Source organism: Acidicapsa acidisoli (assembly GCF_025685625.1).
GTDB lineage: Bacteria > Acidobacteriota > Terriglobia > Terriglobales > Acidobacteriaceae > Acidicapsa > Acidicapsa acidisoli.
Genome location: NZ_JAGSYI010000006.1, coordinates 173,014 through 230,684, shown reverse-complemented (window position 1 = coordinate 230,684; position 57,671 = coordinate 173,014). Strand labels below are relative to the sequence as shown.

The 57,671-nt window shown below is 55.9% G+C and carries 43 protein-coding genes (2 of these 43 only partly in view); 17 read left to right on the top strand and 26 right to left on the bottom strand.

All coding sequences use genetic code 11. The features are described from left to right. Positions 1-2,197: the 5' portion of a sensor histidine kinase gene (locus tag OHL23_RS27290; RefSeq protein WP_263355232.1), read on the bottom strand. 1,139 nt of this gene lie to the left of the window's left edge; 2,197 of the gene's 3,336 nt are visible here — the first part of the coding sequence; the start codon lies at positions 2,195-2,197; the stop codon falls past the left edge of the window. A gap of 283 nt (positions 2,198-2,480) precedes the next feature. Here OHL23_RS27290 and OHL23_RS27285 point away from each other — a divergent pair, with 283 nt between their 5' ends. Then, positions 2,481-2,903, top strand: coding sequence for a CDGSH iron-sulfur domain-containing protein (locus tag OHL23_RS27285; RefSeq protein WP_263355231.1), 423 nt, complete (start codon positions 2,481-2,483; stop codon positions 2,901-2,903). Positions 2,904-2,929: 26 nt separating this feature from the next. Beyond that, positions 2,930-3,709, top strand: coding sequence for a 3-oxoadipate enol-lactonase (gene pcaD, locus OHL23_RS27280; protein ID WP_263355230.1), 780 nt, complete (start codon positions 2,930-2,932; stop codon positions 3,707-3,709). 12 nt (positions 3,710-3,721) lie between these two features. Here the strand turns inward: pcaD and OHL23_RS27275 are convergent, their stop codons facing one another. Further along, positions 3,722-6,499 carry a glycosyl hydrolase 115 family protein gene (locus OHL23_RS27275; RefSeq protein WP_263355228.1) on the bottom strand — a complete coding sequence of 926 codons (2,778 nt, stop codon included), beginning with the start codon at positions 6,497-6,499 and terminating at the stop codon, positions 3,722-3,724. Between the two features lie 154 nt (positions 6,500-6,653). Next, positions 6,654-7,997 carry a glycosyl hydrolase family 8 gene (locus tag OHL23_RS27270; RefSeq protein WP_263355227.1) on the bottom strand — a complete coding sequence of 448 codons (1,344 nt, stop codon included), beginning with the start codon at positions 7,995-7,997 and terminating at the stop codon, positions 6,654-6,656. A gap of 282 nt (positions 7,998-8,279) precedes the next feature. Between OHL23_RS27270 and OHL23_RS27265 the strand changes: the two genes are divergently transcribed. After that, positions 8,280-8,420 carry a hypothetical protein gene (locus OHL23_RS27265; protein WP_263355226.1) on the top strand — a complete coding sequence of 47 codons (141 nt, stop codon included), beginning with the start codon at positions 8,280-8,282 and terminating at the stop codon, positions 8,418-8,420. 161 nt (positions 8,421-8,581) lie between these two features. After that, a complete protein-coding gene (locus OHL23_RS27260; RefSeq protein WP_263355224.1) occupies positions 8,582-10,144 on the top strand; it encodes a TolB family protein in 1,563 nt (520 codons plus the stop codon). A gap of 59 nt (positions 10,145-10,203) precedes the next feature. Here OHL23_RS27260 and OHL23_RS27255 read toward each other — a convergent pair whose 3' ends face one another. Continuing rightward, positions 10,204-11,430 carry an ROK family protein gene (locus OHL23_RS27255; RefSeq protein WP_263355223.1) on the bottom strand — a complete coding sequence of 409 codons (1,227 nt, stop codon included), beginning with the start codon at positions 11,428-11,430 and terminating at the stop codon, positions 10,204-10,206. A 281-nt stretch (positions 11,431-11,711) separates the two neighbouring features. Between OHL23_RS27255 and OHL23_RS27250 the strand changes: the two genes are divergently transcribed. After that, complete coding sequence (locus OHL23_RS27250; RefSeq protein WP_263355221.1) at positions 11,712-12,890, top strand: Gfo/Idh/MocA family protein; 1,179 nt, start codon at positions 11,712-11,714, stop codon at positions 12,888-12,890. 20 nt (positions 12,891-12,910) lie between these two features. Then, positions 12,911-13,360 (top strand): cupin domain-containing protein, encoded by a 450-nt coding sequence (locus OHL23_RS27245; RefSeq protein ID WP_263355220.1) that lies wholly within the window; start codon positions 12,911-12,913, stop codon positions 13,358-13,360. Between the two features lie 179 nt (positions 13,361-13,539). On the opposite strand, the gene OHL23_RS29105 is transcribed toward OHL23_RS27245, so the two are convergent. Continuing rightward, a complete protein-coding gene (locus OHL23_RS29105) occupies positions 13,540-13,896 on the bottom strand; it encodes a response regulator (RefSeq protein ID WP_396127432.1) in 357 nt (118 codons plus the stop codon). A gap of 110 nt (positions 13,897-14,006) precedes the next feature. Next, positions 14,007-14,684 (bottom strand): response regulator transcription factor, encoded by a 678-nt coding sequence (locus tag OHL23_RS27240; RefSeq protein ID WP_263355218.1) that lies wholly within the window; start codon positions 14,682-14,684, stop codon positions 14,007-14,009. 173 nt (positions 14,685-14,857) lie between these two features. On the opposite strand from OHL23_RS27240, the gene OHL23_RS27235 reads away from it, so the two are divergent. Beyond that, the gene (locus tag OHL23_RS27235; RefSeq protein ID WP_263355217.1) at positions 14,858-15,487 is read left to right on the top strand and encodes a response regulator transcription factor; all 630 of its coding nucleotides are present in this window, start codon (positions 14,858-14,860) and stop codon (positions 15,485-15,487) included. A 53-nt stretch (positions 15,488-15,540) separates the two neighbouring features. On the opposite strand, the gene OHL23_RS27230 is transcribed toward OHL23_RS27235, so the two are convergent. Together OHL23_RS27230 and OHL23_RS27225 are read right to left on the bottom strand one after the other, a co-directional pair. Beyond that, positions 15,541-16,044 (bottom strand): hypothetical protein, encoded by a 504-nt coding sequence (locus OHL23_RS27230; RefSeq protein ID WP_263355215.1) that lies wholly within the window; start codon positions 16,042-16,044, stop codon positions 15,541-15,543. Positions 16,045-16,099: 55 nt separating this feature from the next. Next, positions 16,100-16,327, bottom strand: a complete 228-nt coding sequence (locus tag OHL23_RS27225; protein WP_263355213.1) for a DNA-directed RNA polymerase subunit omega — start codon at positions 16,325-16,327, stop codon at positions 16,100-16,102. 474 nt (positions 16,328-16,801) lie between these two features. Between OHL23_RS27225 and OHL23_RS27220 the strand changes: the two genes are divergently transcribed. After that, entirely contained in the window at positions 16,802-17,722 is a 921-nt protein-coding gene (locus tag OHL23_RS27220; RefSeq protein WP_263355212.1) for a carbon-nitrogen hydrolase family protein, read from the top strand. Positions 17,723-17,827: 105 nt separating this feature from the next. After that, positions 17,828-18,769, top strand: a complete 942-nt coding sequence (gene fdhD / locus OHL23_RS27215; protein ID WP_263355211.1) for a formate dehydrogenase accessory sulfurtransferase FdhD — start codon at positions 17,828-17,830, stop codon at positions 18,767-18,769. A 169-nt stretch (positions 18,770-18,938) separates the two neighbouring features. Here fdhD and OHL23_RS27210 read toward each other — a convergent pair whose 3' ends face one another. After that, positions 18,939-19,622: a hypothetical protein gene (locus OHL23_RS27210; RefSeq protein ID WP_263355210.1), complete on the bottom strand. Its 684-nt coding sequence runs from the start codon at positions 19,620-19,622 to the stop codon at positions 18,939-18,941. A 561-nt stretch (positions 19,623-20,183) separates the two neighbouring features. Between OHL23_RS27210 and OHL23_RS27205 the strand changes: the two genes are divergently transcribed. Continuing rightward, positions 20,184-21,137 (top strand): LysR family transcriptional regulator, encoded by a 954-nt coding sequence (locus OHL23_RS27205; protein WP_263355209.1) that lies wholly within the window; start codon positions 20,184-20,186, stop codon positions 21,135-21,137. A gap of 27 nt (positions 21,138-21,164) precedes the next feature. On the opposite strand, the gene OHL23_RS27200 is transcribed toward OHL23_RS27205, so the two are convergent. From OHL23_RS27200 to OHL23_RS27150, 11 genes are all read right to left on the bottom strand, one after another. Continuing rightward, entirely contained in the window at positions 21,165-23,033 is a 1,869-nt protein-coding gene (locus tag OHL23_RS27200) for an FUSC family protein (RefSeq protein ID WP_263355208.1), read from the bottom strand. 10 nt (positions 23,034-23,043) lie between these two features. Beyond that, complete coding sequence (locus OHL23_RS27195) at positions 23,044-24,228, bottom strand: efflux RND transporter periplasmic adaptor subunit (RefSeq protein ID WP_263355207.1); 1,185 nt, start codon at positions 24,226-24,228, stop codon at positions 23,044-23,046. 13 nt (positions 24,229-24,241) lie between these two features. Then, positions 24,242-24,514, bottom strand: coding sequence for a YtcA family lipoprotein (locus OHL23_RS27190; RefSeq protein WP_263355206.1), 273 nt, complete (start codon positions 24,512-24,514; stop codon positions 24,242-24,244). Further along, entirely contained in the window at positions 24,511-25,992 is a 1,482-nt protein-coding gene (locus OHL23_RS27185) for a TolC family protein (RefSeq protein ID WP_263355205.1), read from the bottom strand. Before OHL23_RS27185 ends, OHL23_RS27190 begins: the two co-directional genes overlap by 4 nt. Before the next feature lie 2 nt (positions 25,993-25,994). Beyond that, positions 25,995-27,041: a cytochrome d ubiquinol oxidase subunit II gene (gene cydB / locus OHL23_RS27180; RefSeq protein WP_263355204.1), complete on the bottom strand. Its 1,047-nt coding sequence runs from the start codon at positions 27,039-27,041 to the stop codon at positions 25,995-25,997. A gap of 8 nt (positions 27,042-27,049) precedes the next feature. After that, positions 27,050-28,405: a cytochrome ubiquinol oxidase subunit I gene (locus OHL23_RS27175; RefSeq protein ID WP_263355203.1), complete on the bottom strand. Its 1,356-nt coding sequence runs from the start codon at positions 28,403-28,405 to the stop codon at positions 27,050-27,052. A gap of 65 nt (positions 28,406-28,470) precedes the next feature. Continuing rightward, positions 28,471-28,917, bottom strand: a complete 447-nt coding sequence (locus tag OHL23_RS27170; RefSeq protein WP_263355202.1) for a hypothetical protein — start codon at positions 28,915-28,917, stop codon at positions 28,471-28,473. A 20-nt stretch (positions 28,918-28,937) separates the two neighbouring features. After that, positions 28,938-31,928, bottom strand: coding sequence for a formate dehydrogenase subunit alpha (gene fdhF, locus OHL23_RS27165; RefSeq protein WP_263355201.1), 2,991 nt, complete (start codon positions 31,926-31,928; stop codon positions 28,938-28,940). A 232-nt stretch (positions 31,929-32,160) separates the two neighbouring features. Next, positions 32,161-32,544 carry a DUF7009 family protein gene (locus OHL23_RS27160; protein ID WP_263355200.1) on the bottom strand — a complete coding sequence of 128 codons (384 nt, stop codon included), beginning with the start codon at positions 32,542-32,544 and terminating at the stop codon, positions 32,161-32,163. Between the two features lie 408 nt (positions 32,545-32,952). Next, positions 32,953-33,429: a nuclear transport factor 2 family protein gene (locus tag OHL23_RS27155; protein ID WP_263355199.1), complete on the bottom strand. Its 477-nt coding sequence runs from the start codon at positions 33,427-33,429 to the stop codon at positions 32,953-32,955. 360 nt (positions 33,430-33,789) lie between these two features. Next, entirely contained in the window at positions 33,790-35,043 is a 1,254-nt protein-coding gene (locus tag OHL23_RS27150; RefSeq protein ID WP_263355198.1) for a hypothetical protein, read from the bottom strand. 306 nt (positions 35,044-35,349) lie between these two features. On the opposite strand from OHL23_RS27150, the gene OHL23_RS27145 reads away from it, so the two are divergent. From OHL23_RS27145 to OHL23_RS27130, 4 genes are all read left to right on the top strand, one after another. Beyond that, a complete protein-coding gene (locus tag OHL23_RS27145; RefSeq protein WP_263355197.1) occupies positions 35,350-39,015 on the top strand; it encodes a TonB-dependent receptor in 3,666 nt (1,221 codons plus the stop codon). Positions 39,016-39,025: 10 nt separating this feature from the next. Then, entirely contained in the window at positions 39,026-41,008 is a 1,983-nt protein-coding gene (locus tag OHL23_RS27140; RefSeq protein ID WP_263355196.1) for a tetratricopeptide repeat protein, read from the top strand. Between the two features lie 166 nt (positions 41,009-41,174). Further along, positions 41,175-43,643, top strand: a complete 2,469-nt coding sequence (locus tag OHL23_RS27135) for a glycoside hydrolase family 31 protein (protein ID WP_263355195.1) — start codon at positions 41,175-41,177, stop codon at positions 43,641-43,643. A 93-nt stretch (positions 43,644-43,736) separates the two neighbouring features. Next, on the top strand, positions 43,737-45,641 hold the full coding sequence (locus OHL23_RS27130) for a CRTAC1 family protein (protein WP_396127431.1): 1,905 nt from the start codon (positions 43,737-43,739) through the stop codon (positions 45,639-45,641). Between the two features lie 31 nt (positions 45,642-45,672). Here OHL23_RS27130 and OHL23_RS27125 read toward each other — a convergent pair whose 3' ends face one another. Further along, positions 45,673-47,865, bottom strand: coding sequence for a winged helix-turn-helix domain-containing protein (locus OHL23_RS27125; RefSeq protein WP_263355194.1), 2,193 nt, complete (start codon positions 47,863-47,865; stop codon positions 45,673-45,675). A 261-nt stretch (positions 47,866-48,126) separates the two neighbouring features. On the opposite strand from OHL23_RS27125, the gene OHL23_RS27120 reads away from it, so the two are divergent. Together OHL23_RS27120 and OHL23_RS27115 are read left to right on the top strand one after the other, a co-directional pair. Continuing rightward, positions 48,127-51,690, top strand: a complete 3,564-nt coding sequence (locus tag OHL23_RS27120; RefSeq protein ID WP_263355193.1) for a TonB-dependent receptor — start codon at positions 48,127-48,129, stop codon at positions 51,688-51,690. Positions 51,691-51,801: 111 nt separating this feature from the next. Beyond that, positions 51,802-53,241: a glycoside hydrolase family 30 protein gene (locus tag OHL23_RS27115; protein WP_263355192.1), complete on the top strand. Its 1,440-nt coding sequence runs from the start codon at positions 51,802-51,804 to the stop codon at positions 53,239-53,241. A 26-nt stretch (positions 53,242-53,267) separates the two neighbouring features. On the opposite strand, the gene OHL23_RS27110 is transcribed toward OHL23_RS27115, so the two are convergent. Genes OHL23_RS27110 through OHL23_RS27090 form a run of 5 tightly spaced genes read right to left on the bottom strand, consistent with a single transcriptional unit; the run spans position 53,268 to position 56,741 of the window. Beyond that, positions 53,268-54,272, bottom strand: coding sequence for a ferritin family protein (locus OHL23_RS27110; RefSeq protein ID WP_263355191.1), 1,005 nt, complete (start codon positions 54,270-54,272; stop codon positions 53,268-53,270). 41 nt (positions 54,273-54,313) lie between these two features. Continuing rightward, positions 54,314-54,625, bottom strand: coding sequence for an MmoB/DmpM family protein (locus OHL23_RS27105; protein WP_263355190.1), 312 nt, complete (start codon positions 54,623-54,625; stop codon positions 54,314-54,316). Beyond that, a complete protein-coding gene (locus OHL23_RS27100; protein ID WP_263355188.1) occupies positions 54,622-54,972 on the bottom strand; it encodes a Rieske (2Fe-2S) protein in 351 nt (116 codons plus the stop codon). The genes OHL23_RS27105 and OHL23_RS27100 overlap by 4 nt, the downstream gene beginning before the upstream one ends. A gap of 5 nt (positions 54,973-54,977) precedes the next feature. Continuing rightward, positions 54,978-55,214, bottom strand: a complete 237-nt coding sequence (locus OHL23_RS27095; RefSeq protein ID WP_263355187.1) for a toluene-4-monooxygenase system B family protein — start codon at positions 55,212-55,214, stop codon at positions 54,978-54,980. Between the two features lie 33 nt (positions 55,215-55,247). Further along, positions 55,248-56,741 (bottom strand): YHS domain-containing protein, encoded by a 1,494-nt coding sequence (locus OHL23_RS27090; RefSeq protein ID WP_263355186.1) that lies wholly within the window; start codon positions 56,739-56,741, stop codon positions 55,248-55,250. Positions 56,742-56,940: 199 nt separating this feature from the next. On the opposite strand from OHL23_RS27090, the gene OHL23_RS27085 reads away from it, so the two are divergent. Continuing rightward, on the top strand, positions 56,941-57,671 hold the 5' end (the start) of the coding sequence (locus tag OHL23_RS27085; protein WP_263355185.1) for a PAS domain S-box protein. The gene runs 1,225 nt beyond the window's last position; the window shows 731 of its 1,956 coding nt (coding positions 1-731); the start codon lies at positions 56,941-56,943; its stop codon lies off the right edge, out of view.

The window sequence follows — 57,671 nt, the reverse complement described above, 5'->3', positions numbered from 1 at the left end:
CGATCGCCACCGGAGGTTGTGGCGGAATCTCAGGGAAGTGCAGCGGATCGGCAACAATCACGCCGCGAGGAGTCGTGAATAAGAGCCTTCCGTCGTTCGTGCGGCAGGCGGTCGGATGACTGTTGTTGCTTGTCTCCCGGCTCCGCAGACCATCCGCCGTTGTGAAACTGACAGCATGTAGCGCATTCAAGCTACACTCGCCCCGCTCCATGCACGCCATAAGGTTCTGCAAATCGACGCGCGTGAGGCCCGCATTGGACGCCAGCCAAAGATGGCCACGGTCATCTGGCATTACCGCATGAATAGCCGCCGGTAGCAATGCAGCTACGGCAGAGTTATCCTGGGACGCGTCTCCCCGCATCGATACAAATCGCTTCCCATCCCATAAATTGAGCCCATCACTCTGCGTTCCAATCCAGATCGCGCCGTCAGGCGTCGCATCGAGCGCCGTAATGACATTGCTTGAGAGCCCGTCCGCAGTGGTATAGCGCAACAGCTTTCCCTCATGCAGCCGGGACAATCCATTCAGCGTCGCGATCCAAAGATCACCATTCCCGCTACGTGCCAGTGCGCCCACGAGATCGCTGCCAAGCCCATCCGCCTGGGTATAGTTCTGAAAGCGGCCATGATCAAGATGCGTCAATCCGTGTCGCGTGCCAATCCATACCGTCTCATCCGGCGCTACCAACACAGAGCGAATGAAGTCATCCGGCAAGCCGTCCGCCGACGTGTAGCTGTTTACTCCGCCGCGCCCAATCCGAGTGAGCCCATCCGGAGTGCCCACCCACACATCGCTGTTCGGCGCAACCGCCAGTGACAGAATCACGTTGCTCAACAGCCCATTTTCAGTCGTCAGATTCGTGACCGTAAGCTTCCCATCGATCCCATTAGCAACGCGATTCAGTCCGCCATCCCTTGTCCCGATCCAAAGCGTCTGCTGCGCATCCTGAACTACTGCAGTCGTTGCATCGGAACTGAGCCCCTCGCTCGTCCCGATCACACGAAAATGTGCATCGCGCAGAATGTGCAGCCCCGCTGTCTCAGTGCCGACCCAAAGATCACCCTCGCGATCTTCCAGCAGCGAAACAACGGCATTCGAAGCCAGTGGATCGGTCGCGGGCATCAACTGAACCATTGCACCATGGGCTCCGCCGATCTTTGAAATCCTAGCCAGTCCCCGATTCGTGCCGATCCAGAGACTACCCTCGCGGTCGGCATACATCGCTTCGATGCGAGATCCAGGCAAATCCCTGCCGATCACAAACTGCGCCACCAACTGAGCTGCGCCGTTGTTGCCTTGCGCCAGCACGACCGTGGTTTTGCTCGCAACAGCCACGCTTCCGTCTCCAAGCCGGTCCAGAAAGCTGATTCCGTCGGAAGGGAGAGCGGATTTCGCCAAGACCTGCGATATCGCGTCGTCATGTTTCAGAAAGACTCCGCTCCCGTTTGAAATCAATACATCACCGCCTGCCATCGTCTTCACCAGGGCAGAGCGATCCAAGACAGAGCGATCAAAGTTCCGCTGATTTGCATCCTTCTGAGGTATGGCGTCCGGTCCGGGGCTCCAGTGTTCTCCGCGAAATACAGCCGCTTCGCTGGTTGTGCCCAACCACAATCCGCCCGCCTCGTCGGTCGCGATGGAGGTAATCACCCCGCGCGGAAAACCAGCTTCGGGCGCGGCGCGAAAATCTCCTCCCACGAGCCTTGCCAACCCAGTCTCTGTCCATACCCAAATCGTGCCGTTCGCCGTCTGCGCCAATCCGCGAATAGAGTTGCTCGGCAACCCATCCCGCGTGGTTATCAGCGATTGATTACCATTCCTCCAATGCACAAGGCCATCGCTGGTGCCGATCCAAAAACTGTTATCGATGGCGGAGTTCAGCAGGCAGCGAATCTCGGCGTCCGGAAAGCTTCCAGCCGTCGCATGGTCGAAAATACGGAAGCTGACGCCATCGAAACGAGCCAGACCCAGCTCAGTGCCAGCCCACAAAAAACCATCGCGAGATTGCAGCAACACCGGAACCGTATTCTGCGGCAGGCCGTTCTCCATCGTCCAGACCTGTCGCCCCAGCCTGCCCAGCGGAGTCGCCGGCTCCAGCGCATAATTCTCGGCTGCAAACGCCACCATGGATGCCACCATCAATATCGGGGCGAAGCTGAAGCAGACCGCGATCCTGCGCAGGAACCCAAAGAACATATGCTGCAATCCAACACGGAATCAGCACGATATGCAACAGCCCGCATCTCAAAAAACACCTCATTCTGGTACAAATCGAGGAATTCTCGTTCATCTCCACCGAAGGGTTGAGATGCAACTAAGCCCTCGGACGCAAGACAACCCATTGCAACTGTCCTAAGCTTTGAGAGTCTCTTGACTTATGGGCAGCGGCGCCTCTCGCGTGCCGCTGCCCCTTCTTTTTCCACCGAGTCCCCGAACCTCAGAACCGCGCCGTATAGACTGAGCTCGGAGGATCACCCTTTTGAGCGAAACCACCCCGCCAGCGAACGCCGCCTTCACCGCCCCAAACGGACCACTCATCGCCACCGGCGAGTTACAGATTCAAACCGGCTCCGAAACCCTGAGCCAGCCTCGCGCCTCACTCTGCCGCTGCGGAGCTTCCGCGAACAAGCCTTTCTGCGACGGCAGCCATCGCACCATCGGCTTTGCCGAGCCCGGCGAAGCTGTCCCCGCCGACCCGGTCGGTGAAATCACCGCGACCAGTCCAGTCGTCTTCACGCCACTTCCCGCGGGCCCATTGCAAGCCATCGGGCCACTCACCGTGCAGAACGCCGCAAAAGAAACCATTGCAAATACCGAAGAGACGTACTTCTGCCGGTGTGGCGCCTCCGCAAACAAGCCTTACTGTGACGGCTCTCACGCTAGGATCGGATTCCAGGGCTGACTTCTACCACCGGAGGGATTTGCAACATGCCTGTCGCCGAACTGAACGGCGTATGTATTCATTACGACCTCAGAGGCGATGTCAGCCTGCCAATGCTGGTCCTGTCAAATTCCCTCGGAGCTAACCTCTCCATGTGGGAGCCGCAAGTGAATTCACTAGGCTCCCGCTGCAGGCTTCTGCGCTATGACACGCGCGGCCACGGCGGTTCCTCCATTCCACCCAGACAATACACCATCGCAGAGCTAGGCCAGGATGTGGTGCATCTTCTCGATTTCCTCGAGATCGAGCAAGCCAGCTTTTGTGGCATCTCAATGGGCGGCATCATCGGTCAATGGCTCGGTGTTAACGCTCCTAATCGCCTTCGGAAACTCATCCTCGCCAATACCGCAGCAAAAATTGGAGTCGAGGAAGTCTGGAACACTCGCATCGAAACAGTTCTGCGCGATGGGCTGGGTTCGGTTATTCCCGGCACGCTGGAGCGTTGGTTCACTCCATCCTTCCATGCCAAACACCCGGACGTCATCACTGCAACCGCAGCCATGCTCCACGCAACCGACGTGCAAGGTTACGCTGCCTGCTGTGCAGCCATCCGCGACGCCGATTTTCGCGCAAGCCTGCAGTTCATCCATGCTCCAACGCTGGTGATCGCCGGTACACATGACCCCGTCACTACGCCCGAAGACGGTCACTTCCTTGCCCAACACATTCCCAGAGCAAGCTACGTTGAAATTCCTGCAGCGCATCTATCCAACATAGAAGCGGCGAGCGAATTCAACGCTGCATTGTTCGGTTTTCTCGAAGCCTGAGCGTAACCGGCGTTACCGCGCGAGAGTTCCATGAAAGCTCTCAGGCGGCCCCAGGTAAGAGGGCTTCAGCGCCCCGGCGCTCAACACCAGCTTCTCCAAAACAACCCCCGGATCGACCACGCCAATCTTGAGCGTATGGTAGCCGGGGTGGTCCACGGTCAGCTTTGTCTCCACGCGGCGCACGCTGTCGCTTACTGCTGTCGCCCAGTCCTTGTCGGAGTTATGCTCCAGCGCATCGACCAACTGCGGCTGCTGGTCATCCAGCGCAACTGTAAATCGCAGCCCGCGCCCCGGCACAAAGTTCAGCGTCGGTCCGATGATGGTCTCCAGATTGAAACTGCCGGAGTCAAAGAGATACATCCGATACTCCAGCGTTGCAGTGGACTGAAGCGGCATTACGCTGGCCGCCGTTACAGGAAAGACGCTCATCCCTGAAAGGGTCGCCCCATACTCCGGAATCCGATCCCAGTGCACATCCTCATGACTCATCGCCTTCGTAAAATGCTCCGCCTCCATTGAGACATAACCATCTCCTTCGACGAATCCCTCAAGCGCATCACGATCCGGACTCTTAGGACGGAGCGCCTCCACGCGCACACGCACCGAAGCCGAGTTGGCCTGAGTAATCGTGATCTCGCCATCCGTCTTGCCAAGCGGAGCCTTGCTCCAATCCACACTCACGTCAATTCGCTCGTCCTTACTGACTTGGCCTCCCGTTGTGCTCAATAAAATCCACGGCTCGGAAACCTTGGCATCGAAGTGAAAGGAACCGACGCCACGGTTGAAGACATCAACATATCGGCTCTGTCGCTGATAGTTATCGAAGCTCAATCGCAGCGGGCCAAGCGCCCCAGCGGAGCCCTCGACATCCAATCCCATGCGCGGTTCTGCAAGAGGCTGCACCTCGCTCACGGCTGGCATCACGTTCAATGGTGGTTCCTGCCAATAGGTGTACCCAAGGTGAGTCTGATCCATCATATGATTCCACTTACCGTGCGCGAGCACATGATTGTACTCATTGGTAAGCTCCTCATCCGCCTGAAAGAGCACGCGAGCCTGCGCCGCGTAGTCGCCTGCATCTGCCCTGCCTTGCTTCGCATACAAACGGTTGCGTCCAGCGGTTATATAAAGCTCATTGACGATCGCCGAAGCTTTGATGGGATGCAGCACAAGTTCGAAATAAGCATCCTGCTGCTCCTGCGGTATGAGCTTTTGCAGCGTCTCCGCCTTAGCCAGAAGCGCCTTCCAATCTGCTTCCACCCGATCGGCCTCGCGATAATTCACCAGGCTGAATGTATCCGTATCCAGCAACTCAGGCTTTCGCCGCCCGTTGTATTGCGTGTATCTGGTCACCAGTTCGGCGATCTCGTCCGCCTGTGCCGCGCCAAACTCGCGCTCTGCCCAAAGCCGTGTGAACTCCTGGGTTTGGTCCTTTCCCCATCGCTCCGGATTCCGCGCCAGCGTCAGAAAATACTCAATCGGAAACTCCATTGGCTTCAGATCGCCTACATTCACAATCCAGATCCGGTTCGCGCCATAGGCGAGCGCGAGATTCATCTGTTCCCAAACCTTGGCAATCGGATTGGTATTAATCCACTTGTAATTGCGTGGATCGCCTACATAGTCAAAGTGGTAATAAATTCCCGCTCCACCCGAGCGCTTACGTTCCTCCGGAGTAGGCAAGCGGCGAATGTTGCCCCAGTTATCGTCGCACCAAAGCAGGGTTACATCATCCGGCACGCGCATGCCCTTCTCGTAATACGCCTGCACCTCCTTGTAGAGCGCCCATACCTTGGGATCGGCATTGAGCGTCGGAGTCATGTGCTGCGCGAGAATATTCCGCTGATCGGCGACGATCTTCTCAAGCAGCGCGATATTCGCGCCCTCCGTCATCGGCATGTCGCCATCGCCACGCATGCCCAGCGTAATCGTACTCTCAAAGTTCTTGTTGCGCTCAATGCCATCGCTCCAGAACTTATCGAGAACCTCCGCATTCGTCGAGTAATCCCACGGTCCTGTGCCGTGCCGCTTCCACTCCTGCTGTGCACGAAGCATAGGCTCATGATGCGAGGTTCCCATCACGACGCCATACTCATCGGCAAGGCGAGCATTCTCCGGGTCGTCCTCATTAAAGGTGCTGTTCCACATTGCAGGCCATAGATAATTTGCCTTCAGGCGAAGCAACAGCTCAAAGACCTTCTCATAGAACTTATGGTTGTAGCCTCCATAAGCCGCATTGACCCAACCTGTCAGTGCGGGAGCCTCATCGTTCAGAAATATGCCGCGATACTTCACAGCAGGCTCGCCCTGTATATATCGCCCTGTCGTAATATAAAGAGCGTTTTTGTGAACGACCGGAACATCGGCCCACCAGTACCACGGCGAAACCCCGATCTGTTCCGAAAGATCGTAGATGCCAAAGATTGTTCCGCGCTTGTCGCTTCCTGCAATTACCAGCGCCCGCGCCACTCCAGGCATGGGCTTCTCCACCACCTGCACCAGGGTTGATTCCCACTTGCCCTGAACTGTACTCACGTCGAGCCTATGTTCCCGAATCAGCCGGTCAATGATTGCGCTCTTCGAGATCGTCCCGATCAAAACAACTTCACCTCGTGCACTCTCCTTGTCATTGAGATAATGCGGGCTCAAGCCAGTCACACGCTCAATATCGGCCTGCAGATCGTGCGCCGCGCGGATAACTCCCGGATAGTCGCCGCGATCTACATCGATCATGGCTGTATGGCCACCGGCCGCAAGCGTGAATCCATCCTTGCTTGGTGTGGTGCTCACATAACGCGGTTGTCCAAGCGCATGCGCCTGTCGAGTCGATGTAGATAAAGCGAGTGCTGCGATGCACAGCAAGGAAAAGCAGTGGCGGGAAGGCAAAATCATACCAGGTACTCCAGATACAAGTTATGTGCAGTCGACAAGTCTTACTACGTGATCACCTGGGAGCCCAGATCCGAAACTCCCCACCCAGGTGCATCATGCTCATCATGTATAACATGCCGTCGTAATAGCGCTGTTCACCTGTGGGCACAGGAGTTCGCCATAGCGCCTGCACAAACTCCTTTGACCGAGGATCGGTAGCCGCCAGGCTCGCCACGGCATTCGTCGCAACCAATCCGGTTGAATGCCGGTTCGCGATTTTCTTGCCATCCAGAGTGTACTGATCGCCATAAGCATCCAATCCCTCTTTAGCGAAGAAGGCTTGAATACGATCGCTCAGCACGCGCTCCTGCGGAGCTTCGCCCCACCACGCCCAATCCACGGACCAGTTACTCGCCGTCCGCCACGCGTCATATCCAAAGATCGAAGACTGGGTGAATCGCGTCACCTTGGGCGTTCCATCGAAGTTCGCATAATCCGGCGCCAGTCCAGTCTCAGGGTTGGTTGTCTTTGGAAAGAAAGCACGGCTTGCCTCCGCTGCCTCAGCCCAGAACTGCCGATCGTCTACCGGTCCCCACCTTGCCCAAAGCTCATAAAACGCGGGAAGATGATACGAGGGGTCGGTAAAATCTCCACGATCCACCCCAGGTACGAAACGAATCATCTTGTACTGGGCATCGACCTCGTTCCCCACAGTGCGCGGCCCGAATCGGGTAGGCCCAGTCATAACGGCCCGATGACGCATTGCAGTCAATAATGCGTCTGCCTGTGCTTTGTAATCGTAAATCCCTGTGCCGTCGCCCCACCTGGCTGAGGCGAAATAGAGCGCCATGGCAAAGTATTCTTCGCCATCCGGAGCGGCAGTCTCTTCATTCGGAGTCCCATCCGTCCTGCACGACCACGAAAAATAACCGTAGGAAGGATGATGCGGATCGCTGATGTACATATACGTTTTCGCCCAGTTCCAGAGCGCATCGAACTCGGTCTTGTGGTCCAACTGCACCGAAATCATCATCCCATACGACATACCTTCCGTTCGGGCGTCATGGTTGGCCCAGTCCGTCAGATAGGCCAAGGGCCCATTGCCATTCCGCCCCACGGCAAAGTACACCGCCTGAGTCTGAGGATCACCATGAAAAAGCTGCTGGTAAGCTGTCTCGATTTTCGCGGACACTTCGTTCTCAGGGCTCCCCAACTCCACAAAAACATTGCGGTAATGTCCGGTAGCAAAGGCGCCAGATCCATCCCTGCTGTCCGCTGGTCCAGCTCCCGATCCTTCCGCGAAACTCGGCAATCGAAAGAAATTGGCTATGAGTGCGATGAGCCCAACAAATATGAGGGTCAACCCGCGTCGCAATGGACGGGTCGCAAAATAAGGAGGTGCCAAAATTATCTTCATAAACGCACTCTTTATACCTAGTAAATCGATATATTGCAACCCTCGAACAAATTATCAGCCATTTCTGCATATTCGCCCCGTTAGCTTTGACTCGGGCAGGCCCTGATTTTCGCGCATTTCATGTCACGATCTGCGTCCATACGCCACTACACAGCATGATGTTCAAGTCCAGGCATTCCTGCGATGCACGGCAACCTGGCAGGAAGAGCATCGCACCGAGCAACTACTCGGAAACTAGATGGGAGTAGCATGCTTCAAACTCGACAACGCCGCAGGCGGACAATGCAACAAAGGCGTAATCTAAGCCGCTACGCGCTGCTCAGCGGCATTGGAGTCTTCTTCATCCTGATTCTGCTCGCCACAGGTATCTGCGCCGCTCTGCAACGAAGGCTAGTCGGATACCCAATCGCAAGCAGACTCTGAATCTGCAGGACACCCCCCCGTGAAATGGTGTTTCCGCCAGCCCTCCTGGACTTGACACCGAGTCCCGCCAGGTCCTAAAGTTCAGCCCACGTACAAAACAATTTCGCAACGGAATTTCTGCGCAACCAAACATATCTATAGGCATTGGAGGAAACTCAATCGTGAAGAATCGGCAATACGGATCATTCCTGAGATCTCTCTATCTCGGTATTGTCCTCTGCTCATTAAGTGCTCAGTCCTATGCACAAGCCAGCCATGAGACGCTAGGCAAATTTGAGGGTCATACGGATGTAGGAACTGTCCTTCACCCTGGCTCAAGCACCTACGACCCGGCACATGGAACCTACACGATCACGGGTTCCGGCGACAATATGTGGTTGGCGAAGGACGCCTTCCAATATCTCTGGACGAAGGCTTCAGGCGATGTGTCCCTTGCGGCGGATATACGTTTCCCGCACCAGGGAGGTAATCCTCATCGCAAGGCTGCATTGATGATTCGTCAGACTCTCGATGCCGACTCCGTCTACGCCGACGCGGTTCTGCATGGAGCGGGGCTCACCGCATTGCAGTACCGGACCGAAAAGGGAGATGTGACCGGTGGCGCCGAATTGAACTTCGACAAAATAGAAGATGCACCGACGCGCCTTCGCATCGAGAAACGCGGCGACCACTTCACGATGTTCGTCAGCTTTCACGGAGAGCCACTCCATCCTTCCGGCGCGGCAACCCCCCTCCATCTCGATGGCCCGTTCTACATCGGGCTGGGTGTATGCGCGCATGATAAAGATACGTCCGAGACAGCGGTCTTCTCCAACGTAGTCATGGAGTCCTTGCCCCCATTAGTGTCCCCGGCTGCTCTCACGAAATCCTACCTATACAGCACACTTCAAACCATCTCGCTCGACCACGACGCCAGACGTGCCATGATTGTCTACAATGCGCAGGCACATTTCGAGGCGCCCAACTGGACACGCGATGGCAAGTCCCTGGTCTTCGATCAAGGTGGCCATATTATGACGGTTCCGGCGGAAGGTGGAACGCCGCAACAAATCGATGCCGGTTCAGCGAATTCGTGCAACGGAAGTCACGGGCTTTCTCCTGATGGCAAACTGCTGGCTATCAGTTGCAGCACGCCAGGTGCTCCCGGATCTCGCGTATACATTCTCTCTTCTTCGGGCGGAGACCCGCATATGATCACGCAGAATCCATCTTCTTATTTTCATAGCTGGTCACCCGACGGAAAGACGATCGCGTTCACTCGTCCGCATCCCGGTGGCGGCGATATATGGACTATTTCCGTAGACGGCGGAGCCGAAACTCGACTTACCACGTCGACGGGCATAAGTGACGATCCGGATTACTCGCCGGACGGCGCATACATCTACTTCAACTCAGATCGCGGAGGCGGCACAATGCAGATCTGGCGCATGCGCGCCGACGGCAGCCAACCCGAACAGATAACCTCTGACGAAAGGAACAACTGGACTCCGCATGTTTCACCGGATGGAAAGTGGATGGTATTTCTCAGCTACGATGCGAGCGTGAAAGGTCATCCGTCGAATCGGGACATAACCCTGAGGTTGATGTCTCTGCCTGACAGAAAGATCAGCAATCTGGTAGAGATCTTTGGCGGTTCTGGAACGATCAATGTCCCGTCCTGGGCCCCCGACAGCCGCCATCTCGCCTACGTAAGTTACCAGTTCGCAGATTCTGACACAAAATAATGCCGACTGCGACGAAGGGCCATCGTCCATTCCGGCAAGTAGATATGTTCAGCCAAGCACTATTTAGTAGCGCCGCCTGCGGCCCTGACTTGCCTGTGGCCAGCCCGGCTTCCCATGGAGCGATTGTAGCCGGAGTGCCGCTGCAGAACAACGGCGGCCGCTCCGCGCAATCTCGCCAACTCGCCGTCACTGGATGTCTCCAATCGAGGAGCGGATCCAGCGAGCATCGCACTTTCCATCTCACGCTGCACGACGGAACCAAAGTGTGACCACGCACTCGTAATGTCTCCGGTTATCAGTATCATTTCCGGAGAGAGCGCTGCCGTCACCAATCGCAGTCCTCGGCCAAGCTCCGTTGCCTGCCGGGTTACTGCGGCAACGGCGTCCTTATCGCCATCCTCGGCAAGCTGCAATAGTTGTTGAATGCCCATCGATTGGCTCTCGCTGACTCGCTCCGCATAATAGCGCAGCGCCGCATTGGAAGAAGCAAACACCTCCCAGCAGCCATGCTGTCCGCAACCGCATAATGGGCCGCTCGGATCAACGGGGCTGTGCCCGAACTCGCCAGCTAGTCCGCTGCGGCCAGTCACAATCTGTCCATTGGCGAGAATCGCAGCGCCAACTCCTTCGGATACCGTCACTAAAACAGCATTACGAATTCCGTCCAATCGCCCGGACCAAAGCTCCGAAAGCAGGCATGCATTCGCCGCATTCTCCAGCTCCACCTGCAAATGCATCCCCTCTTCGAGGGCGCTCTTGATGTCATAGTCGCCCCACTTCAGATTTGGCGCAAGGAGAATGCGTTGCGACTCGGGATCTACACGTCCCGGCATGCTGATGCCAATTCCCTCGAAGGATCGATCCTTATGCAGAGACCGGATCGACTGCATACACGCAATAATTTTCTGAACCGCCCGTTCGGGATGTTTTCCAAGAGGAACTGATTCGCGCGCCAGAAAGCGTCCATTCAAATCAACGAGAGCAATAATCGCTTGCTGCGGCCGCACGTCCGCGACAAGTATCACAAGTTCATCGTTCAGCGACAAGAGCGTCGGCCGCCGGCCTCGCGGACGGCGTACAACCGCGCCTTCCGCGACCCATTTCTCCTGGATCAGTTGTTCGACGATGGCCGAGATCGTACTCGGCTGCAGTCCCGATGCACGGGCCAGATCCGCCCGAGCAACCGGCTGCTTGGATCGAATGATTTCCAGAACAATGTCCCGGTTGATGTCGCGTGCGTCTTCGCTCGAGGCCAGTTCCACATAAGCAAGATCGATCCGCTTCATTCCGCGAGCTGCAGGTCGTGACAGAGGGGTCATCGTTCGGTTCGCTAACTCCTGTGGGGGTGATTTCTATTCCAACCATAGTAATGCCATCGGCGCTCAGTGCGTTGAGATATTAGCCTTTGCGTACGATTCTTATATCGGCACTTGTTTGACACCGCCCGTCGGCGTCAAATATTGTTTTGCACGCAAAAGAATTTCCGGATTCGACGCACTCAGTCGGAATGCGTGTCACTAACGTGCGCTCATTTCGTGATCGGGAACGTTTCGAGGGAGCGGTTCACATGCGGGTCGAGAACTATGCCAGGCGTTCCTTCCTCAAAGCGATGGGCTCGGCCGGTATGTTAACGGCTCTTCCGGACGCTGCCCACGGGCTCTACGGCGCCGGCAATGGCCCGATCGTTCACGAGGTTGCGGCCCCTTTCCAGGGAATTGAGGCCAAGCCTCAATACTCGATCCGATTTTCTGTCATTGGCCTCGATCATTACCACATCATGAGTATGACTGCGGCGGCAATTCGCGGCGGCGGAGAACTCGTCTCTGTCTACGCGACTGATCCGAAGGCAATCGCCGACTTCATCAAGCTCTATCCGCAGGCAAAGCTCGCCCGGAGCGAACAGGAGATACTCGACGATCCATCCATCAAGCTCGTCGCTGGTGCACAGATTCCGAACCTGCGTGCGCCGCTCGGCATTCGCGTCATGCACCACGGCAAGGACTATTTAAGCGATAAGCCCGCAATCACAACCCTCGAACAACTGGCAGATGTGCGCGCGGCGATCAAGCAAACCGGGCGCATATTCGCCATTATGTACTCGGAGCGGCTTGAAGTGCGTGCCGCAGTCAAAGCCGGAGACCTCATCCAGCAGGGAGCCATCGGAAAAGTCGTCCAAACCATCAACATCGCGCCTCATAAGGTGAATGACATCACTCGGCCCGCATGGTTCTGGGACCCCGAGCAATACGGAGGCATTCTCTGTGACATCGGTTCCCATCAGGCAGACCAGTTTGTGTACTACACAGGATCGACAACCGCTGCGGTTACCGCCTCTCAGATTGCGAACGTAAACCATCCCGCTCACCCCAGATTTCAGGATTTTGGAGATATGATGCTCCACGGCAACGGCGGCGCAGGATACGTTCGCGTGGACTGGTTCACGCCGGACGGCCTCGGCACATGGGGCGACGGACGCCTTTTCATCCTCGGCACGGAAGGCTACATCGAATTGCGGAAATATGTGGATATCGCCGGGCGAAGCGATGGCAATCACCTGTTCGTCGTGGATGCAAAGCAAACAAAATACATCGATTGCAGCAAAGTTGAACTACCATTTGGCCCGCAGTTCGTCTCTGATATCGTGAACCGCACTCATACTGGACAAAATCAGGAACAGGCGCTCCTGACAGCAGAACTCGTGCTCCTGGCGCAAAAGAACGCGAAGGTTCTCACCTTTCCCACTTGAACGCATAGGAGAGCAAGATCATGACACGTCGGGATATTTTCGTAGCCGTCGGTGCGAGTTTCTTCACCGCTTGTATCGCCCTGGCATTTCAACAGAAGGCCGTCATTGGCTCTTCGGTTTATGACTGGAACACGATCCCCGCTCACAAGACGGCGGTCGGAGAGGTTCGATCCTTTTTTCGCGGTCCGACCGCAACTCTGGATGAGCTGGAGGTTCATGTCACCACTCTGAACCCGGGACAGGCCTCGCACCCGCCTCACAAGCATCCCAATGAGGAATTGGTCATCGTCAAGGAAGGAACGGTAGAATGTCTCGTCAACGGCGAGTGGAAACGGGTTGGGGCGGGCTCTGTAATCTTCAGCGCCTCGAACCAGTTGCATGGCCTCAGAAACGTTGGCGCCGGACCTGCTACTTACCACGTAATTAACTGGAGTTCTCCCGGAATGCTTGCCCGGCAATCTCAACAGTAACATCGCAGATGTTACCTCGCACAGACTCTGAATATATAGACAATTGGACAGACTGTGAAGGTAACACTAACCTAAGTTAGTAGATACTTTCCGGATATTTCCCGTTCCTACCAGCCTGGAGGAATATCGAGGAATGCACGCTGCCGGGCGCGAGCTCGAGCGTCGTAAGTGGCGCAAAATCAGGCATGTCCTTCAAGACGGGATATAACCGAGTGGATAGCCTGTAAGAGAACTATTGGATCGAAGGGTTTGTAAAAGAGAAAAGCGGTGCCATTCGACAGGGCGGATAGTCTCATTTCTTCGCTGCGATGAGCCGTAATCATGATCACGGGTAAGGCAGGATGTTGGCGGCGTACCCGTGACTGCAATTCAGTGCCGTGCATCCCGGGCATGCGCACATCTGTGACAAGACACCCGGCGTCGGCGAGAATCCCGGACTCTAGCGCGCTCTCGGCAGACGAAAACGTTGCCACGCCGAAATCGGCCGATGTCAAAAGGCTCTTAAGAGACTCGCGAATCTCCAGGTCGTCGTCCACGACCACTACTATAGGTTTTATGTGTCGGCTCAGGTGCGACCCCCGTTCCGGATTACTGTAACTTGCATGCTACAGGATGACTATTATGACTTGGTATAGGTTGCTCAAAACTAGACGATTCCGAGTTTGCTGGCCATTCTCACGAGGTCAGTTACCGATTGCGCGGCCATCTTTCTCATAATCTGCGCGCGGTGAACCTGTAGCGTGATCTCGGCAATTCCCAACATTGCCGCACTGTCCTTATTCTTGAGCCCCGCCGCGATGAGCGGCAAAACCTCTCGTTCCCTGGCAGAGAGCAGCGCGTAAGACTTTTGGATTCTTGCCAATTCTGATCTTTGCTGCGTTGTCTCCCGATCCTTGGCGATAGCGTTGGAGATGGCCGAAAGCAATTCCTCATCGCTGAATGGTTTCGGCAGAAATTCGATCGCTCCGGCCTTCATCGCTCGAACCGACGAAGGAATGTCGCCATGACCGGAGATAAAGACGACCGGAGGTCCGTTCACTTCCGCGAGCTTCTGCTGTAAATCCAGACCATTGATATCTGGCAACTGCAAATCCAGCACCAGACAAGCCGGGCAGCGCGGAGCCTTGGCCTTGAGAAACTCCGCCGCCGATCCAAACGTGAGAACCCGCAGACCCGCGGAAGATAAAAGGCTCGACAGCGCTTCCCGTACATCGGGATCGTCATCCAGCACAAAGACGACAGGCCGGTCGGGGTCCGTTTCAGGGGAAGAGCCCGACTCGACGGCTGACCCGCCAGTGCGACGGAATTTGGAAGCATCCTGCATTCGCGTCAGACCTCATCGGCTTGGAATTTTGCAGCAGAGTAGCGTTCTCGACCGTCGAAGATTACCATGATAGAAGCATGCTAGCATGCGGAGGACGCGCCCCGCGTTTGAGATCCTGGCCTATGCCGTGACAGATCCACGCCCCCAATGACTAGTATTTGGATGCCAAACGAATGACCGAACAAGTTCCGATGGTCTTTGTTGTCGAAGACGAAGGGTCTGTGCGTGAAGCTCTTGACAGCCTCCTGCGCTCCGCCGGATATGGCGTAAGGCTCTTCAACTCAGCCGGCGAGTTTCTTTCTTCGTGGACTCCCGATGACCTTGGCTGTCTGGTCCTGGATGTCCAACTGCCAGGGCTGAGTGGACTGGCTCTGCAGCAGGAACTTATTAAAGCAGATATCCAGATTCCCACGATCTTCATCACTGGGCACGGAGATATCAGGATGTCGGTGCAAGCCATCAAATCCGGAGCGGTAGAATTCCTGACCAAGCCCGTCAATCATTTGGACCTCCTGAATGCCGTGCGCAACTCCATGGATAAGGCCCAGGCGCAGTTCAAGGAAAAGTCAGAGTTGGTGAGCCTCCGCAGGAGATATGAGGCGCTAACTTCCCGTGAGCGCGAAGTTATGAAGATGGTTATCTCAGGGATGTTGAATAAACAAGTCGCCGCGGAGATCGGGATAAGTGAGATAACAGTGAAAATCCATCGAGGAAATGCGATGCATAAGATGGGAGCCAGCTCTCTGGCGGACCTGGTTAGAATGGCCGAGCGAATCATAACCGCGACGCACGAGACGAAGTGACTTGCAAATCCCGATAGTTGTGCCACAAGAGCCTCGTAACGATTCTCCAAAAGCTAGATTGCGTCTGCGCCTCTGACATTCGTGAGCACCGACCAGGGGCCTCTCACGCTAAGATAGTCGATTTCATCCATCACCAGCTCACGTACCCGCGACGGGGAGACATCGAGATACCGTGCGACCGCTGATTCCGAGGAACGGATCACGAATCTCAGCAGGAACGCCAGTCGAGGTAGATTGGGCAGTTCATACGCAGAGTCGGCTTGTATAAAGTTGATCTCTTCTTCTCTGCACCTGCCGGCCAATACATCGACCGCCTGAGTAATGATAGCTTCGCGGGCAAGATTGTACGGCGTGAGAGCGTCAGAATCGTCGAAGGAAGCGGTGTCAAGCTGCTTCATGACACGCGAAAACACCTCTTCGACGAGGGTGCCGTCCGCGACCAGATACCACGCCAGAGTAGCGAACTCATGCAGGTTGTCGAGCAGCAGATAACACCACGGGATGCTTCGTGGAGAAGAAGTGGGGGGCAGAGCGGTGGGATCTGCGATAGTTGCCATGTTGTCACTCCTAATACTACGGTGAGGAACTTACGTTGGGTGGCGCGCTGCCGCGTCAAGCTGCTTGGAGTTGCTCGGCCGATACCGATTCCAGGGAAGCTTCCATGACCATCTCAGATTGAACGTGATTGGCCGCGCTAAGACGTTCGAGCGCGTCGTTCATCGTATCCTGAACTCGCGTATTCGGCCGATGCAGCGCTCTTGTTGCCTTAGCCGCGAGTTGAACGAGTTGGTAGCGATTCGGCATGCTGGCAAGGGCTTTAAATGTCAATTCGGTGCGCATTCATTTCCTCCTCGGGGCTACGTCCATCGTTCCTTAGTGCGACGCGTTAGAACTCCTCATTTTCAAGTTCCATTTACTAGGACGACAATATCAGCGCAATATCTCGACGCACAATTATGTCTTCGTATAAGGAGGTGGGGTCATCAAGATATCCCCAGAACGAGGTAGTGGAAATAAGGAGATATTTCGAGGAGAATATTGGCCCTGATAGAAGGAACCTACTGCTGGCATTGGTCGCACATCGTCGAACCAATACGTATCGTCTGCTGCGAACAGGAGGAGTCAAGATAGAATGACGCCGGTGATTCTTGATATTGCTGCGACATTCTCAAAAACAAATCTGCTAATCTCAACTGTTCCTCAAGCTCAGCCCAAATCTGGGCAATGATGAGAAGTCATTCAGCAATGTGCCAGACGACATGGCGGGGTTTCAAAATGAGAATCGAAGGCAAAAATGCAAAGGACAAAGTCCCAATGAAAGCCGCAGTCGTGCAGTCTGCTTCGATCGTTTTCAACACTCGTCGGACGCTTGAGAAGCTTGCCGACCTTACGCGAGACGCAGCGGCGCAAGGTGCGAACCTTGTCGTGTTTCCCGAAGCCTTCGTCGGTGGATATCCCAAGGGCCTCGATTTCGGCGCGCGCGTCGGTCTGAGGAGTGACGAGGGACGCGAGGACTTTCGGCGCTACTTTGAGAGCGCGATTGACTTACCCGGAACTGATGCGGATCGCATTGGCCAAGCTGCGTGCGTAAACGGTGTGCACCTGGTCACAGGCGTCATCGAACGGGACGGCGGAACACTCTATTGCACCGCCGTCCACTACTCACCCGAAGGACGCCTGCTAGCTAGGCACCGCAAGGTGATGCCTACAGCTCTTGAGCGTCTGGTATGGGGCTGCGGGGATGGCTCGACCCTATCGGTGACCGAGACAGAAATCGGCAGGGTTGGAAGCGTAATTTGTTGGGAAAACTACATGCCGCTCTTGCGGATGGCGATGTATGCTCAAGGCATCGAAATCTATTGTGCTCCGACAGTCGATGATCGCGATACATGGCTGCCTACGATGCAAACAATAGCGATGGAAGGCCGTTGCTTCGTACTGTCCGCCTGCCAATATCTCACTCGTGGAGATTGTCCAACGTCTTATAGCGCTATTCAAGGGGACGACCCGGCGACAGTTCTCATCCGGGGCGGCTCCTGCGTGATCGATCCGCTCGGCAAAATTCTCGTCGAGCCCTATTTTTCAGGTGAGGCAATACTTCTGGCGGAACTGGACCGGCGCGTCATCGCGAAGGGAAAATTCGACCTGGATGTCACTGGGCACTATGCCCGTCCAGACATATTCAAGCTGGAAGTGAACACAAGCACCAGGAAGACGGTTCTTTTCGAAGAGTAGGGCGCGAACTAAGTGCTCTAGCTCCCGCACCGAGCTTATCCCCTTGCTTGATCGCGTACACAAGTCTTTCAAGCCGAATGCTGGGTTGATACATCCAAAAGAAGTATGGATTCCATCACGCCAATCTCCGGCCAATCCTCGACAGGAGAGCAGAGTCGCGCCTCCGTCAAAGTCTCCGTCCAAAAGGTGAAAGGCTTGAATTCCTTTCCAGCGGAGGAATTCCTCGCTGTCGAAGAGCCTCTCGAAATCCAACTTGTCCACGGACCATCCAATGCCCGAGCGATGAAATCGATCTCGGTGACAATGCGCACTCCTGGAGATGACTTCGAACTCGCCGCCGGCTTCCTGATGACCGAAGGAGTTGTCCGCGACATAAACGACGTTGAGCGCATCACATACGCGCCCGAAAGCATGGCGTCAGCGCCAGAGTCCGATGCCTGGCAGCAGAGCGCTTTGCCTTATCAACCTAGGTTGAACAAAGTGCGGGTCGAACTGAGCCCGGAAGTTGAAGTAAGCCTCGCGAATCTCGAGCGAAATTTCTATACGACATCCAGTTGTGGTATCTGCGGCAAAGCCTCGCTCCTTGCTCTCCAGACAGTCTGTCCGGCGCGCATCAGGAACTCGTTCGCGATCAATGCCAATATCCTTTACACGCTCCCATCGCGACTGCGTGAATCGCAAAGCGTATTCGATCGTACTGGCGGACTTCACGGAGCAGGTCTCTTCAATGCTGACGGCAAGCTCCTGGCAATGCGGGAAGATGTCGGGCGTCACAATGCCGTAGACAAACTTCTCGGTTCGGAGTTTCTCGCGGATCGGACGCCACTGCGACATGCGCTGCTGCTACTTTCGGGCCGCGCCAGCTTTGAGCTGTTGCAGAAAGCGCTGATGGGAGGCGTTTTCATGGTGGCATCCGTTGGCGCTCCGTCCAGTCTCGCTGTGCAGGTTGCCAGAGAGTTTGACATTATCCTTGTAGGCTTTCTGCGTGACGACCATTTCAACATCTATCACGGGGCCGAGCATATCAAGGGAAAGACAGCCGTATAAAATCTGCCACTGGTCTCTGCAATCCAACCACTTCTCAGCACTGCTCCTTAGGTGGCGCTCTGGCGGCACAACTCAAACAGATATTACCCACAAAAGCCAGCGCCCACCGCGTGAAATCTCACACGGTGGGCGCTGGCTCGGTCTCGCTTAAGCTATTGTGTCGATGTAATTAGTCGTTGTCTCTAAGACGTTCCTGTTCGTTTGCATATTCCCGTTCGGCATCAAGACGTCGAATTGCGATCACCTTTCCAGTGTTCAAAAGAAAGACGGTCCCGGTTTCCGAGCGGTTGATCTGACGGGTAACCTCGGATACGGTCGTGACAACTCGCGGCGTCAGTGAGGTTTCGACGAGTTGAATATCTCGCGCTTGGTGGACAGGAAAATAAGCATGTTGCATCGATGAAAGATAGCCGGCAGTGCCAAGCATTTCCGTCGGAGCAGTTGCAGGGCCCTGGATAGCTACAACGCGTGGTGCATTGTGTTTGCGGAGATCCAGCACCGCAGTTCCTGATCCGTCGCGGAACATGATCAGCTCAGCGCTGGTGCCGATCGGACTAACGAAATCATAAGCCCCATGCGCTTCAGTGCGAACGGATGCAGCGAGCTTCATATGAGCGGGGTCGGTTACATCAAATATGGTCAGGACTGCGCCTTCCTGCTGTTCTACGTACAAATAAGAAGAGCCATTGTTCTCGTGCAATAAAAAGTCCTGATTTGTATTCTGTGCCAACTGTGGGTTGGTCGGTAGCTCCTGTACGATGAAGTCGCTCTTACCCAATGTGGAAGCCTGAGCGTTGACGGAAGCGAAGCTGACCGCTGCCGCGAGGAAGATGCTTTTGACTGTGTGGTTCATGTGACCTCTCCTTTACATTTACAAGTCTCGCTCTATAAAACTGTCGCGTCCAAGTACAAATTCTTATAAGGCATTAGTGCTTGTGAGCAGTCGTAGTGCGAGAGTTTCTAATCAAAGTGAAATCAAATAGCGTGGCCGAATGGATTTGTCGCCCGTTAAAGATACCCTGCATGAAGTTGCGGCGATGAGTGCCAAGTTAGACCCAGGCGGATCAGTCCGGCGCAAATTAAAAAGAATTGAAGTATGATGCTCCGACGCCTGGACCTGGGATCTCAACCATATCCCGCTATGGCGTCTTGATTTGGAGTACCGGTCTGGCTCCCCAGGTTTGGCTTTCCCCTACTCCATCTGATGCGCGTGGAGGTAGGCCGGGTTCTTCACATAAGTGCTGCTCATTCGTCGGGAACGCAAACGCGTAGAGAGCGTCCCGGCCCGCTGAATGCGGAGAATTACGATATTATCGAAGTATGCATGTTACGCGCATTTTCGCGCGATTGAGAGTGGCATACTACTCCGGCGAATGATAAACATCGAAGCTTGGCCGGGAATGGAAACATATCCGTGATCGAAAATTTTCGTCTCAAGGTCTTTCGGACGGTTGCCGAACAACGTCATTTTCGAAAGGCGGCGGACCACTTATATCTCACTCAGCCAGCGGTCACACAACAGATCAGGGCACTTGAGGAGACACTCTCCGTTCCGCTTTTTGATCGCACGGGCAAAGAAGTCACTCTGACCCCTGCGGGAGCGATTCTGCTGAGATATGTAAAACAGATGGATGCGCTGGTAGCGAGGGCTGAGGAGGAAATGAGCACTCTGGTCGGCGAAGTTCGCGGTGAACTGCGAATTGCGGCCTCCCTGACCATCGCGCAGTTTGCGTTGCCTCGCATCCTGGGCGACTTCGTTCGGCTCCATCCCTCAGTCCAATTCGCCATCGAGAGTTCCAAGACCGAGGAAGTCATACAATTGATCGTTTCGCAGCGAGCGCCGCTTGGCTTGATTGAAGGTCCCGCGCAAACCCGTGATGTAACCGTCGAACCGTGGATCGAAGACGAACTTGTCTTGACAGTTCCAGCGAGCCACGAGTGGGATTACACCCGCGAAATAGCGATGACGGATTTGAAAGAGTCACACCTGCTCGTGCGCGAGCGTGGCTCAGGCACTCGCGAAATCGTCGAACAAGCCCTTATGGAGCATGGGCTCCTCATCAGGGATCTCAAGCACGTGATGGAGGTAGATTCCACGGAGGGCATCCTGGCCAGTGTCGAAGCTGGTCTTGGAATCGGCTTCGTCTCCCGCCGCGCCCTTCGCCGTGCGCTCTTGATCGGCACGGTTAAGATGGTCCAAATCCGCGGGGTTCATCTCAAGCGCCAGTTTTCCCTCATCTACAGTCTTGGACCCGAGCCAGCTGGTTTGCCTGGCTTGTTCCTGAGTCATCTTCGCGAAGAGAGGCGGCATCAATCAACTCCGCTGGGGGATGCGCCGAAAGCTCGCGAAAAACGGCCCAGAAAGTAGCCTTCCCAGCCTTTCATGCAAGTCCACTCAACAGTCAGAGGTCCTCTGAGGCAATATATCGTTTCGCTGGCGCAGGGCTTCGGTGTAAAACTCTGAAGCCGCAACTTCAATCTTGCGAATAAGCCTCCGGCTCTGGGCAAGTTCGCGCACGTGCCCTCGACCAAAATCGAAATAAGCTCCAGATTCCAATTGCTGCATCGTAGCAAGATCAAGTGACACCGCAATGCGTAACCGGGAGAGGCTGTACGCGAACATCCGTGGTTTGTGCTGGTGATCAGCCTGGTGCAACTGAGTAGCGGCATTCTGAATCCGGCGCAGAATCTGGCTGAGCGCCTGGCTCGTGCGCATCGGCCACATCTGGTCAAAAATAAACCACATAACCAGAGAACCGAGTGACACTCCGATGACGCGGTCGCGAGCGGTCGCAATCTGGGTTGTTGCGGTGAATTCCTGGAGCGTGGTGAGGAAGAACGCGAAACCGATCTGTATGCCCACTGACCCCATATGCGGGCTTCGTAACACCCACCCTGAAATAAACGCGACTACGGCCACGAGGCAGATAAGGGAGGTGACCGAATCCATGTTAGGAAAGAACAGCGATTCCGCGGCAATCGCCAAAAATCCTCCTACAGCCGTGCCAAAGAAGCGGTAAGTCTGCCTTTGTTTCATCTGGCCTGTGGGACTGAGCCCTGTGAAGAGCACCGTAATGACGCATGTATGAATGCCGGGCCACGAGATGGCGTTGTAAACTGTATAGCAGACCGTTGCTGCAAGCGTAAGCTTGAGAGCATATGTCGTGTTGTCGGCCGAGTGGAAGGCGCCGGGCAAAGAGAGTCGAAAGGTTGGCCTGATCTCCGCGGACGGCACGGCTGGATTGCTCGCTGAGGCCGTTGGCAACATGTGGCTATCGGAATAATGTCGAAGCTCTTTGAGGATATCGATCAACCATGTAGAGGACGATGCTGGCAATTGCTCAAATTGCACTTCGCACTCACCTGTCTCGTCTCCGTCAATCACGCGGTCGCATTCTGCCGCGATTGCGGCACAGTAGGCCCGGTCCTCCCGATCCCTCTTGGCGATGATATTAAATCCAACGAGGGAACTCCTTTCAAGTATGCGAGTCAGCAGACCTATCCGGTAGTGCAGCCCAAGAGGAACTTTGGTGAGTGTTGGACTGATGTTCCGCACACGTTCATAGAGTTCGTTCATGCGCATATCGCCGATATGTGCCGATTGCACGACAGCCCTGTGCAACGAACGAAGTTCCGCCTGATCTTGAACGGATGGTTCCTGGGCGAGCAATTGGAAGAAGCGCGACAACAAAGACAGATGCTTGCGCATTTCGCGTTCAAGTTCTTCTTCGGGCCGTTGAATTCCAAAAACGTATTCAACAGCTACAGCGCTCAGCACGACAATCGCGAGCGCGGCAATTTCGTAGAGGTTGTTCGTGACGATCACATTCGGCTTGCTGTGGGTATCCCATGCTGCAAGGTCGATAAAGCCGTAGAATCCAAATATTGTGAAGAACAATGGAAGCGAAGTATTCGCCATTCCAAATGCAGCAAGGAAGATTCCCAGTATGAATCCTATGTACCGGGCGACCTCCGTTCCGTCTGTGATCTGTACCCAGAAGAGCGAGGCGACGCATGCAGTCGCAGCTCCACCCAGCATCTGCGCCGCGCTTCGCAACGTCAGTCCAGGCCGGTCACGCTGCAGCAGAAAGAGCAGGGAAAGCGCAAGCGCAATTCCTGGTACGCGCAGTGTCATGCAGATGGCCAGCGCAGAGACGATGCCGATTGTATCTCGCGTGCTTCCTGCAAATCGCCCACGGAACGGCGCAAGCTCTGCGACTATCAGGCGAAGCACATCAGTATTTCGGAATCGGGTTCGCGCCATTTGATTCTCTCTACCGCACAACCGTGATTGCGGTTGCTCCGACGCGGAAGAACTCGGGATCAGGATCAGTTACGCGGATACGCACCGGAAAGCGCGCCGAAAGGTGTACCCAGTTCAACGTGCGATCTACTTCTGGGAAGCCTCCCTCGACTGCTCCATCTTCTGGAAAAACGCCGCGCCCGACGCTGTCAACAACTCCGTTGAAGCGGTGTGTAGGATGTTCCATCAAATAGACTTCTACATGCATCCCCGGTCTGATGTGCCTCAATTTCGATTCCCGATAACTCGCGAGCACCCACCATGTGGTTGTATCAACCAAGGTAAATATCGGTGTGCCGACATGTGCATAAGCGCCCTGCGAAATATTCATGTTCGTCACATAGCCATCGAAGGGCGCCTTCACGTAACACCACTGCAGGTTTAGCTCTGCCTGCTGCACCTTTGCGGCGCGGTTGGGACGTTCCGCCATTAACGTCACCAGGTTGTCGACGGTATGCTTCGCCTCACCGAGCTTTGACTGCGATGCCTCGAAACTTGCCGCCGCTGTTTCCTTGGTCGCAAGCGCCATCGACTCCTGCGCCTGCGCCTGCAGTAGTTGCGAAGATGCCTCTTGGTAGCTCTGCTTTGCGACACTCAGCACCGTCTGGGCCTGATCGACCTGCTGCACGGTAACGTAGTGCTTCGTCAGGAGCGGGGCGATCCGGTTGTAATCATTCTGCGCAAAGCGAAGTTGTGCCTCCGCCGCGCTCTGCGCTGCGTCAGCATGTTCGACGGCGGCCTTCGCGGCGAGATAACTGGCCTGTGCAGCACTAACTCCGCTCTTCGAACCCGTCACGCCGGCCTGAGCAGTTCCGACCGCGCTCTGCTCCACGGCAATGTGCCGCCGCTCGTCTTCGATCTGGCCCTCAAGCGTTGCCTGGTCGGCCTTGGCCTGGGCAAGCGCATACTCATAGGGCCGTGGATCGATCACAAACAGTACATCGCCCTTGTGCACAGCCTGGTTATCCTGCACTGGCAGGCTGACGACGCGGCCTTCCACCTCGGGCGCAAATGCAATTGAATTTGCGCGTACAGTTGCATCATCGGTCCTTGGATGGTCGTCGACCTGGACCGCTGAAATCAGCAGGGTGATGGCCGCCAGGCTGACGATTCCGATTCCAATCAACCGCCCGAGTTTAGCTTTGTCGTGAGACATTCTTTCTTTCACTTCAGTCAAAAAAGCACAACCAGAGCAAGCATGTGAACAGAACCACCATGCCCGGATAGATAATCGCCGGGTGTCCGATGGAGCGGTCCAATCCTTTCCTGCGAAGCAACGTGTTCGCTACAAGCGTAAGCACCACGCCCGAGGTTAGCGAGATCATCCAGCCGGGAAAGTAGGAGCCAACAATCTCCACATTTGGATTAAGCCTGCAACCCATCGCGCACATGATCGGAAATGTGGAGCCAACGAAGGCGATTGGACGAAAGACACCTTTCATGGATGGGCTCCGGGCAAGGTTGTGCCACTCTGCAGCAAGCTTCCTGTCGCGTACGTAAGCGCCACTGCGCTCTGCATCAATTGAGCTTGCGATCGCACAACAGTTACTCTTGCCTGCGCAAGTTGGCGTTCCGCCTCGACCACATCGACTAGTGACCGCACTCCAAACTTGAAAGCATCCAGCGATGAGTCATACGACATTTGTGCGGCGGTCAGAAAGCTCTGCGAGGATTGTTGTTGCTCAATCGCCGTCTCGTAATCGACATAAGCCTCCCAAACCTGCCGCGTGACGGAATCCTCCGTAGCTCGTTGTTCTTCGCGGGCCGCTTTTTGCTCGGCGAGAGCAGCGGCAACCTCATGCTTTCGCGCCCCGTTAAAGACCTCCCAACGCAGCTTCGCTTCAACGGACCATGTGGCGACACTTGCAGGTCCCAGTTGACCCCAGTCTGCCGAGGGCCATGCGTTCGTCTGGCCGCCACTGGCACTAAGACTCGCCTTGGGAAGATAGGCGGCGCGAGCGATCTTGTAGCTGTCATGCGCCTGGCGAAGCTCCTGCGCACGAGCCAGCAGGTCGGGCCGCATCTTCCATGCATTGTGTATGAGATCCTCCACCGAGTCATTGAACGCGCCAGGTAAGTCTCTCCCACTTTGTGGAGCGATCTCGATTTCAGTTGTAGGTTCAACGCCAATTGTTTCGCTCAGCGCAAGCTTCGACTTCTTCGCCTCTCCCTCGGCGGCAGCCAGATTGAATCGCGCCTCCGCTGCGCCAGCTTGCGCGTTTTGTAGATCGGGCAGAGTGGCGCGACCATGGTCATACTGCAACTGAGCGTTCTCAAGCAGAGTCTCGGCCGTTTGAAGAATTACTTTAGCCGCTGCTAGCTCGCCGATGGTGCGCTGTGCGCGATAAAACTCCGTTGCAGTCGAATAGGCCAGTGTCTGATGCACACGACCAAGGCGAAGTACGGAAGCAATCTCCAGAGCCTTGCTGCCGTCCAGCTTCTGTCCACGACCGAAGTCAAGTAAATCGTATTCCAATTCCAACTGCTCCGCAGCAATTTGCTCTCCCACAGTCACATAGCCTCTGGGCGCAATCGGTGCAGGAAAAGGAACGATAAAGCGTGCATCGCTGCCCTGCGCGACAAAGCTCAGAATCGGTAAGTAGAGCGCGCGATCGATTCCTGCTTGCTCGAGCGAACGCTTGGCGTTAGTCCACGCAATGCGGCCCTCGGGGCTAGCCATCTCCGCAATGTCAATCAACTCTGGAAGAGTGTAGATATGCTTCGGGTCAATCGCCGGAATCGGAATATTCGGACGCACAGAGCCGATACATCGCGCCGCATCTTTCGTGTTGATAACTGCGCTGCAATTGGATATTGCTCGCCCGTCCTGGCCCGATGCCGGCATGGCGAAAGCTTCGACAGCGATAAAGATACAAAGAGCCGTCCAACTGCGTCTTCTGGTCAGGCGGGAAGCGATCATCTTCAGTGCCCGTACCCGCCCGCTTGCTGTTCCACCTTGCCGCGAAAGAGCCAGTACAAAATTCCGAAATACAGCAGCGCCAGAAGAATGCCCAAACTCCACCAGACAATCCCGACGCGCAAGACATGCGGACCGGCGAGCGCACGCGCGACCGTTATGTCCTGGCCCTGGTTTCCAACAGCGGGAAGCAGCACGGGATATAGTCCAGCCGCGGCTCCGGCAAGCATCGCGGCAAGATAAACACACGAACCCCGGAAGGCAGCCAAGCTCGCCTTTTTTCGCAGAGCATATCGTATGGCCACGAGGCCCGCGATCACCAGAAGAGGCGCGAGAAATGCGATTGGATGCGCGCGATAGTTTTCGAGCGAGTTCGGGCGAGCAATTGCCGTGGCAGGAAGGCTGAGCAACGTAACAATAAATACAGCTGGCCACAATCTCGTCGCCCGGTTAAGCGCTCTTTGTTCGAGATCTCCGCTGGTCTTAAGTGCAAGGTAGAGCGATCCGTGAAGCGCGAGCGCAAGCAGCGCCAGCACAGCGCCTGTCACCGTATACCAGTCGAGTATGCCGGGGTTAGGTCCAGGAGTCCAGTTGGTCCATAACGGAAGAAAGAAGTAATCGTCCTTGCCGATCGGGACGCCCCGGACGACGTTCGCCAATGCGGCTCCAAAGAAGATTGCAAGCAGTGCGCTCGATAACGAGAAAAGGCCATCACAGAAGGTATGCACCAACGGCTCGTGGGAATGACTGCGCATCTCGATGCTGACGCCTCGCAGGATTAGCAGCCAGAGCACCATCATCAACGGCAGATAAAAGCCGCTGAACGCAGACGCATAGAGCAGCGGAAAGGCAAAGAACAGGGTGCCTCCCGCCGCAAGCAACCAAACCTCGTTGCCATCCCATACCGGACCAATCGCCCGCAGTGCAAGCTGACGATCCGTCTCGCTCTTCGCCACGAAAAAATAGATGATGCCTACTCCGAGGTCGAAGCCGTCCAGCACCACATAGGCGGCCAGCATCGCGGCCACTATCCAAAACCACAAAGTCCCCATGGTATCTCCTATGCCGCCGTAAAGCTCTGGCCGGCAACCGCTTCATGAGGCGCCTTCGGGCCGGATTGAATGAAGTTATAGACAAGGACAATCCACAAGATCGAAAGGACCGAATACATCCCAAGAAATCCCAGTAGCGTGAAAAGACTCGTGCCCACGCCGATATGCGTTGAGTAACCCTGCGAGGTCCGAATCAGTCCATAAACAAGCCAGGGCTGACGGCCGATCTCCGCGCACATCCAACCGGCCGTGTTCGCGATATACGGCAACGGAAAGCTAAGCAGAATCGGCCACAAAATCCATCGTGACTTATACAGCTTGCCGCGCCATAACAGCAATCCGGCAAGTCCCATGATGCCGACGAAGTAGGTTCCGAGACCTGCCATGATGTGATAAGCGTAGAAGAGCAGCGGCAGTGTGGTCGGCCATTGGTCGCGGGGAAACTGGTCAAGGCCCTGCACTTCAGCCGATGTGGTTCCGTAGATCAGGAAGCTGAGCAGCTTGTTGACCGCGAGGGGATTGTCGATCTTCTCGTGTTCGAAGTCCGGCTGTCCCAGCACCACCATGGCCGCTCCCTTCTCGGAGTGGAAGAGGCCTTCCATGCCGGCGATTGCGGCAGGTTGATGCTCGGCCAGATACTTGCCGTGCATGTCGCCGGTCGGGAAGATCTGGGTGGCGCAGGAGATCAGACCAACGATGACGCCCAGCTTCAGGAAGGTGCGTCCATACTCTTCATCGCGGCGCTGTAGCAGGTAAAGCGCGCCCACCGCGGACATGACGAAGGCGCCCGTAATCACCGCTCCGGACATGTTGTGGGCGTACTCCAGCCATGCCCACGGATTGAGCATAAGACCCCAAAAGCTGCTAACTTCATACACGCCGTTCGGCAGCAACTGATAAGCGACTGGATGTTGCATCCATGCGTTGGCGATGATGATGAAGAATCCCGATATCCACGAACCGACAAAGACCAGAAACGCAGACAACCAATGCGCCCAGCGCGGCAATCGCTTTTCCCCAAAAAGAAAAAGCCCAAGAAATGCGGACTCCAGAAAGAACGAGAAAATGCCTTCCATCGCAATTGGCATCCCGATCACGCCGCCGGTCCTGCGCGAGAACTCCGACCAGTTCGTTCCGAACTGAAATTCCATCGGAATTCCAGTCACAACGCCAAGCAGGAAGTTAATAGCAAATATCTTCGCCCAGAAGCGCGCCGATATTGCATAGTGTTCTTTTCCTGTCTTCAACGCAAGCGTCTTCAGCACGACGATAAGCAGCGCCAGGCCCATCGTCAGTTGCGGAAAGAGATAGTGATACGTGATCGTAAAGGCAAAGTGGATTCTGTGCAGCGTTAAGATGTCCATGTAGCTCCCAAGCCCGTTCAGGGAATGCATAAGTGGGGGACTGACTGACCTGGATTCTGCCGGCCCTAAGCCAGCTTTTCCTCGCGAAGGGACGATCCAAGAACTTTGAGTACACGCACTGCGGTGGCTAAACCCACGCGCGCATCCTCGCTCATCGCTTCCTTCCCGATCGTCAGGAGCGAATGCGGTTTGCGTTCCGGGGCCGATAGAATTGCAGCTATCTGGTCCGGATCGATCTTATCGAGTAGATTAGTGACCATCAGCACCAGCCGCAGCGCCGTAATGACCTGCTTTGAGCTGGCTACGTCGGCTACTCGCTCGATGACTGTATTGCCGGCGCTAAGGAGCCCGCTTGCAATGTCGATCAAACCTTTCTCATGCATCCGCTGCAACAAGTCGTAAGCGGACAGGATAGCCTCCACGTGCTGCTCGGGTGCCTGCTCCAGCCGCCGCATCAAATCGTTCCGGGAATTCCTCGGCGTGAACTCCCGAAACTCAACCGCAATTGCCATTGCTCTTCCTGCCTTTCTTACTATCTGCTTGGTTGAATCTGAACAAGCGCTTGAGTGCCCGGCATGCGGTAGTCCTTGCGCGCCCACTTGCGCTCCACCTCGACCCCGTTCTGCGGGGTCGGCTTGCCCGAGAAACGTGGGTTCAGCGGTTTGAGCGGATTGCTGCCCTTCTCCGGAAGCACTTCGATCCTGACCGCGGTCTCTTTGTACGCCGGTGTATTCGTCGCGTTATCCGCATGCGATCCTGTCAGGATGTTGATCGGCCCTTCGTTCGGCGAGTATAGCCCCAGGTACACCTGTTGGCCGACCACCCGTTTTGCGACCAACACCTTGATCTTCAGCGTTCCGTGACGGCTGGTGACGCGCACCCACTGACCGGATTCGATATCTCGCTCCCGCGCCAACTCCTCCGAGATCTCCAGATACCGCTCCGGTGTCTCTTCATGAATGCCGGAAACCCGCTTTGTCATGTTGCCTTCGTGGAAATGCTCCAGCATGCGGCCGTTGTTGAGGAAGAGATCGAACTCCTCGTCCAATGCCTCATCCGGTTCGCGGAACTCGAGCGGATGGAACTTCGCCTTGTTGTCCGGGAAGGGAAAGCCGTTGAGGTATAGCACCGGCTGATCGGTCCCGTCCTCCGCCACTGGCCACTGCAGGGTCTTGTACTCTTCGAGCCGCTCAAAGGTTACTCCTGCATAGAGCGGCGTCAGCGAGGCCATCTCTGCCATGATTTCCGACGGGTGCGTATAGTTCCAATTAGCGCCCATCCGGTTGGCAATGTCCTGCGTGATCTTCCAGTCGGCGCGGCTGTCTCCCAACTCGGGCAGAGCCTGATAGAGCCGCTGGATCCGTCGCTCCGTGCTGCTGAACGTACCCTCCTTTTCCAGGGCCGGGACGGCGGGAAGAATCACGTCGGCGTAGCGGCAGGTCTCGCTGAAGAAGATGTCCTGCACGACGAAGAAATCCAGATTCCCATAGGCCTTGGCGACGTGGTTCGCGTTCGAGTCGGCCTGGATCATATCCTCGCCGGCCAGGTACATCGCCCGCATCTTGCCCTCGACCATCCCGTCCACCATCTGGTGGTTGTCCATGCCGCGCTCCGACGGGAGAGGCACACCCCACACCTTCTCGAACTTTGCGCGGATCTCAGGATCGTTCACCGGCTGGTAGCCCGGGAAGACGTTCGGCGCTGCGCCTATGTCTCCGGCTCCCTGTACGTTGTTATGGCCGCGCAAAGGATAAGCCCCGCCCTCGTCACGCATGTAGTTGCCAGTAATCAGAAGCAGATTCGAGATGGCCGTCGAACCATCGGAAGCACGCATATGCTGCGTGATGCCCATCGCCCAGAGGATCGCAATACTTCTTGCAGCGACGAGTTCCCTCGCGACCTGTTCAAGAGTCTCCAGCGGAACCTCGCAGGTCTTTGCCGCGTACTCCATCGTGAAGGGCTCAAGGCTTTTCCGATATTCCTCGAAGCCATTCACCCACTGATTCACAAAGTCCATCTTCGCGTGGCCGTTGTCGATCATGTAGCGGCTCATTGCCGACAGCCACACCAGGTCGGTTCCCGGACGCGGACGGAAGTGAATATCGGCGCGATGCGCCATCTCGTGCTCACGCGGATCGGCTACGATCAGACGCTGGCCAAACAGCTTGTGTGCACGCTTCACGCGGGTCGCAAGTACAGGGTGAGCTTCGGCGGTGTTACTGCCGATGATCAGTACCAGGCCTGACTTCGCGATGTTCTCGATCGATCCCGAGTCGCCGCCATAGCCCACCGTGCGGAACAGGCCGGTCGTCGCCGGGGCCTGGCAGTAGCGCGAGCAGTTGTCGATATTGTTTGTCCCCAGCACAGCACGGGCGAACTTCTGCATCAGGTAGCCATCTTCATTGGTGCACTTCGAAGAGATGATCACGGACAGTGCATCCGGGCCGTACTGGTTCTTGATCTCGGTGAACTTCGAGACCACCAGCGTCAGCGCTTCTTCCCAGCTCGCCTCGCGGAAGCCGTTGCCTTCGCGGATCAGGGGCGATTGCAGCCGGTCCTTGCTATTTACAAAATCCCAGCCAAACTTACCTTTGACGCAGGTTGATATCTCGTTCGCTTCTCCATGCTGCGGGACAATTTTGAGGATATTGCGTCCCTTGGTCCACACATCATAGCTGCAGCCCACAGCGCAATAGGTGCATACCGTCTTGGTCTTCTTGATGCGCTCCTCGCGCATCATCGACTCGGTCTGTGAGACCTGCATGATCGCGCCATAACCCATTTCGGGCTCAATCGCCTTGACTACATCGATCATCTTGTTCAGTGCGGTCTTCGGCATGCCGCTCATGAACCCGGCCTCGCCCAGCATGGATTTCTCCATTAACGCATTGCATGGGCAAACAGTGATGCAGTGGCCGCATGAAACGCAACTGGATCCGCCAATCTGCATGCCGCCATCCCATAGCACACGCGGATGATCCAGTTCCCAGCCGATCGAGAGTGTCTCGTTAACCTGCACCGTCTGGCATGCCTGAACGCATTGGCCGCAGAGAATACACTGACTAGGGTCATAACGGTAAAACGGATTGGACATGTCGACTTCGTACGGCTTCGGCTTGAACTCGTGGTGCTGATGCTGCACATTCAACGCAAGCGCCGTATTGTGAACTCGGCAATTCTCATTGTTGTTGTCGCATACCGTGCAGTACAGCATGTGATTTCCAAGAATCACGTCGAACGCTTCGGAACGCGCATTCTTGGCGCGCTCGGATTCTGTCACCACTTGCATGCCTGCGCTGACCTTCGTACCACAAGCCCGCTGAAGCTTTCCACCCACTTCGACGAGGCATGTATCGCAGGTCTGGATCGGCCCCATCAGTGGCGAGTGATAGCAGATATGAGGAATCTCTTTTTCACGAAGAACGGCTTCGACGAGAAGTTCCCCTTCCGATGCAGCGATTATCTTTCCGTCAATCGAGATCTCGATGGCCTTCGAGTCTTTTCCGTGGTTGCCGTTATTCATGTAAGTCCTCTCGTAGCAGTCCAGCCCGTATTCGTTCTGTTTCGGCTCCTATCGCCCTTGCATGTCATATATGGCTAATGCATGATGTGCGTGATAAGGTCACCGTGTTATGCCGGGAAAGCGCGTGTTCCAGTTCAAGTCTCTCGTGCAGAAACCCCTGCGTCCAAACACAAATTCTTATTAGCTATAAGTGGATGTGTCTTCTGCGGTGCCGCGAGTGACGGGCAATTCGTCAGCAAACCGCGCCCTCGTTGGGGTTGGGGAAGGTATCAATGTTGTCCCCATCGCTTAGGTCCAGGCAGGCATAGTCCTTTTCAACAGCGACTTCGAGAGAGCCGTGCGCTCCAAGGTCAATCATGGCGTAAATTCCAACCTCTTTGGTTTCCGCCCAGGCTCTGACGTTCTCCGTGGCGAGAACGATCGTCAATTCAGGCGCATGATATCGAAGCGTTGTGCAGCCCAAAGACGGTTGGTGTTCCAGCGCATATGTCATTCTGGCGTTCGGCTCAGAGCCCAGGTAAACCGTCTCCTCTATATGCCCCGCGTCAACCAGCGCAGCCAGTTCCGTCTGCCTCAGGCGAAACCGCAGCGAGTTACCCTTGATGCGAAGTTTCATCGATCCACCTGCTCTGTTCCCGCTTTGAAAAGCGCGGCCCGCTTTTTGATCTACGTTGAATTGGCATGCCGGGGAAAAAGCCCAGGAAAGCAATCGAAACCGCCTTCTTCGCTGAAGCCTCGCGGCTCGAAGGTCCCAAATCGACATATCGAATCGAGTGCCTACTATCGCGCTTTCCGCAACAGTTGGAAGATTGCCCATCCTGACAACATGACGGACTCGCCGTATAACTGACTGATGTAGACAAGGGACCCTCCTCTGGTACAACATGTGAGCCGCATCATGGCGGCTATCTTATCGAGGCGTGAAGCATTCGGAGCGGCGGGCCGGATGGCACCGAGGCGAGCAGCACCCACGCGTCCATCAGACACCCGCCACCCAGTCGGGGGAGACTTCTTTGGGCCCTAGTTAGAGCCCTAGTTCAGAGAGCCCAGGATGATCGTCAGGGCGTCGTCCTTGCGGCCAGTGAAACTTTCGATCCGCTTCCTTAATCGGCAGGTCGTTGACGCTGGCATAGCGGTGATGCATGATGCCGCTCAGGTCAAACTCCCAGTTCTCATTTCCATATGAGCGATACCAGTTGCCGGAATCATCATGCCATTCGTATGCAAAGCGCACTGCAATGCGGTCCAAATCAAAGGTCCAAAGTTCCTTGATGAGCCTGTAATCCAACTCGCGTTGCCACTTCCTAGTCAGGAACTTGATAATCTCCTCACGGCCCTTCACGAATTCAGCCCGGTTGCGCCAGACGCTATCAATCGTGTATGCCAGAGATACCTTTTGCGGGTCGCGTGAGTTCCATCCGTCCTCTGCTTTGCGCACTTTCTGTGTCGCGATCTCTCCGGTAAAGGGCGGTACAAGTGGCAAGATTTGCTGCGTGTTCATGCGAAAGTGCCTCGGCTTTCCGTGGTAGCAACTCAAGAACACAATTCGGATGCTAGCGTAAAGATATGCGCCTGCCTATTATGTGTTCGTATAAGGTACCGCGCCGATAGATTATCGCCTGCTGAGCCAACCAAAAAGTGATCTAAACCAAGGCATTTACGGACGCAAAAGTGCGAGCCTGAATCACGAGGGAAAAGTCTTGATTCCCCATTCGGGGAATAGCTCCATTCTGCGAATGGGCACTCATGGTACGGTCTATCACATCGCCATCCCGCCACTCAGAATCATCGCGACTTACTGCTGGATACCACAGCCATCTCAGATCAAATGCGGATCGCGATGGCCTCTGTAGGTCGAGACTTACCAGAAGTGAGCGGCTTCCATCTTCGGCGAACCTGGCTCGCCGTCGATAATCTGTGTGCTGAGCACGACCTCCATGTTCTTCTTATTGCCTGCTTCCTGCGCCGCACGCTGCAGCCGGGCCAAATCGCCGGCATCCGTAAGAAACTCTCCCGCTGCGATTGTGCCGCCGCGGCCGATTCCTGCGACGACTACAGCCAGCTTCCCAGTGTTGGTGTCTGTAAATCGAGCCACGATGGCATAGTCGCGATAATTGTTGGTTGCCATTTGCACTGACCGGTCGACTACCCAGCGGGTCTGAGATGGGGCGTTGCTGTCGACTATGCTTAATTTCGTCATGTCCTGATCGTTCGCAAAGTGATAACGCAAGGTGTTGGTCAACCGTAACGTCCAGGCGTTATCGAATGCTCCGATAAACACAGTCGGTCCGTTTCGCAGGTCTTCCAGTTCGGTGGCGCCCTCGCTTTTCAGGCTGTAGGGTCTTCCTCGGGACTGGAGGACTCCCGCTACCTTGACGGTAGCGAATACATCGTCCATCACGATTGCGGTAAGCTTGTCGTTCAGCGAGACTCGCTGGGTCGGGTCGGCAGCTTGACGAAGAACGATACTTGAATACTGAAGCTGGTCTGCAATACAGAGCAGGACCGGGTCATTTGTGGTAAGAACAGGCTGCCAGAAGTAGTCGAGAGCGGAGCGATGCATCGCTTGCCAAAAGAGAACCCCACCAACCGAGAGGAGCCCGGCGACGACGCAGGTGAGCGCAAGAACGAGCAGGGAATGGCGGTGAGCGATCACCGGCTTGGCCTCAGGAGTCGCCTCGCCGCCGGTGAGGGTCTCGACCGCGGCCAGATCCAGCTCTTTTAAGACAGGATCGTTTGTGCCCTTAGGCCAATGGAACTGAGGAATGTAAGAGCCGGATGGCAGAGTGATGCGCAGTTCGGTCGTATGTGCGGGATCCTGATAATACTGCGCCACTCGCTTACGGATCTCCGCTGCGGTCACGCGAACGATTGGATCGGAAGCGGTGTCGTAATTCGCGTCTCTCCCGAATATTTCGACCCCGAGGGTCCGCTCCTTGATGTTCTCCGCATCCCCGGCCAATGTGTGCTCAGTTACAAAACGCAGAAAAGCGGGAAATCTCTTGCTGTGACTAAAGTAGGGGTTGGCGAGAAGGCGATTTAACTGCTCTCGGATCGCATCTTTCTGCGACTCGGTCAATAATGTATATTCGCTGGCTTCTGATTCTCCCAACATCTATGGCTCCGTCTTGGACCACGCGATTATATCTCCGTAAGAGCACCCTGTCTGTTCTCCGAGGCTGCAATTCGGAAGTGTAACTAAATACATAACATACGAGTTCTTTACCTGTTAAGGATTATCTCTTTTCGGCAAGAAATCCCCGACCGATGCCGTAAGGACCTTAACAGCCTTCCGTCGAGGCACCTACAAAGGGCATCGATCTCCAAGTTCCAATCGCAGCAGGCCTTTCCAAACTTGCCTTGCAGAGCCTGTGGAGTTTGGAGTGCTCAGGGTCTCATTCACAAATTTGGAGGCTACACATTGAGAATCAGACGCGACACAAAAAGACTATGCTCTCTCGGCTATTGGAGTGGATTTGCCGCTCTGCTCGCCATCCTGGCGACGGCCAGTCCATGGGGTAATGCACAGATCGCAACCACCACGGCGACGCTTTCCGGCGTCGTTTCCGATCCCTCGGGAGCGATCGTGCCCAACGCCTCCGTAACGCTGGACGCTACGGAGAAGGCAATCAATAGAACCTTCATCACGGACGCAGGTGGCCGGTACTCGTTCAGTCAACTTCCGCCGGCCACCTATAAATTGACAATCAAAATCAACGGATTCGAGACGTATGAGCAGAAGGGTATAGCTCTCAACGCGGCCGAATCCGCTACACAAAATGTGTCGCTGACTATCGGGGCCGAATCGCAGTCGGTCGTGGTGACCGCCGATGCTTCCGAACTGAACACCGATAATTCGAACGTGGCGGCGAGCCTGGATGCCAAGGAGATCGTCGAACTGCCCCTGAATGTGCGCAACATCTACGGTCTCACCACTCTCAATTCTTCCGTCAGCAACACGTCGGAAAGCCAGATGCTGTTGGGCGGCGGCAGTAACACCACCGATAATGCGGACCAGGACATCTCATTCCTGAATTTCAACGGTGGCTTCTTTGGAACAACCGCGTTCATGCTTGACGGTTCATGGGATACGGACCCAGAGTGGGGCGCCGTCATCTTCGTTCCTTCCGTGGACGGGGTTCAGCAATTCAAAATCCAGAACAACTCCTTCACTGCACAGTACGGTTGGAGCACGGGCAACGTGGTGAACGTCGTCACGAAATCGGGGACGCGCAATTTCCACGGCTCGGCGTATGAGTTCTATGCCGACAATGGCCTCAATGCCTTGAACTACTTCTCGACATCCAGTACGTCCCTCACTCGCAACCAGACGGGCGTATCGGCAGGCGGACCGCTCTACATTCCCGGGCTGTATAGACAACGCGACAAGACCTTCGTCTTTGGCCTCTACGAACACTTCACTGTAACCACTCCGACCGTAGTCCAGTATGCTGTGCCGGACGCCAACTTCCGCGCCGGAAACTTCTCCGAGATTCTGGGCGCTCCAACCGGAAAAACAGACGCGCTCGGCCGGCCCATCCTTCTGGGGCAGATTTACGATCCACACAGCGGACGCCATATCACCGCGGGCGCGGTCGATCCAGTTACCGGCCTTACGGCCAGTCAAACCGGGTACATCCGCGATCCAATCAAGGGCAACATCCTCTCCAACCTTGCTGGCTATGCGCCAGATCCCATTGGCGCAAAGCTGCTGAGTTACTACCCCTGCCCAACCTGCACCGGAACGGGCAATAATTACACCGTCTCCGCTTCCGCGCCCGCAAGCTCGAATGAATACAGCATTCGGGCCGACCACAACTTCAGCAGCCAAGCCACCGGTTATTTCCGTTACTCATACAAGCAGGAGGAAAAGACCGGAGCCGCAGCGGCCTGGGGTTCCGATGCTGCAGGCCCCGGCAATGAACGGCCAAACAACCGCTGGGGAGCGTGGGCCGGGCTCACCCAGATATTCAGCCCGACCTTCACCATGAACATCACATCGGGCGTCCAGCTGTGGCATGAAACCTCGAATAATCAGTCGTTCGGATTCAACTCCACCAGCAATCTCGGGCTCCCGTCCTACCTCACCTCGCAATACCCGTTGTTCCCGATCGTCGATGTAGGAAGCGTGTCCTCAATGGGTCCGTTGGCCGGGAACCAGCAGGGTGTCACCAACCACGGCCCCATCGGCACAGTGGGTGTAGACTTCATCAAACTTCACGGCAAAAACACGCTGAACTTCGGGTTCATGGGAGTCGAGCAGATGGATAGTCAGAAGCTCTACTACCAGACCACCCTGGACTTCAGTGGAAATTTCACCTCAGGCCCGGATCCTCTAAGCGGCTCGGGATTTGCCAACGGTAATGGAGTAGCGCAGATGCTGCTCGGCGTCCTGGACAGCGCAGGTGGCGGAACAAGTGTTGGAACAATCCACAATCTCACCGTCTCTAACCGTCTCCTGGGCGAGTATGTGCAAGACGACTGGAGGCCATTCCACAACCTCACAGTCAATCTCGGCCTCCGTTACGAAGTGCAAACTCCGGACACCTATCGCAATAACGAAGGTTCGATCTTCAACCCGAATGCGTTGAACCCCCTCAGCTATACGGCTGGCCAGCCGGTCCTTGGAGCCCTGGAGTTTCTGAGCCCTGGAAATCGTGACGTCTACAACCCGAACTACACCAACATAGCGCCTCGCGTCGGCTTCTCGTATCAGCCTATTGCAAAAGCCGTAGTCCACGGCGGATATGGAATCTTCTTCCCGCAATCGGTGACCTGCTGCTTCCCGGCGGACCCCGATGGGTTCTCCGCCACAACTTACATAAACCCCAGCCTGGATGGGGGAGTCACCCCGAACCCGAACATCAGCACCAGCAATCCCTGGGGCGGTGTGTACGCGCAGATCACCGGCAACAAAAACGGGGAATACCAACAGCTCGGCAACGGGCTTACCAGCACCTTCTCCAGCCGCCGTTCTCCCTATGTGCAGCAATGGATGCTAGGCGTGCAGTATGCGATCAGCCCCAGCGACGAGCTCGAAATCGACTACATCGGCAACCGCGGCGTTCGCATGATTGGAAGCATGAACTACAACCAGCTGAATCCCACCTACTTGCCCATGGGTTCCAATTATCTGGGCGGGGCTGCGGCTTCCAATCCGTTCGCTGCGCCCTTGAAAGCTCTGGAGGCAGGGGGATCGATTGCTCCCAGCGGCTGCAATCTCGACAACGCATCCGCGACCAACGCGCAGTTGCTTTCGCCCTATCCGCAGTATTGTAATGGCGGGGTCGCCCAGACCGACGCGCCCGTTGGTCAGTCGCTCTACAATGCCTTGCAGGTCACATACAACCACCGGGTAAGCAAGGGGCTCACCGCGATGGTGTCCTATACTTACTCCAAGTTTCTCGACAATGTCGCCGGGAACAACGCCTGGTCCTACAACGGACCGACGAACTGGGGTGTTACGCCGGCCAACAACTACAACCTGGCGGCCGACAAGAGCGTCGATGGCGGCGATATTCCGCAATCGCTCGTAGCAAGCTACTCCTATCAACTGCCAATCGGACGGGGCAAGGCAGTCGGTTCGGGCATAAATCGCATTGCGGATGCCGTAGTGGGCGGATGGGAGCTTTCCGGAATCGCATCCTTCAAGGCTGGAATTCCGCTGGGCATCTTCGGCAACGATCAACCCTCTTATGGCGGCAATCCCCGACCGGATGTGATTGCGAATCCGAAGATGTCGCACCACACAATCCACGAATGGTTCAACACGGGCGCCTTCACGTACGCTCCGTATGGCTCATTCGGCGACGCTCCCCGTTACTTTTCCGATCTTCGCGGACCTCGCTTTCAGGACTGGGATACAGTGCTGGCGAAGAACTGGAACTTCAGAGAAACCATGCGAGCCCAATTCCGCTTCGAGACATTCAACACATTCAACCATCCAAACTTCTACGCGCCGGGGGCCGGGTCAACCAGTTACTCGGGTTGCGATCCCAATGCAACCGGATGCGCCAGCAGCTTTGGGCAAATCACCAATGCCTTCCCCGGCAGAATTGTCCAGTGGGCAGGAAAGTTCTACTGGTAATAATATTCACGTGAATAACAGCACCAAATGGATGTTCCTGGCTCTTCTGGTTGTGCTGGCCAAACCCGTACCTGGGTCTGGCCAGCCGCAACCGGCTTCCGCTCTTGAGTCGGCCGTGGCCGCAGCGCAGCAGGCCCAGGCCGCGCATGACTATGTCGCTGCTGTACACGACTATAAACAGGCAGTGAAGATTCGTGCGGACGTGCCGCAACTATGGGCCAATCTCGGACTCGTCGAGCATCTGGCCGGAGACTATCCCGCAGCGATCTCGAGCTTGCAGCAGGCCAACCGTCTCAATCCGGCCTTGTACGTTCCCAATCTCTTCCTTGGAATCGACTATGTGCGCACCGGTAAAGCGCGCGAAGCGATTCCTTTTCTGATCAAAGCGGAGAAGATCAATGGCGCCGATCCGCAGGCGCCTCTTGCACTGGGGCGCGCTTATTTCGCGGTCCGCAGATTTTCCAGCGCGGCGAAAGAGTTTGAGCGTGCGACGGCGCTTGATCCAAAGCTCGGCCAAGCCTGGTTCTCGCTTGGGATTGACCGGCTGAACCAGGTGGAAGCCGACGCTCTCAAGATGTCCACCGTTGCTAAAGATTCTCCTTATTCCGGAGCACTTTATGCCGAGTCGCTGGAAAAGCAGGCAAGATTCGGCGAGGCTGCTAGCCTTTATCGAAGCCTGTTCACCTCCCAGCCTCAACCTCCCTGCATCCATTCAGAGCTGGGCTTCGCCCTTCTCAGGCATCACGATGCGACAGAGGCAGCCACAGAATTTGCCGACGAGCGCGCAGCGCATCCGGAGTGCGGCCAGGCTCTCCTCGGAGAGGCGCGCCTTGCAATTGAAAATGACGGCAATGAGCAAGCGGTGAAGCTGCTGCAGGAGTTATGGGAACGCGACCATGGCTTTGTCATTTCGAACGAGCACATCCTCATGGAAGACCTGCCCACGGATGCGGCAACCCACTTTGCCGGATACATCTCTCAGCCGGGTACAGCCGTGCCGTCTGACCTGCAAAGCGCATTGCTGGCAGCAATGAACGGCGACGGACAGCCTTCGAATGAAATCCTTGGCGATCGCCAATCGAGCGCGCCCGTAAAGGCAGAGCCTGTCTCCACAGGCAGCCGCACCGCGGAAGCGTACTACGCGGCAGGAAAATTTGAGCTATGCGCGAAGGTGCTCAGTCCCGCGCTCGCCACCACACCAGCCCATGGGCGAGTTGACGAGCTTCGCCTGCTTGCAGCCTGCTCATACTTTGCTGGAGACAACGAGCGCGCTGTCCGCGCCGCGGCCGCTTTGGAAGCATTGCTGCCACAATCACCCGAAGCGCTCTACTGGTCGATTCGAGCCAATGAGCGGCTTGCTCTGCAATCTCTCGCCCGCTTCCAGCAACTGGAATCGGATTCGGCCCGAAGCCACATTCTTCTCGGCGATATCTACGACCAGCTTGAAAGATTCGATGACGCGCAAGTCGAATACAGTAAGGCGCTCGACATAACTCCCGGTGACCCGGCGGCCCTGCTCGGGCTGGCCTCAGCCTATCTCAGCAATAACAATCTCGATAAGGCAATGGAGACGGCGCGGACAGCACTACAGCACATTCCGGAGGATCCCGAGTTGAACCTTCTCATGGCGGAGACTCTGGTGGGGAAGTATCAGTTCGCGGAAGCAGAGCCGTTCCTGAGAAAAAGCCTCAACGCGAAGCCACAGATGCTCAGTCATGTGCATGCACTGATCGGCAAGGTGTACGCGGAAACCGGCAGAACTCAGGATGCGATCGACCAATTGAAGATGGGCGTCACGAGTGATGAAAACGGATCTGTTCATTACCTGCTTGCGCAGCTATACTGCCAGATTGGCGACGCCAAGGACGCTGCCATCGCGCTCGATGAAATGAAAACGATCAAGCAACAACGGCGCGACCGGGGTGTGAAGAAAATCGAAGATCCCGATCTTTCCTCGTTGGAGGCCAATCCTGGTGATACTTCAAGACCCTAGGAATGTACGATCTTCCAACGCATCCTCGCCAACACGTCATCGAAACCACGTCAATTCAGGAGTCGCAATGCTCAGGCGCCGCTCTTTCCCTGCGACACGTCTCGTAGTTTTGTTCGTACTATGCCTAATATGCCAAATGCCTCTGATCGGCAGGTCTCAGTCAATCGTGCCTCAGCCCGATTCGCGCGCTCTCAACCCGACCTCGACCGTATCTCCGCTGGTCAACGGCATCGAAGTTCAAGCGGGAGACTTACGCGAGAGAATCGTCGCCCTACGCGATGATGTGTTGCGCGTAACCTATGCTCGCGGCACTTCCTTTCCGGAAGATGCATCCTGGGCCGTTCTGGCAACCGCGCGACACAGCGCCGTACCTGTAACGATGGAAACGAATGCCGATCACTTCGGCTTCCGCACCCGCGCCCTGGCCGTGGAAATCGACAGGAGTACGCTTCAACTCGTAGTCCGCGATCTGTCTGACGCTGTTCTGCAGCAGGATGCACGCCCGGTCCGCTTTGACGGAGACGCATTCCGCGTATACAAATCCATGCCGCGAGACGAACATTATTTCGGTCTCGGGGACAAGACCGGTCCTCTCGACCGGCGCAACGAAGCCTTCACTCTCTGGAACACCGATGCCTATCGGTTTCAGGAATCGACCGATCCTCTGTACAAGAGCATTCCCTACTTCATGACGTTTCGCGCTGGCACCGCGCTCGGCGTCTTATTAGATGACACTTGGCGCACGAGCTTCGACTTCGGCAAGGAGTCGTCCGATATTTATTCTTTTGGTGCTTCCGCCGGACCGTTGGATTACTACCTGTTCTACGGCCCTGCTCCCAGGCAGGTTATCGAAACCTATGCCTGGCTTACAGGAACTCCGCCGCTCCCGCCGCTTTGGGCCTTTGGATTTCAACAGTCACGTTATAGCTACATGTCCCAATCTCGCGTACTGCAAGTTGCAAACCGGCTCAGAGCCGATTCGATTCCTGCCGACGCTATCTATCTCGACATCGATTTTCAGGACAGGAATCGTCCTTTCACTGTCAACCGCGTAGCGTTTCCAGATATTGCAGGGATGGTTGTTCAACTTAAAGCAATTAACTTCCACGTCGTAGCCATCACTGACCTTCACATAGCTAATGTTCCGGCACATAACTACTTTCCTTACGACAGCGGCATCGCAGGCGACCACTTCGTGAAGAATCCCGATGGTTCAGTTTTTACGGGACGCGTCTGGCCAGGTCCTAGCGTATTCCCCGACTTTACGCGTCAGCAAACGCGCGCATGGTGGGGCACGCTCTATCGTGACCTTCACAGAGACGGCATCGATGGTTTTTGGAATGATATGAATGAGCCATCCGTCTTCGACACTCCCAACTTGACGATGCCGGAAAACGCTGTGCATCGCATCGACGAGCCTGGTTTCGCAGCGCGGACCGCGACGCATGCCGAGATCCACGACGTGTACGGCATGGAGAACTCGAGAGCGACCTTCGACGGCCTCCTGAAACTCGATCCCAATTCCCGCCCGTTCGTTCTCACCAGGGCCACCTATGCGGGAGGACAGCGATATGCGGCCACGTGGACGGGAGATAACAGCAGCAGTTGGAACCATCTTCGCCTCGCAACGCCCATGCTTGAAAATCTTGGTTTGAGCGGCTTCGCATTCAGCGGAGCCGATGTGGGAGGGTACGCTGGAACGCCCAGCCCAGAGTTATTGACGAAATGGTTTGAGGTGGCCGCGTTTCAGCCAATCGACCGCGATCACACCGAGAAGGGAACCGGCGACCAGGAGCCCTGGGTTGGTGGGTCGGATCAAGAGGCAATCCGCCGCCGCTTCATCGATACGAGATATCAACTCATGCCTTACCTGTATACGCTGGCCGAGGAAGCTTCGCGGACCGGGCTTCCGATGCTGCGCCCCTTGTTCCTGGAGTTTCCAGATGCCTTCGCGGATCGTCACCCGATCGACATCGATAACAACGCGTCCGGCGAGTTTCTCCTTGGCGCCGATCTGCTCATCGCGCCCCCACCCTATTTGGATGAAAGAGATGGCTATTCCATCGAGTTTCCGTCGCGCGACTGGTACGACTTCTGGACCGGCGCAAAGATCCCGGCTCCTGCTCCGCCATCGCCGGACACTTCGAGTCCATCGGTGCCTACCGGTCCGAGCGTGCCGCTTTCCGCCCGTGTCACTCCCGATCCAGCTCAGCTTCCTGTCTATGTTCGCGCGGGTTCGATCTTGCCCATCGCCCCTGTGACTCAAAGCACAAACGAGATACCCAGAGGCGCCCTCACGCTGCGAGTCTATGCCGGAGACAACTGCACCGGCGAGGTGTATCAGGATGACGGCAAGACGTACGCCTTCCAGCATGGAGCGTATCTGCGTATGAAGTTCAACTGCCAGAGGGACGCCGAAGGCATGCATCTGAAGATCGGCTCGCATGAGGGTTCTTATCCCGCGTGGTGGAAGGAAATTCAAGTCGAGATATACGGCTTGTCTCGCGATCAGGATGAGATATTTGTCAATTCAAGGAGGGTTTCGGAACGCATCGAAGTTAAATCGCATAGCCTGAGCTTTTTCATTACGGATGGTGGCACAGGAGCGAACATTGACGTGCTTGCTGGTAAATGACCCTCCGGACTCACCAATCGCATTTACGAAGCATTGCGACAATGACACATAATCCCATGCATGCGATACACTTCGAGCCGTGGAGGATCTTCGTTGCTCCGTAACCGCGGATTGCTCTTGAATATCGTAGTTGCTAATCTCCTCGCCACCTGTGGACTTCCGGCACAACAAGCACCACCCCCGCCTGGGCCGAGTACAAGCGGCATAGCGGGAGGCATCGGTGCTCCCGCTGTGTATGACGAACAGAAGCGCCCGATTACGGCGGGCGGATTTGTTGACCATGGCACGGTAGTCTTTGCGGACATCACCAAAGCAGCCGGGCTCTCGGGTTGGACCCACAAAATGGGAGTGCCTGAAAAGAGGTTCATCGTTGAGACCAACGGTTCTGGCGTCGGATTGATAGACTTCGACAATTCCGGCTGGCTCTCCATCTACCTGGTCAATGGCTCTACCTTTGACGCAATGGATGGCAAGGAGACACCGCTCCATGCCGCGCTGTTCCGCAACAACCACGATGGTACTTTCACGGATGTGGCCGCGCTGGCAGGCGTGACCAATGACCGATGGGGTTACGGCGTGAGCATTGCGGACTACGACAACGACGGTTGGCCTGATATCTACGTCGGCAACTATGGGAAGAATCGCCTTTACCACAATAACCACGACGGCACATTTACTGACGTTGCGGAGAAGTCCGGAGTAGCGCTGGGCAATTGGTCGCCCGGCTCCGCCTGGGGGGATTATGACGGGGATGGTCTGCTGGATCTGTACGTAACAGGGTATGTGCATCTCGACCGGGATAACTTACCAGTCGCCGGAACCAAAGCAGTCGGATATGCAAGCTGTCTGTATCGCGGCGCGAATGTCAACTGCGGTCCACGCGGCCTCGCTGGCGAACCCGACCATCTCTTCCATAACAACGGCGACGGAACCTTTACAGAAACAACCACGAAGGCCGGCGTCGAGGACAAGAACCGCTATTACGGACTTACCGCGATCTTTGTGAGCCTCAAGGGAAACGGCAAGCCGGACCTGGTGGTGGGCAACGACTCGGAGCCAAACTATCTCTATCTCAATCAAGGGAATGGGACCTTTGACGATCAAAGCTACATCTCTGGAGTCGCGCTGAATAAGGATGGGCAGGAAATCGCATCGATGGGCATTGCCGCGGGCGACTACGAGAACAATGGGCTGATCGATTTTTTCGTGACCGACTTCGGCGACGACTACAAGGTGCTCTACCACAACGACGGCAATGCGAGCTTCACAGACGTGAGCTACAAAGCCGACGTGGCGCAGACGACGATTCCTTTTGTAGGCTGGGGCGATGGTTTTATCGATTACGACAACGACGGCTGGCTAGATCTCTTCATGGTGAACGGCCATGTCTATCCCCAGGTAGATCAGCACAACTGGGGCACAACCTTTGCCGAGCGGCCGCTGTTGTTTCGCAATGTGCCGGACGGAAAGGGAAGGAGGTTTGAATACATTCCTCCGGTCACAGGGTCGGGGCTTGCGGATGTAATTCCAGCGCGCGGAGCAGCCTTCGGAGATCTCTTCAATGATGGAAAGATCGATGTGATCGTCAACCCGATCGATGGGGCGCCGGTTTTGCTCAGAAACATCAATCCGGACCATCATCACTGGGTGGAGATCAAGCTCGTAGGAGGGACCAGAAGTCCGCGTGATGCCACATGCGCTACAGTTTATCTCAAGGCCAACGGCATGCGCATGCGTCAGGATGTACTGGCCAGTGGAAGTTATATTTCAGCCAGCGACCGGCGATTGCACTTCGGTTTGGGCGACGCAACCGATGCAGGAACTGCGGAGATTCACTGGCCGTCCGGCGCGAAAGAGTTGGTAAAACTGCCTGCCGAGGATCGAATTTACACCATTACCGAAGCTAAAGGGATCACCGCAGCATTGTGCGGAGGCTCGTCCTGCATGGTGGAAGCTGCGCCTGGTTCCGAGCATTCGAATAAGAACGCCAAGCCGTAACGCCGGAAGTCAGCCAGAAATGCAGTCACGCTCATCTGGCGAAATCCTCAACCAGTGTGATATGGCTGCCGGCATTGCGCTCGTCGGTAATGAGCAGTTCATCTTCGTTGGGGCTTACACTGATGCCTGCATATGGAGGAGGCTGTTGGTCCAGCGTGATCACGGGAGTGATTTTTCCGCTGGCTGGATCAGCCAGCACAATTCGTGGCGTCATCTGATCGTCATCCAGCACATAGATACCATGACTGGTGATGCTCCAATAACCCCAGTAGCCGGTTCTGGGTTGAGACAAGACCTGCGCCTCAGGCCCGCCCGCGATGGATACCCGCCAGATTCCGGGTGCATCGCTCTTCGTGTAGTAAATCCAGCGCCGATCGGGCGACTCCATGGCCAGGTAACCGCCATTCGTAGTGATCTGCTGAAGTTGCCCTCCGTGAACAGCGACCCTCCACGATTGCCAACTGCCATTGCGGTTGGAAGCAAAATAGAGCGACTGCCCGTCCGCTGACCATCTGGGCAGAATGTCGTTGGAATTGCCGTATGTCAGTTGTCTTTGCGAACCGCCCGCGGATGGTACGACAAAAATATGCGAATGTCCGTCGGGCCGACCGTCGAAGGCGACCTGTTGGCCATCCGGAGAAAAAGACGGGCTGCCGGTCAGCTCAAACCCTGAGGATGTGAGCTGCAGAAGGTTGAGTCCGTCACGAGAAGAAATCCACACGTTTTGAGCGCCGGATCGCCAACTCTGGAAAGCGAAGCGGGAGCCATCGGGCGCAAAAAAGGGTGCGGAATCCTGTTCCGTCGAGGAGATCACTGGCACAGGCTTACCGGCTTGCCCATTGGACTTGAGCGGAACGCCGACGATACTCCATGTTGCCGAACTCTCCGTATAGAGCAGGCGATGGGTCGAGCCCGATATAGCCGGCTGATATGCATCTTCATCTCCCACAGGCAGCCGCTCGGGTTCGCCGCCCCGAACGGAAACCTTCCACAAAGCGAATTTTCCGCCCCGATCGGAAGAAAAGATGATCGAATTACTGTCCGGAGCCCAGACCAGGCTGTCGATCATTCTCTCGTCGTGGGTGATTTGGCGGGGCTCTCCTCCGGAAGAGGGCATCAGAAAAATATCACGAACCGAACCTTCGATTCCACGCAGAAACGCGATCTTGCGTCCGTCTGGCGAAAAGACCGGACTCAAGTCGCCGTCCCAGGCGCGCGGCGGTGTGGTGATGGTACGCGCTTGCATCGTGTCCAGCGACAACTCATAAATCGAGGACGGCGAATTGGCAGAGAATCCGTCCGCGAAGATCAGACTCTTGCCATCGCGCGACCAGGATAGCCCGCCCTGTTCCTCACGGACCAATCCCAACAGAGAATGGACCTTTTGCGCCGGTCCACCGAGGCTGGAAACCAGGTAAACTCCGAGGCCATGGTCGGAGACGGTCCGGTATGCGATTTGTGTTCCGTCGGGGGACCAGGCTGGAGAATAATCCATTTCGTTTCCATCGGTTAGCCGAAACAGCGTTTCGCTGCCGATCTGCTTTATAAAGATGTTGCGGCTTCCGGCTCCGCTCCTGGCCCAGACAAAGGCGATCCGGGAACCATCCGGAGAGAAGGCAGCCTCGTCCTGCTGACCGGCTTCCGAGGTGAGCGGAACCACGCGAAAGGCCAGCTGGGAGGTGCGATGCGTGTTCCAAAGCAGAAATGCAATTGCGGCCCCGAAAATGAGAGCGACGACAATCAGGAACAGCCAGATGCTCTTGAGCTTTGCCAATGGAGGCTGAGAAGGAGGATTTTCGAGTCGTTGGGACTCAGGTTCGATAGCGGGCTGGGCCGCAGGTTCGAGATCCTCGACGCTCTCCTTCAGCGCCCGCAGCGAGGTTTCCTGCTCGGCTGGACGCAGATCAACGGCTGGGCGCACCTCGGCAATCAGCCGGTAACCCATCTTGGGGATGGTCTGAATGTACCGGGGAGTATGCGGGTCATCTCCGATCTCTTTCCTCAAAAGGGAGATGCAGCGGGTGAGGGCGTCGTCCGAGACAAACGTATCCGCCCAGACGGCGGATATTAGACTCTCCTTGCTGACGACCTGGCCGGGATGCGAGGCCAGATGGAGCAGTACTTTCATCACCTTGGGCTCTAGACGAATCGTCTCAGAGTCACCGGCGATTGCGTTCAACTCGGGCTTGACAGTCCATTCACCAATTAAAAAATCCTTATGCAACAGTGTTCCACCTGAACAATCCAAGTTTATCACCGCGCAACGAGTCTAATTATCTAGTTTATTTTCAGATGCTTACAGGGCATCGGAAAATCATCAGAACATCCTCCGGCGAACCTAAAGACCATCGTTACTCTGCGTGGCTAGCGTTCGTTCCGTTGGGCAGTTGACTCAAGACTCTGAGAGCTCTCCTTAAAACCAGGGCTGAAAAGGCACTTCAGAACATCAGAGATACGGAAGCTCAACGACCCGCAAGGAGGAAGAATGTTGTACGCAGCAAGCAATACAAGGAATATGCAGAGACTCAAGAGATCATTCCGCGGGCGTCGGCCTGCTCCGGCGCTCTGGGTGTTGCTCGCCCTGACCGCAATGCTGGGCTTCGGTCCGTGGGCTCGTGCGCAGGTGACTTCAGGGACGATCTACGGTTCGGTTCAGGATCAGACCGGAGCATCGATTTCCAAGGCCACGATTACGGCTTCAGAACCCACCAGGGGCATTACCCGTTCCACAACCAGCAGTAATAACGGGAGTTTTTCCTTACCTAATTTGCCTCCCGGAACTTATTCCATTCAGGTCGAGGCCGCAGGCTTCGAAACCATAAATAAGTCAGACGTCATTCTGAACGCGGCAGACAATCTCGGAGCCGGCGTATTCAAGATGCAGGTCGGCGCGGCCTCAAGCACGGTCGAGGTAACTGCGGACACGGGCCAGCTCCAGGTGCAAAACAACTCGGGCGAGCGATCGGACCTGATCACCAGCAAGCAGCTTGACCAGGTGGCCATGAACGGCCGCAACGTGCTCGACTACATGCGCCTGGTGCCCGGCGTGGCTGGCGTAGGTGCGTTTGGCGAATCCGGCACCGGTGGCCTCGATTCCTACAACATCAACGGAACTCGCGCCAACACCCACGAATTCACCCTCGATGGCACCTCCAACGTGGACACCGGTAACAACGGCGGCACCCATGTGACCATCAACCCCGACGCCATCTCCGAAGTAAAGGTTCTCACTTCGAATTACCAGGCTGAATTCGGCAAGGCATCCGGCGGCCAGATCTCTGTCGTTTCCAAAGGCGGATCCAACGATTTCCATGGCAACGCGCACTTCTTTCACCGCAACGATGGTATGAACGCGACCGGCTGGTACAACAACCACAACGACATCCCCAAGCAGCTCTACCGTTACAACACGGAAGGTGTCGCGGTGGGCGGCCCGATCAAGAAGGACAAGCTCTTTTTCTTCTTCTCCAGCGAGTTCTACCAGCAACTGGTGCCGGGGGGGACAAACTCCTACTATGTGCCCACCGATCTGGAGCGGGCCGGCAACTTCTCACAGAGCATCAACAGCAGCGGCCAGCCACTGACCATCTATCAGCCAGGAACCACTACTCCATTCGCCAACAACACAATCCCCACCTCCGAACTGAACAGTGGCATAGAGTCCGTCATGAAGCTTTACGCCGAGCCGAACGTGAGCAGCTACGGCCTCAGCCAGGACTCCTACAACCGCGTCGACTCGCTCTCGTTCAACAATCCTCGCAAAGAGTATATCGGGCGCATGGATTACCAGATCTCGCCTGGAGAACGGGTCTACGCTCGCTGGATCGGCAACTTCCAGTCCACGACCGGTCCGATAGGATCGTTTGGCCTGCCCTGCGACGGTGAAGTTCAGATTCCAGGTGGCTGCCTCAACACCCAAAACGGCTGGAATCTTGCCGTCGATCTGACGAGCACCCTCACACCCTCGCTGCTCAACGAACTCAGCGTCGGTCCCAGCGCCTATCGCTCATCGACCACAGGCAACAACGGCAACATCACCGTGGGCGATAACAACATCAACTTGCCGCTGTTGTATCCGGTGACCTCGACAACCTCAATTCCTGACGTCAGCTATGGCGGCAACGGCCAGAGCTATCCGTGGTCCTATTTCGGCGCGACCCCGTGGTATCAGGCCAACACCACCATCAATGTCAATGACAACCTGACCTGGGTGAAGTCCAACCACACCTTCAAGTTCGGCCTGTTCTACCAGCGCAACCGCAAGGATCAGATCTCCTGGGGCAACTCAAACGGCCAATTCAGCTTCAACAACTGCGCCACCGCGTACAGCGACACGGTCTGCTCCTCCAACACCGGTTCGCCATACGCCAGCGCTCTGTTGGGCGACTTCCAGTCCTTCGACCAGTCCAGTTCCCGGCCGATCGGCTTTTTCCGATACAACCAGGTTGAGTTCTACGCGCAGGACACATGGCAGATTACCCCACGCCTGACGCTCGACTACGGCATGCGGTTTGTCTACATTCCGCCCCAATACGACGCCAAGAACCAGATCGCCTTGTTCGATCCTTCCTCGTACGTAAGAAACGCCGGCATACAGATCGACCCGACAACCGGCAACCCGATCCCCAACAGCGGAAATCAGCTGGAAGGTATGCTCTATGCCTCCAACGGCACCTTGCCCAAGGGAGGCTGGGATAGCCGCGGCATCATGCCGGAACCGCGCATCGGCTTTGCCTGGGACCCGATCGGAGACCACAAGGGAGTTCTCCGCGGCGGTTTCGGTATGTCGCACGACCGCGAACAAGGCAACCTGGTCTTCAATCCGGCCTTCAACAATCCGCAGGAAGTGACCACGCCGACGATCACCTCCCCTACCTACCTCAACCTGAACAGCATTTCGACGGCAGCCCAGAGCGCACCCGGCGTACTGACCGCTATTCAGGGTGCGGAGCGCAGCGGTCAGATCCCCACGGTCTACAGCTACAGCCTCGGCGTGCAGCGTGAGATCGCCTCCGGCTTTACCCTCGACATTGCATATGTAGGCAACGTGAACCGCCACTTGGTGACCAACCGCGACATCAACACTATCCCCTATGGAACCGCCTTCACCAAGGCCGCGCAGAATCCGGCAAACTTCCCCGGCGGCGTGGTCCCGGACGTGGAGCCTAACCTTCCCCCCGAGTACGCAGCGGCTGGCTACAGCTTCAGCGGCCAATATGCCTATCCGGCCAACTATCTGGCTCCGTATTGGGGCTACGGAGAGATTCCGTACACCAAGTTCGACGGAACCTCCAACTACAACGGCTTGCAAACCTCTGTCCAACGCCGCTTCAGCACCGGCCTGACGCTGGGCGCGGTCTACACCTGGTCCAAGTCAATGACCACCGAGTCCTCGGACAACGGCTGGGTCGATCCCTTCAACCCCAAGCTCAACTACCAGGTCGCGACCTGGGACCGCAGGAACGTCGCCGCGGTTAACTATGTCTACGACATCCCGAGCCTGGCCAAACACCTCGGCGGACCACGCTGGATTGCCTACGCCACGGATGGCTATCAACTCTCAGGCGTTTCGAACTTCATGACCGGCACCCCCAACTGGACGCCTTTCTGGATTCCGGCCAACCAGTTCGATGGCGGTCGGCAGTACAGCGAGCTGGCCCCGGTCTACCTCGGGGTCGGTTCAAACGGCAAGCCTGTCATACCGGCTATCGGACAACCCTATTACGGGACGCCTGACAAGCTGCGTACCGGCGGCATGCAGACCTGGGATGTCTCCCTGTTCAAGAACATCCCCATCGGTGAAAAGAGCCAGCGCACGATCCAGCTTCGCTGCGAGACTTACAACCTCTTCAATCACTCGAACTTTGCCTCCAAGGACCTTGGCGGCACTTTCACGTTGCCCAGCTACTCCGTGGCGAATGGCCAGGGAACATACACTCCCGAATCCATCAACCTGGATACAAACTACGGTCAGCCCACCAGCGTCTACAGCCAGGCGGGTCCCGGTGGTCCGCGCGTGATCCAGCTCGGCGCCAAGATCAACTTCTAACTCCCAGGACGCGAAGTCGCAAGGCTTCGCGTCCTCACCCTCCTTGTATCTATCCATCGCAGACCCCGGCCTGTTACTCTACATCGCTCCTTGGAGTGGGAATACACCCGCATGCAAACACTTCGTCGTTGCCTCACGCTCTCAGTCTTCTTATCCTTTACGAGCTTGGTAAATCTACAGGCGCAGACGGTCGCCGCCTACCAGACCACTCCTGACCTGAAGCAGGCGCTCCAGCCGGAGCACAAGCTCTCCTTTGCGGCATCTCCTGCAGGCAGCACAGTCATCAGCGTCGATGACAGCCAGCGCTTTCAGACCATGGATGGCTTTGGAGCCGCTATGACCGACTCCTCGGCATGGTTGTTGCAAGACCAATTGACCGCATCCCAGCGCAAAGAAGTCATGCGCAAACTCTTCGATCCTCGCCAAGGCCACGGCATCGGCGTCAGCTTCCTCCGCGTGCCGCTTGGAGCATCCGACCTGGCGCGCAATCACTACAGCTATGACGACATGCCCGCCGGTCAGCGCGATCCTGAATTGAAGCACTTCTCCATCGATCACGACCGCGCCTACATCCTGCCTGCAATGCTGGAAGCGCTCAAGCTCGATCCTTCCATCAGCGTCATGGTCACCCCCTGGAGCCCGCCCGGCTGGATGAAGACCAAAGACACGATGAACGGCGGCCAGTTGCTCGTAGAGGATTCACAGGTGTTCGCCAATTACCTGGCCGATTCCGTCAGCGCCTACGACAAGGCCGGGGTCCTGGTTAGATATCTATCGCTCCAAAACGAACCCCTCTATGAGACCAAGGATTATCCCGGTACCCTGATGCACGCCGATCAGGAGACAAAGCTGATCGCGAGCTTCGTCGGGCCAGCGCTGCAAAAGGCGGGCCTCAAGACAAGCATCCTGGCCTACGATCACAACTGGGACCATCCCGAGTATCCAGTCGAAGTGCTCTCTGACCCCGACGCGGCGCAATATACGGCGGGATCGGCGTTTCACTGCTACGGCGGAAACGTCTCCGCGCAGGGACCTGTGCACGAACGCTTTCCGAACAGGGGAATCTGGATGACCGAGTGCTCCGGTGGCACCTGGCAAAAGGGAAACCTGCTTGCCGACACCGAAAAGCTGGTCATCGAGTCTTCTCGCCAATGGGCAAAGTCCGTAGTTCTATGGGGATTGGCGCTCGATGAAAAGAACGGCCCAAATACCGGCGGTTGTGCCACCTGTCGCGGTTTTGTCACGATAGATCGAAGCACTGCGCCCCATAAGGTGACGTACACCGAGGATTACTACGCAATCGGTCACGCAAGCGAGTTTGTCCATCCTGGCGCCGTGCGCATCGACTCCACCGACCTGGGACCGCAAAGCCTGGAAACAGTGGCCTTTCAGAACACGGATGGTTCCATTGCGCTGCTGGTGCTGAACAACGCCGACCAGCCCGCGGACTTCTCCGTAAGCTGGCATGGCAAGAGCTTTCAGACTTCATTAAGCTCCGGATCAGTAGCCACGTACCGGTGGCTCGCTCCGAAGCCCACGGCCGCGCAGTAATTCGCGGTCGCTGAAGGCAAGGTGCATCAGCAGGGAACTTCCAGGTTCATCGACTGGAGATACTCGCGATAAGAGCGATCCAACGCTTCGCCGACAGGTTGAAGCGTTGGCGTCGCGTTCCGTTCCAGGGCGCCTTCGAAGAGTGGCGCAAATGCGTGAACTGCTCGAGCCGCCAGCGGATACCATCGATTGATCCATCTCTGAATGGTGTCTTTGTTTCCAGCATGATCTTCGATTGCCATTCGAACCAGGCACTCGCTCCACTGCCGATGCCACTGGCAGTCCTCATTGAGCGAATAAAATATTTGCCCCAACAGGTAGTCATCTTCACTTACAGCCAGCTCGCTCAAATGCTTCATGAATAACTCGTCGACAAGAGGCTTGAGCACCAGGTTGAGCCCTGTAAACGATTCCGCCCAGTCATAAGCGATCAGCAATCTCTCGACAACCTCACGCAGCGGCTGCCACATCGAGTCCGCCTGCCAGAGGGTTCTGCTGTCGTCGGCAAAGCCAGGATAGACTTGCTGAAGTTGCCGGATGCGGTAAGCGATTCGCTGAATGCGGCGCATCTCGTCGGCCGATTGAAGCGCCGCTACAATCGCAATGCGCCCGCTGGGAGCCATTTGAGCGAAGTAAGATGCGATCATTTGAAAACCATGCCCCGGATACCGAAATGGAGCAACAAATCGCTGCAGGATGTGTAGCCATTCAGGACGGAGTGAGGCATCATACCCGGTAAGCTCGATTTCCTCCACGATCCCATCGACGAAGATCTCTTTGTCTCTCTGCAACTCCGTGTACTTTGTGTAGGTTGTTTCTCGCGGATCGCGAAACTGCTCCCAGGAGCTGCACACGAGCGGCGACTCCTCCTGGTATCGGCGATACCAGTCCTTGAGCGGAACGTCGAGCTCGAATCTCTTTCCCGTAAAACCTTCGCCGGTGTAGCAGAGGAGTTTTGAAGTAACGAGTTCGTATTCCGTTGGCATTCGCCTTTGCGACAAAAGATGCCAGAATGTCTTTTGTTGAGTCATAGACTCCTCCGCGAAAACAGCAGCCTTGATTCGGGATTGCTTCAATCGGAATTGCGAGTCCTCGCAAACCGCCACGCAGCATCGTCCTGGTTCAGCTCCAGCAAGCCCTTGAAGGCCGCCATCACAGTCTCCAACTCGCCCGGGAAGCGAAACGGGCGCCCCAGGTGCTTTTCAATCGCGGACCGCGTCACAACGCAACATTGGGGAACAAGCACGCGCAGATAAGCGCCTCGGTCGACGACCAGAACATCCTGATTCAGATCCCTGATCGCTGCAACGATGGCGTTGGCCACGCTTCCTGCCTGGAGAACAGGCCCGACTCGATGGTAGTCTCCCGCTACCTCTTGCGTCATCGCCCGTGTCCTCCTTCCATGGCGGTTTCTGAAACGGCACAGGCATCGATGTCTACAAGGATGTCCGGTCCGTCGAGCCTGACTGGAAACGCCCTTAGGCAGGTATTCTGAGGATTCACCCCACTGCCAGTGCAAACATCAAATTCCCACTGATGTCTTGCGCAACGGATAACCTTGCCCGAGAGCGCGCCCTCGCTTAAACGGCTCCTTTGGTGAGGGCAAGCATCCGCGTATGCATAAATGCGGTCATCCAGGTTGACCAACAGAATATGCTCTCCACTGACTTCCAGACCTTTCATTTCGCCACTCCAAAGGTCTTCAACTTCGGCAATCTTTTGATAGCCCATCGCTGCTAGCCCGCAACAACATCGATCCGATCCAACGCCTGAAAGCCTGCCTGCGCAACCGTAAGCGCCGGATTCATCTCTTTGTTGTTGTAAATCAGGCGCACATGATCTTTGCATGCGACCCGCAGGCTGCATGCATCCTGAAGTTTTTGTGCCAGGCTTTGGACTGTCTCTTCTTCGTCTGCCAGAATCACAAGACCAAGTACATCGCCCTGCAAGAAACCATAGAGCGGAACGGGCATAACTATCCTTTCCAGTAACCAATTGCCAGAAAGCTAAGTGCCGGAAGTTTGTGGGGTGCGGAGCCACTCGTAGTCGCCATGATGAACGTCTTTGCCCCAGGTTTCAGGGGTCAGTCTGAAATACTCGGTCAACAAACCTGGAAGATCAGCCGGGGCTTCTCCTGAAAGAACGCGCTTCACTACATCCTTGTGATTGGCATATCTTTCAGGCTCCCGCAGGAAAATCCACTGACATGGTTCGGAACAGAAAATGTATTTGCCGCCTTCGTGAACAATGACTCTCGCAGTGTTTTTACTCGGAGTACCGGCACTCAACGGTAATTGGCATAGATCACAAAAAGCCGGCAGGGAAGTACCGTGCACCGCGAATTCGTTTTCAGGCCCAGGACCGACGGTTTTCCAGCGTTCGCTAACTTGCTTCCAGACAGCATCCATGTCATCCCAATACTTAGGATATTTCTGGCCTAACCACTTTCTTTCTGCCGGACCCGGTATCACGAAGTTGAACCACAAAGTTGCTCGATAACTATAAGCGCTCGCGTAGATCATGTGATGGTAGATATCGAGTTCCTCCAGGAAAAGCTCCCAATACCACGGCTTCTGAAGTCCAAATTCATCCAGTGTCCGCAAGAATTGATCGATGATCCACTCCTCCATGAACTCCTTAAAGGAATAAGGACGTTGATCCAACGCGGTCAGATAGTCAATAGAGACTCCCGTCAAAATTGAGAAAACGCGCCAGTTTCGCCAGAACCACTTATCAACCAGATATTGCACATACTCGGGATCATGTTTCATGACAGTAGCGAGAACAGGGTGCCCAATCTGCGCATGCCTGGCCTCATCCGTTTGAATGCTGGTGACCATCCTCTCAAACATATGGTCGCCGGCTTCGCGAGCAAGAGATGCCAATCCAACGAACTGCAGATTGGTGAAACCGGTTTCCAAGATGAAATTGGTGGCGATGTGAAACTCAATCGCATTTTGCCCGAGCGTCAACTCATCGAAGAAGTGCCGCGCCGCGATCGCGAACCAATTATTGGTGTGATAGAACTTATGAGCCCAGTCGAACTGGGAGTCGAATCTTACCAACTGATGGAAGAGTAGCAGCGGGATCTGAGTATGGCGATATTCGTCAAGCGCTCCAAAGGTTGCCATGGTTCGCCATGCACTGTCGCGGCCGAATCTCGCACCCCGTAGATTGCCGATCGCACCGGTGAACTCCGCAAGCGGCAGTGCGGCTGCGTGTATCTTCAGGCTGTTCATCCAAGGCGAAGCCAGCTTTTGAAGGTTTTCTATCCGGCCCACGGCGTCTCGTACAGCATAGACCGCCATATCCTTCTCGTATTGGTTGTCGACGTATTCGCGATAGGACGTCTTAAAAGACTCTTCCCAGTCTTTCCACTCGGAATGAGGCAACCAGGGATGGCCACTAATCTCCTCTGGGAAGACTTCCTCTTCTCGTACATACGAGTAGTCCCAATCCAGCTTACGGGCGAGAGGTAGCCATTCCTCTCTGTTCAGCATCTATCCTCCCTCATCTCGACAACGCGGGGATACGAAGGACTACTCTTTCAATGGATTGCAGTTGCGAATTGAAAAACCGCTTCTGGTGGGGTAGCATACTCTCGTCGCGGCTGTCGCGTCAACGCAGCGGCCCGTATGCTTGAACGGCGTTCCTGTCCTCAGTTCTCTTTGGAGTCGCGATCACTTCGGGAGGAGACGTATGAGACCCGCGCGATCCGGAGTTCATGAGACTCCTGACCAGCTTAATGAGCAGGTCAGGCAACAGCCAGCATTCCCGCAAAACACAGCAGGTCTCGAGATAACTGAATTTGACTGCGCGTCGTTGATGAACGCGATTCCGGGATTCGTCTGGATCGCTCTACCAGATGGCGGCGTAGAATTCTGCAACCAAAGATGGCTCGACTACACAGGGCTGACGTTAGATCAGCTCCAGGGCGGGGGATTGTCCGAAGCGATATATCCCCAGGACAAATCCCATTTTCACGAAAAATGGCGAGCGGCCTTGACGCAAGGGCTCTCATTGGAAACAGAGTTGCGCATGCGTCGACGTGACGGATCTTATCGGTGGTTTGCGGTTCGTGCTGTGCCTCGGCACGGCGTTGACGGACAAATTACTCGCTGGTACGGTATCAACACGGAGATCGAAGAACTAAAGCGAGCACAAGAGGTACTGCAGAAGCAGACTTTTCGGTCAGACAGTTTCTTTGAGCAGGCTCCGGAAGCGGCTGCCGTCCTAAGAACCGACGGCTGTATTGTTAGCGTCAACAACGAATTCACGCGCATGTTCGGTTACGAGGCGGAGAAGGCCCTGGGCCGTCCCATAGATGATCTTATCGTTCCTGAGGCCCTCCTTGAGAGGGCCAGCGAATACACAAATCAACTCAGAGACGGTCGTCGAGTGGAGGTCGAGACCATTCGTAGGAGAAAGGA

Excerpts from the sequence above, each read along its gene's own strand:
- OHL23_RS27155 (WP_263355199.1), bottom strand. The coding sequence starts at position 33,429 with ATGAACACGCAGCAAATCTTGCCACTTGTACCGCCCTTTACCGGAGAG.
- OHL23_RS27195 (WP_263355207.1), bottom strand. The coding sequence starts at position 24,228 with ATGTCTCACGACAAAGCTAAACTCGGGCGGTTGATTGGAATCGGAATC.
- OHL23_RS27105 (WP_263355190.1), bottom strand. The coding sequence starts at position 54,625 with ATGACGCAAGAGGTAGCGGGAGACTACCATCGAGTCGGGCCTGTTCTC.
- OHL23_RS27255 (WP_263355223.1), bottom strand. The coding sequence starts at position 11,430 with ATGAAGCGGATCGATCTTGCTTATGTGGAACTGGCCTCGAGCGAAGAC.
- OHL23_RS27220 (WP_263355212.1), top strand. The coding sequence starts at position 16,802 with ATGAAAGCCGCAGTCGTGCAGTCTGCTTCGATCGTTTTCAACACTCGT.
- OHL23_RS27245 (WP_263355220.1), top strand. The coding sequence starts at position 12,911 with ATGACACGTCGGGATATTTTCGTAGCCGTCGGTGCGAGTTTCTTCACC.
- OHL23_RS27200 (WP_263355208.1), bottom strand. The coding sequence starts at position 23,033 with ATGGCGCGAACCCGATTCCGAAATACTGATGTGCTTCGCCTGATAGTC.
- OHL23_RS27120 (WP_263355193.1), top strand. The coding sequence starts at position 48,127 with ATGTTGTACGCAGCAAGCAATACAAGGAATATGCAGAGACTCAAGAGA.
- OHL23_RS27265 (WP_263355226.1), top strand. The coding sequence starts at position 8,280 with ATGCAACAAAGGCGTAATCTAAGCCGCTACGCGCTGCTCAGCGGCATT.
- OHL23_RS27115 (WP_263355192.1), top strand. The coding sequence starts at position 51,802 with ATGCAAACACTTCGTCGTTGCCTCACGCTCTCAGTCTTCTTATCCTTT.
- OHL23_RS27175 (WP_263355203.1), bottom strand. The coding sequence starts at position 28,405 with ATGGACATCTTAACGCTGCACAGAATCCACTTTGCCTTTACGATCACG.
- OHL23_RS27250 (WP_263355221.1), top strand. The coding sequence starts at position 11,712 with ATGCGGGTCGAGAACTATGCCAGGCGTTCCTTCCTCAAAGCGATGGGC.
- fdhF (WP_263355201.1), bottom strand. The coding sequence starts at position 31,928 with ATGAATAACGGCAACCACGGAAAAGACTCGAAGGCCATCGAGATCTCG.
- OHL23_RS27110 (WP_263355191.1), bottom strand. The coding sequence starts at position 54,272 with ATGACTCAACAAAAGACATTCTGGCATCTTTTGTCGCAAAGGCGAATG.
- OHL23_RS27235 (WP_263355217.1), top strand. The coding sequence starts at position 14,858 with ATGACCGAACAAGTTCCGATGGTCTTTGTTGTCGAAGACGAAGGGTCT.
- OHL23_RS27160 (WP_263355200.1), bottom strand. The coding sequence starts at position 32,544 with ATGAAACTTCGCATCAAGGGTAACTCGCTGCGGTTTCGCCTGAGGCAG.
- OHL23_RS27100 (WP_263355188.1), bottom strand. The coding sequence starts at position 54,972 with ATGGGCTATCAAAAGATTGCCGAAGTTGAAGACCTTTGGAGTGGCGAA.
- OHL23_RS27190 (WP_263355206.1), bottom strand. The coding sequence starts at position 24,514 with ATGAAAGGTGTCTTTCGTCCAATCGCCTTCGTTGGCTCCACATTTCCG.
- OHL23_RS27270 (WP_263355227.1), bottom strand. The coding sequence starts at position 7,997 with ATGAAGATAATTTTGGCACCTCCTTATTTTGCGACCCGTCCATTGCGA.
- OHL23_RS27185 (WP_263355205.1), bottom strand. The coding sequence starts at position 25,992 with ATGATCGCTTCCCGCCTGACCAGAAGACGCAGTTGGACGGCTCTTTGT.
- OHL23_RS27230 (WP_263355215.1), bottom strand. The coding sequence starts at position 16,044 with ATGGCAACTATCGCAGATCCCACCGCTCTGCCCCCCACTTCTTCTCCA.
- OHL23_RS27095 (WP_263355187.1), bottom strand. The coding sequence starts at position 55,214 with ATGCCCGTTCCGCTCTATGGTTTCTTGCAGGGCGATGTACTTGGTCTT.
- OHL23_RS27150 (WP_263355198.1), bottom strand. The coding sequence starts at position 35,043 with ATGTTGGGAGAATCAGAAGCCAGCGAATATACATTATTGACCGAGTCG.
- OHL23_RS27090 (WP_263355186.1), bottom strand. The coding sequence starts at position 56,741 with ATGCTGAACAGAGAGGAATGGCTACCTCTCGCCCGTAAGCTGGATTGG.
- OHL23_RS27225 (WP_263355213.1), bottom strand. The coding sequence starts at position 16,327 with ATGCGCACCGAATTGACATTTAAAGCCCTTGCCAGCATGCCGAATCGC.
- OHL23_RS27210 (WP_263355210.1), bottom strand. The coding sequence starts at position 19,622 with ATGAACCACACAGTCAAAAGCATCTTCCTCGCGGCAGCGGTCAGCTTC.
- fdhD (WP_263355211.1), top strand. The coding sequence starts at position 17,828 with ATGGATTCCATCACGCCAATCTCCGGCCAATCCTCGACAGGAGAGCAG.
- OHL23_RS27170 (WP_263355202.1), bottom strand. The coding sequence starts at position 28,917 with ATGGCAATTGCGGTTGAGTTTCGGGAGTTCACGCCGAGGAATTCCCGG.
- OHL23_RS27240 (WP_263355218.1), bottom strand. The coding sequence starts at position 14,684 with ATGCAGGATGCTTCCAAATTCCGTCGCACTGGCGGGTCAGCCGTCGAG.
- cydB (WP_263355204.1), bottom strand. The coding sequence starts at position 27,041 with ATGGGGACTTTGTGGTTTTGGATAGTGGCCGCGATGCTGGCCGCCTAT.
- pcaD (WP_263355230.1), top strand. The coding sequence starts at position 2,930 with ATGCCTGTCGCCGAACTGAACGGCGTATGTATTCATTACGACCTCAGA.